The organism is Rhodococcus sp. Leaf278 (assembly GCF_001426085.1).
GTDB lineage: Bacteria > Actinomycetota > Actinomycetes > Mycobacteriales > Mycobacteriaceae > Rhodococcoides.
On record NZ_LMRR01000008.1, the window covers coordinates 55792 to 112129 of the forward strand.

55 protein-coding genes and 1 tRNA gene (2 of these 56 running past the window's edge) are annotated in these 56338 nt (G+C 64.7%); 25 read left to right on the forward strand and 31 right to left on the reverse strand.

All coding sequences use genetic code 11. The features are described from left to right. On the reverse strand, positions 1–639 hold the 5' portion of the coding sequence (locus tag ASG84_RS09740; protein ID WP_235581613.1) for a PDR/VanB family oxidoreductase. The gene continues 381 nt to the left of window position 1, outside the view; the window shows 639 of its 1020 coding nt (coding positions 1–639); it begins with the start codon at positions 637–639; the stop codon falls past the left edge of the window. Positions 640–722: 83 nt separating this feature from the next. Beyond that, positions 723–1622 (reverse strand): metal-dependent hydrolase, encoded by a 900-nt coding sequence (locus ASG84_RS09745; protein WP_057476913.1) that lies wholly within the window; start codon positions 1620–1622, stop codon positions 723–725. 147 nt (positions 1623–1769) lie between these two features. Between ASG84_RS09745 and ASG84_RS09750 the strand changes: the two genes are divergently transcribed. Then, positions 1770–2285, forward strand: coding sequence for a hypothetical protein (locus ASG84_RS09750; RefSeq protein WP_057476830.1), 516 nt, complete (start codon positions 1770–1772; stop codon positions 2283–2285). A gap of 140 nt (positions 2286–2425) precedes the next feature. Here the strand turns inward: ASG84_RS09750 and ASG84_RS09755 are convergent, their stop codons facing one another. Then, positions 2426–2893: an alpha-isopropylmalate synthase regulatory domain-containing protein gene (locus tag ASG84_RS09755; protein WP_057476831.1), complete on the reverse strand. Its 468-nt coding sequence runs from the start codon at positions 2891–2893 to the stop codon at positions 2426–2428. Positions 2894–3121: 228 nt separating this feature from the next. Here ASG84_RS09755 and ASG84_RS09760 point away from each other — a divergent pair, with 228 nt between their 5' ends. After that, complete coding sequence (locus tag ASG84_RS09760; protein WP_032378585.1) at positions 3122–4324, forward strand: ATP-binding protein; 1203 nt, start codon at positions 3122–3124, stop codon at positions 4322–4324. Position 4325: 1 nt separating this feature from the next. Here the strand turns inward: ASG84_RS09760 and ASG84_RS09765 are convergent, their stop codons facing one another. Continuing rightward, complete coding sequence (locus tag ASG84_RS09765; protein WP_057476832.1) at positions 4326–5513, reverse strand: alkane 1-monooxygenase; 1188 nt, start codon at positions 5511–5513, stop codon at positions 4326–4328. A 166-nt stretch (positions 5514–5679) separates the two neighbouring features. Between ASG84_RS09765 and ASG84_RS09770 the strand changes: the two genes are divergently transcribed. Next, entirely contained in the window at positions 5680–6546 is an 867-nt protein-coding gene (locus ASG84_RS09770) for an alpha/beta hydrolase (RefSeq protein ID WP_057476833.1), read from the forward strand. Between the two features lie 29 nt (positions 6547–6575). Beyond that, positions 6576–7421 (forward strand): patatin-like phospholipase family protein, encoded by an 846-nt coding sequence (locus ASG84_RS09775; protein ID WP_057476834.1) that lies wholly within the window; start codon positions 6576–6578, stop codon positions 7419–7421. A gap of 10 nt (positions 7422–7431) precedes the next feature. Here the strand turns inward: ASG84_RS09775 and ASG84_RS09780 are convergent, their stop codons facing one another. Both ASG84_RS09780 and ASG84_RS09785 read right to left on the reverse strand, forming a co-directional pair. Beyond that, entirely contained in the window at positions 7432–8340 is a 909-nt protein-coding gene (locus ASG84_RS09780; protein ID WP_057476835.1) for an amidohydrolase family protein, read from the reverse strand. Then, positions 8327–9013, reverse strand: coding sequence for a dienelactone hydrolase family protein (locus ASG84_RS09785; protein ID WP_057476836.1), 687 nt, complete (start codon positions 9011–9013; stop codon positions 8327–8329). Before ASG84_RS09785 ends, ASG84_RS09780 begins: the two co-directional genes overlap by 14 nt. Before the next feature lie 106 nt (positions 9014–9119). Here ASG84_RS09785 and ASG84_RS09790 point away from each other — a divergent pair, with 106 nt between their 5' ends. After that, the gene (locus ASG84_RS09790; protein WP_057476837.1) at positions 9120–10097 is read left to right on the forward strand and encodes an NADPH:quinone oxidoreductase family protein; all 978 of its coding nucleotides are present in this window, start codon (positions 9120–9122) and stop codon (positions 10095–10097) included. A gap of 20 nt (positions 10098–10117) precedes the next feature. On the opposite strand, the gene ASG84_RS09795 is transcribed toward ASG84_RS09790, so the two are convergent. Then, entirely contained in the window at positions 10118–11488 is a 1371-nt protein-coding gene (locus ASG84_RS09795; RefSeq protein WP_057476838.1) for an ABC1 kinase family protein, read from the reverse strand. Then, complete coding sequence (locus tag ASG84_RS09800; RefSeq protein WP_200936539.1) at positions 11485–12048, reverse strand: TetR/AcrR family transcriptional regulator; 564 nt, start codon at positions 12046–12048, stop codon at positions 11485–11487. The genes ASG84_RS09795 and ASG84_RS09800 overlap by 4 nt, the downstream gene beginning before the upstream one ends. Before the next feature lie 67 nt (positions 12049–12115). Here ASG84_RS09800 and ASG84_RS09805 point away from each other — a divergent pair, with 67 nt between their 5' ends. Continuing rightward, positions 12116–12733: a DUF998 domain-containing protein gene (locus ASG84_RS09805; protein ID WP_057476839.1), complete on the forward strand. Its 618-nt coding sequence runs from the start codon at positions 12116–12118 to the stop codon at positions 12731–12733. Here ASG84_RS09805 and ASG84_RS09810 read toward each other — a convergent pair. Further along, complete coding sequence (locus ASG84_RS09810) at positions 12716–13495, reverse strand: enoyl-CoA hydratase/isomerase family protein (RefSeq protein ID WP_057476840.1); 780 nt, start codon at positions 13493–13495, stop codon at positions 12716–12718. The genes ASG84_RS09805 and ASG84_RS09810 overlap by 18 nt on opposite strands. Before the next feature lie 73 nt (positions 13496–13568). Here ASG84_RS09810 and ASG84_RS09815 point away from each other — a divergent pair. Then, positions 13569–13642, forward strand: a tRNA-Met gene (locus ASG84_RS09815). 222 nt (positions 13643–13864) lie between these two features. Here ASG84_RS09815 and ASG84_RS09820 read toward each other — a convergent pair. The 5 genes from ASG84_RS09820 to ASG84_RS09840 form a co-directional block, all read right to left on the reverse strand. After that, on the reverse strand, positions 13865–14503 hold the full coding sequence (locus tag ASG84_RS09820; protein WP_057476841.1) for an LON peptidase substrate-binding domain-containing protein: 639 nt from the start codon (positions 14501–14503) through the stop codon (positions 13865–13867). Then, a complete protein-coding gene (locus ASG84_RS09825; RefSeq protein WP_057476842.1) occupies positions 14500–15432 on the reverse strand; it encodes an alpha/beta fold hydrolase in 933 nt (310 codons plus the stop codon). Before ASG84_RS09825 ends, ASG84_RS09820 begins: the two co-directional genes overlap by 4 nt. A 102-nt stretch (positions 15433–15534) precedes the next feature. After that, positions 15535–18075, reverse strand: coding sequence for an alpha/beta fold hydrolase (locus ASG84_RS09830; protein WP_057476843.1), 2541 nt, complete (start codon positions 18073–18075; stop codon positions 15535–15537). A gap of 180 nt (positions 18076–18255) precedes the next feature. Next, positions 18256–20778, reverse strand: a complete 2523-nt coding sequence (locus ASG84_RS09835) for an ABC transporter permease (protein WP_057476915.1) — start codon at positions 20776–20778, stop codon at positions 18256–18258. A gap of 53 nt (positions 20779–20831) precedes the next feature. Further along, a complete protein-coding gene (locus ASG84_RS09840) occupies positions 20832–21566 on the reverse strand; it encodes an ABC transporter ATP-binding protein (protein WP_057476844.1) in 735 nt (244 codons plus the stop codon). Positions 21567–21640: 74 nt separating this feature from the next. On the opposite strand from ASG84_RS09840, the gene ASG84_RS09845 reads away from it, so the two are divergent. Further along, on the forward strand, positions 21641–22405 hold the full coding sequence (locus tag ASG84_RS09845) for a deoxyribonuclease IV (RefSeq protein WP_057476916.1): 765 nt from the start codon (positions 21641–21643) through the stop codon (positions 22403–22405). On the opposite strand, the gene ASG84_RS09850 is transcribed toward ASG84_RS09845, so the two are convergent. From ASG84_RS09850 to ASG84_RS09870, 5 genes are all read right to left on the reverse strand, one after another. Beyond that, positions 22383–23102, reverse strand: coding sequence for a hypothetical protein (locus ASG84_RS09850; RefSeq protein WP_057476845.1), 720 nt, complete (start codon positions 23100–23102; stop codon positions 22383–22385). The two genes, ASG84_RS09845 and ASG84_RS09850, sit on opposite strands and share 23 nt — an antisense overlap. A gap of 56 nt (positions 23103–23158) precedes the next feature. Continuing rightward, the gene (locus tag ASG84_RS09855) at positions 23159–23674 is read right to left on the reverse strand and encodes a DUF309 domain-containing protein (RefSeq protein WP_057476917.1); all 516 of its coding nucleotides are present in this window, start codon (positions 23672–23674) and stop codon (positions 23159–23161) included. A gap of 10 nt (positions 23675–23684) precedes the next feature. Next, the gene (locus ASG84_RS09860) at positions 23685–24968 is read right to left on the reverse strand and encodes a multidrug effflux MFS transporter (protein ID WP_057476846.1); all 1284 of its coding nucleotides are present in this window, start codon (positions 24966–24968) and stop codon (positions 23685–23687) included. 84 nt (positions 24969–25052) lie between these two features. Further along, a complete protein-coding gene (locus ASG84_RS09865) occupies positions 25053–25997 on the reverse strand; it encodes an aldo/keto reductase (protein ID WP_057476847.1) in 945 nt (314 codons plus the stop codon). Between the two features lie 52 nt (positions 25998–26049). Continuing rightward, positions 26050–26982, reverse strand: coding sequence for a DNA-3-methyladenine glycosylase family protein (locus ASG84_RS09870; protein WP_057476848.1), 933 nt, complete (start codon positions 26980–26982; stop codon positions 26050–26052). A 123-nt stretch (positions 26983–27105) separates the two neighbouring features. Here ASG84_RS09870 and ASG84_RS09875 point away from each other — a divergent pair, with 123 nt between their 5' ends. Both ASG84_RS09875 and ASG84_RS09880 read left to right on the forward strand, forming a co-directional pair. Further along, complete coding sequence (locus ASG84_RS09875; protein WP_082520898.1) at positions 27106–28299, forward strand: MFS transporter; 1194 nt, start codon at positions 27106–27108, stop codon at positions 28297–28299. 119 nt (positions 28300–28418) lie between these two features. Further along, positions 28419–28958, forward strand: a complete 540-nt coding sequence (locus ASG84_RS09880; protein WP_057476849.1) for a ribonuclease H family protein — start codon at positions 28419–28421, stop codon at positions 28956–28958. Between the two features lie 16 nt (positions 28959–28974). Here the strand turns inward: ASG84_RS09880 and ASG84_RS09885 are convergent, their stop codons facing one another. Both ASG84_RS09885 and ASG84_RS09890 read right to left on the reverse strand, forming a co-directional pair. Beyond that, positions 28975–29859 carry a pirin family protein gene (locus tag ASG84_RS09885; protein ID WP_057476850.1) on the reverse strand — a complete coding sequence of 295 codons (885 nt, stop codon included), beginning with the start codon at positions 29857–29859 and terminating at the stop codon, positions 28975–28977. 15 nt (positions 29860–29874) lie between these two features. Further along, positions 29875–30249 (reverse strand): hypothetical protein, encoded by a 375-nt coding sequence (locus tag ASG84_RS09890; RefSeq protein WP_057476851.1) that lies wholly within the window; start codon positions 30247–30249, stop codon positions 29875–29877. 628 nt (positions 30250–30877) lie between these two features. Between ASG84_RS09890 and ASG84_RS09895 the strand changes: the two genes are divergently transcribed. Continuing rightward, complete coding sequence (locus ASG84_RS09895) at positions 30878–31909, forward strand: GGDEF domain-containing protein (RefSeq protein WP_162248325.1); 1032 nt, start codon at positions 30878–30880, stop codon at positions 31907–31909. Here ASG84_RS09895 and zapE read toward each other — a convergent pair. Then, the gene (zapE, locus tag ASG84_RS09900) at positions 31833–32780 is read right to left on the reverse strand and encodes a cell division protein ZapE (RefSeq protein ID WP_082520900.1); all 948 of its coding nucleotides are present in this window, start codon (positions 32778–32780) and stop codon (positions 31833–31835) included. The genes ASG84_RS09895 and zapE overlap by 77 nt on opposite strands. Before the next feature lie 60 nt (positions 32781–32840). On the opposite strand from zapE, the gene ASG84_RS09905 reads away from it, so the two are divergent. Both ASG84_RS09905 and ASG84_RS09910 read left to right on the forward strand, forming a co-directional pair. Beyond that, complete coding sequence (locus ASG84_RS09905; RefSeq protein ID WP_057476853.1) at positions 32841–33401, forward strand: TetR/AcrR family transcriptional regulator; 561 nt, start codon at positions 32841–32843, stop codon at positions 33399–33401. An 11-nt stretch (positions 33402–33412) separates the two neighbouring features. Further along, positions 33413–34477, forward strand: a complete 1065-nt coding sequence (locus ASG84_RS09910) for a glycerophosphodiester phosphodiesterase family protein (protein WP_082520901.1) — start codon at positions 33413–33415, stop codon at positions 34475–34477. A gap of 16 nt (positions 34478–34493) precedes the next feature. Here the strand turns inward: ASG84_RS09910 and ASG84_RS09915 are convergent, their stop codons facing one another. Beyond that, positions 34494–35381 carry an oxidoreductase gene (locus tag ASG84_RS09915; RefSeq protein WP_057476854.1) on the reverse strand — a complete coding sequence of 296 codons (888 nt, stop codon included), beginning with the start codon at positions 35379–35381 and terminating at the stop codon, positions 34494–34496. A gap of 35 nt (positions 35382–35416) precedes the next feature. On the opposite strand from ASG84_RS09915, the gene ASG84_RS09920 reads away from it, so the two are divergent. Then, positions 35417–35626: a hypothetical protein gene (locus tag ASG84_RS09920; protein ID WP_057476855.1), complete on the forward strand. Its 210-nt coding sequence runs from the start codon at positions 35417–35419 to the stop codon at positions 35624–35626. On the opposite strand, the gene ASG84_RS09925 is transcribed toward ASG84_RS09920, so the two are convergent. Both ASG84_RS09925 and ASG84_RS09930 read right to left on the reverse strand, forming a co-directional pair. Beyond that, on the reverse strand, positions 35615–36436 hold the full coding sequence (locus ASG84_RS09925) for a pentapeptide repeat-containing protein (protein ID WP_057476856.1): 822 nt from the start codon (positions 36434–36436) through the stop codon (positions 35615–35617). The two genes, ASG84_RS09920 and ASG84_RS09925, sit on opposite strands and share 12 nt — an antisense overlap. A 43-nt stretch (positions 36437–36479) precedes the next feature. Beyond that, positions 36480–36863 carry an MmcQ/YjbR family DNA-binding protein gene (locus ASG84_RS09930; RefSeq protein ID WP_057476920.1) on the reverse strand — a complete coding sequence of 128 codons (384 nt, stop codon included), beginning with the start codon at positions 36861–36863 and terminating at the stop codon, positions 36480–36482. An 83-nt stretch (positions 36864–36946) separates the two neighbouring features. On the opposite strand from ASG84_RS09930, the gene ASG84_RS09935 reads away from it, so the two are divergent. The 4 genes from ASG84_RS09935 (at position 36947) to ASG84_RS09950 (ending at position 42995) form a co-directional block, all read left to right on the forward strand. Beyond that, a complete protein-coding gene (locus ASG84_RS09935) occupies positions 36947–37708 on the forward strand; it encodes a putative protein N(5)-glutamine methyltransferase (protein ID WP_057476857.1) in 762 nt (253 codons plus the stop codon). Between the two features lie 48 nt (positions 37709–37756). Continuing rightward, positions 37757–38458 carry a type 1 glutamine amidotransferase domain-containing protein gene (locus ASG84_RS09940; protein ID WP_057476858.1) on the forward strand — a complete coding sequence of 234 codons (702 nt, stop codon included), beginning with the start codon at positions 37757–37759 and terminating at the stop codon, positions 38456–38458. 106 nt (positions 38459–38564) lie between these two features. Next, a complete protein-coding gene (lon, locus tag ASG84_RS09945) occupies positions 38565–40880 on the forward strand; it encodes an endopeptidase La (protein WP_057476859.1) in 2316 nt (771 codons plus the stop codon). A gap of 156 nt (positions 40881–41036) precedes the next feature. After that, positions 41037–42995 carry an ABC transporter ATP-binding protein gene (locus tag ASG84_RS09950; RefSeq protein ID WP_057476860.1) on the forward strand — a complete coding sequence of 653 codons (1959 nt, stop codon included), beginning with the start codon at positions 41037–41039 and terminating at the stop codon, positions 42993–42995. Here the strand turns inward: ASG84_RS09950 and ASG84_RS09955 are convergent. From ASG84_RS09955 to ASG84_RS09965, 3 genes are all read right to left on the reverse strand, one after another. Then, on the reverse strand, positions 42917–43906 hold the full coding sequence (locus ASG84_RS09955; protein WP_057476921.1) for an iron-siderophore ABC transporter substrate-binding protein: 990 nt from the start codon (positions 43904–43906) through the stop codon (positions 42917–42919). The genes ASG84_RS09950 and ASG84_RS09955 overlap by 79 nt on opposite strands. Positions 43907–43991: 85 nt before the next feature. Further along, complete coding sequence (locus tag ASG84_RS09960) at positions 43992–45206, reverse strand: lipase family protein (RefSeq protein ID WP_057476861.1); 1215 nt, start codon at positions 45204–45206, stop codon at positions 43992–43994. 231 nt (positions 45207–45437) lie between these two features. Further along, positions 45438–47750 carry an ATP-dependent DNA ligase gene (locus ASG84_RS09965; RefSeq protein ID WP_057476862.1) on the reverse strand — a complete coding sequence of 771 codons (2313 nt, stop codon included), beginning with the start codon at positions 47748–47750 and terminating at the stop codon, positions 45438–45440. A gap of 59 nt (positions 47751–47809) precedes the next feature. Here ASG84_RS09965 and ASG84_RS09970 point away from each other — a divergent pair, with 59 nt between their 5' ends. After that, complete coding sequence (locus tag ASG84_RS09970) at positions 47810–48238, forward strand: type II toxin-antitoxin system Rv0910 family toxin (RefSeq protein WP_057476863.1); 429 nt, start codon at positions 47810–47812, stop codon at positions 48236–48238. An 88-nt stretch (positions 48239–48326) separates the two neighbouring features. Here the strand turns inward: ASG84_RS09970 and ASG84_RS09975 are convergent, their stop codons facing one another. From ASG84_RS09975 to ASG84_RS09985, 3 genes are all read right to left on the reverse strand, one after another. Beyond that, positions 48327–49697 carry an HNH endonuclease signature motif containing protein gene (locus ASG84_RS09975; RefSeq protein ID WP_057476864.1) on the reverse strand — a complete coding sequence of 457 codons (1371 nt, stop codon included), beginning with the start codon at positions 49695–49697 and terminating at the stop codon, positions 48327–48329. A 361-nt stretch (positions 49698–50058) separates the two neighbouring features. After that, entirely contained in the window at positions 50059–50463 is a 405-nt protein-coding gene (locus ASG84_RS09980; protein ID WP_057476865.1) for a hypothetical protein, read from the reverse strand. Further along, complete coding sequence (locus tag ASG84_RS09985) at positions 50456–50836, reverse strand: hypothetical protein (RefSeq protein WP_057476866.1); 381 nt, start codon at positions 50834–50836, stop codon at positions 50456–50458. The genes ASG84_RS09980 and ASG84_RS09985 overlap by 8 nt, the downstream gene beginning before the upstream one ends. Before the next feature lie 250 nt (positions 50837–51086). On the opposite strand from ASG84_RS09985, the gene ASG84_RS09990 reads away from it, so the two are divergent. The 6 genes in view from ASG84_RS09990 to ASG84_RS10015 are tightly spaced (at most 9 nt apart) and all read left to right on the forward strand, a layout consistent with a single transcriptional unit that may run on beyond the window. Further along, entirely contained in the window at positions 51087–51611 is a 525-nt protein-coding gene (locus ASG84_RS09990) for an MSMEG_0572/Sll0783 family nitrogen starvation response protein (RefSeq protein WP_057476867.1), read from the forward strand. Between the two features lie 9 nt (positions 51612–51620). Continuing rightward, complete coding sequence (locus ASG84_RS09995; RefSeq protein ID WP_057476868.1) at positions 51621–52676, forward strand: MSMEG_0568 family radical SAM protein; 1056 nt, start codon at positions 51621–51623, stop codon at positions 52674–52676. A gap of 1 nt (position 52677) precedes the next feature. Continuing rightward, positions 52678–54090 carry an MSMEG_0567/sll0787 family protein gene (locus ASG84_RS10000; protein WP_082520907.1) on the forward strand — a complete coding sequence of 471 codons (1413 nt, stop codon included), beginning with the start codon at positions 52678–52680 and terminating at the stop codon, positions 54088–54090. Next, a complete protein-coding gene (locus tag ASG84_RS10005; protein WP_057476869.1) occupies positions 54087–54968 on the forward strand; it encodes a carbon-nitrogen hydrolase family protein in 882 nt (293 codons plus the stop codon). Before ASG84_RS10000 ends, ASG84_RS10005 begins: the two co-directional genes overlap by 4 nt. Next, on the forward strand, positions 54961–55251 hold the full coding sequence (locus ASG84_RS10010) for an MSMEG_0570 family nitrogen starvation response protein (RefSeq protein WP_057476870.1): 291 nt from the start codon (positions 54961–54963) through the stop codon (positions 55249–55251). Before ASG84_RS10005 ends, ASG84_RS10010 begins: the two co-directional genes overlap by 8 nt. Continuing rightward, positions 55248–56338: the 5' portion of an MSMEG_0569 family flavin-dependent oxidoreductase gene (locus ASG84_RS10015; RefSeq protein ID WP_057476871.1), read on the forward strand. Its footprint extends 202 nt past the window's final position; 1091 of the gene's 1293 nt are visible here — the first part of the coding sequence; the start codon lies at positions 55248–55250; its stop codon lies off the right edge, out of view. Before ASG84_RS10010 ends, ASG84_RS10015 begins: the two co-directional genes overlap by 4 nt.

The window sequence follows — 56338 nt, forward strand, 5'->3', positions numbered from 1 at the left end:
GCCGGCTGGGGCGCGCTCGAGCAGTTCACCCTCACTGGGGTATCCGTGCACGTCATCGGTCCGGACGAACACGCGGTCCGACTCCCAGCTTTCGATCTCCTCGAGAAACGGCATCGTGTCGCGGGAGCGACCGCAGTACACGAACTGCCAGTCCATCCCGAGAATCCGTGCCGCGCGGACCATGGCAATGATCGGTGTGATGCCGATGCCGCCGGCGATGAACAGAGCACTGCCCTCGGCGACGAAGGGGAAGCCGTTGCGGGGACCGTGAACAACAACCTCGGTGCCGGGCTCGAGTGCATGCATCTCGATGGAACCGCCTGCGCCGGTAGGAATTCGGCGCACTGCGATGCGGTAGCAACTGCGATCGGACGGATCGCCGCACAGCGAGTACTGCCGACGGCGACCCGACGGCAGGTGCAGATCGAGGTGGCAGCCAGGATGCCAGGTCGGCAATTGCTCCCCCGTCGGCGACGCGAGGGTCAAGGCAGCAACATCGTTGTCCTCGGCGACTATCTCGCGGTCCACGACCACCAGCCGCAGCGCGGAATCAGGATTGTGGCCGGCTACTGCGTCGTCGTACTCCTTGCCCGCCGTCGCATGCATGTAGCCGTTGAGGAACGTACCGAGCATCTGCATCGAGCGATCGGGTCGGGACCGTCCGCGCAGATCCGGCGGCGGATCCTTGGGTAGCAACCGCGGAACGCGGCGCGTCGATAGTTTCACCGCGCGGCAGCCTGCGCGGCCGGGGAGGATGCCAGGTAGCGCACGGCCTGAGCCGTGGAGCCTTCCTGACTCGGGTGGTACGACTTCTTGAGGTAGCGCGACATGCTGCGGCCGACGTGCGTCAGGGCCGGCAGGGTGCCGCGTTTGACCGACTTTCTCCACAGTGCGGAGCGCGGCTTGCGGACGGACTTCGGTGCCGACTGCAACTCCGGGTCGTTCTTCATCAAGAAGATGATCCCGCGCTGCCAGATGTACGCCATCAACGGCACGACCACGACGAATGTGCGCAGGCGACGCACCTCGCGTTTGTCGAAGTAGCGAAGGGTGTCGTACGCGACCGAGCGATGCTCCACCTCTTCGGCACCGTGCCAGCGCAGCAGGTCGAGCATCGTGGGGTGGATGCCCGCGCGGTCGAGGCCGTCGGCGTTGAGCACCCAGTCGCCGAGGAATGCCGTGACGTGTTCGATGGCGGCGATCAGAGCCAGTCGCTCGACGAGGTTGTTCTTGGAGCGCAGGCTGGTGACCGAGTCGGCTCCGAGCACCTTGCCGAAGGTCCAGTCCATCTGGTCGGTGAACGGCTTGGGGTCGAGTCCGTTGGCCTCGAGATGTACGAGGACGCCGGTGTGGGCCTCGGCGTGGACGGCTTCCTGGCCGATGAAGCCGATGACGTCGTCGCGCAGCTTCTCGTCGTCGATGTAGGGCAGAGCTTCTTTGAACGTATCGACGAACCAGTGCTCACCGGCGGGAAGTATCAGGTGCAGCACGTTGAGAACGTGTGTGGTGTACGGATCGCCCGGCACCCAGTGCATCGGCAGATCGCTCCAGTCGAACTTGACGTTCCTGGCCTGAAGCATCACTTCGCCCGGATCCGATGCGACGGCAGTGCGCTTGTTCATCGAGCCGACCTCCTCCACGTCCGCGATGTGGCCGATGCCACAGCGCGAGACTTAGTATAAACACCGGTTACAGGTAAAAGGAACCACGTCGGTACCGCCAGGAGTGGAGCCCGCGGAACGACAGTTGAGCAGTGAGAGACTCCTGTGATGACCGACCCCTCCCCAGCGGCTGTTCCCCCGAGCAGCGTCCCCATTGTCTGGCCCACCGAATGGCCCGCCGACGTGCGAAAAATCGCCGACGCCACCGTCGAGGCCCTCGCCGCGGTTGCGACGAAAGATCCGGTGGCATTCGAAGACGCCGTCGACATGCTGGACCGCTCGGACCCGGCCAGGGCCGGGCGCGTGCATGCAGAAATGGTACGGAGTTTGCTCGAAGAGGTATATAGCGACGGTTTGACCGGCGAGAACGTCCAAGAAGTACTTGCTCGAACAGTCAAGGGCGCGGGATGGTTGCCGAACCTGGACATCGCCGGGTTCGTCGAGGTGCTCACCGGCGCATTGGGTGTGACCGACGTCGACGAACAGTCGCGCGCGAGGCCGCGGCCTGCGCACGCGCTGTTGGTGGTGGCGGATCTGCTCGCTGTTCGCAAAGGCAAGGCCGAAACGTACGTGCGCTATGCATTGGCGGAAATTCACCGCGCTCAGACAATCGAGATGCCCTAGCGAGATCTTCGACTGTATTGCTCGAGTGCTAGACAGGCGAAGAAAGCGCTACCGACGCGAGGCGGCGCGTCGAGATCGCAGTTGTGCAGGCGAGGAGGGCGTTTTGGCCAACACAACTGCGAACTCGGCACTGGGTCGGGCTACCGATGCAGCAGGTTGGCCCCGGCGATGACGGCCCGCACGGCCGACAGGTGCGCGTCGGCATCCATGCCCATCGACCATTCGCGGCGACCGTCGTGCTCGGCCTGGATGAAGGTGGCGGTCTCGTCGCCGATGTTCTGCTGGTGAAACGAGAGAATCTCGATACGGACTCCGGCATCGTGCAACATCGACGTCAGCGCCTCGATCGGACCGTAAGTCGTTGCGGCACAAGTAATGATGGTGTCGCCGATGCCGAAGGTCGCATCGAAATCGGTTCGCCCACCAGGTGCCCTACCGGCAGTCCACGACCCCAGGCGGAGCGGTCCGGTGGTGGGTGAGAAGCGTTCGATGAAGGTCGCCCACGACATGTGTTGCCAGGTGATCTCGTCACACATGGTGCGCGGCAGCGGGCAATCGAATCGGTCGAAGAAGGGATCGGTGGCGAGAGAAGAAGCAAGTGCATTCATGGGAATGGTCTTCCGAATGTGAAGGGAGGACCGAGAGAGCACGACGACCCGCAGCGAGGGGTCGGTCCGAATCAGACCCCGCTACGGCGGCGTACTACGAGAATGCGCTTCACAACGCCGACAGTAGCCCCGACCTTTGCGGTGTCGCAAGTATCGAACGAATACTGATCTCTAGGACACGAGCTAGATGTCCGCATATATTGCACGATTCGTTGTAACTTTGGCCCCATGGACCCCGTGCGTAACCCCTACGCTCCCGGCGCCGGCCAGCGCCCACCCGAGCTCGCAGGCCGAAAGAAGCAGCTCGACGCCTTCGACGTCGTGCTCGAACGCATCACTCGCGGCCGACCGGAACGCAGTGTCGTGCTCACCGGGCTGCGGGGCGTCGGGAAGACGGTGCTGCTCAATCAGCTCCGTTCCGCAGCCATCGCGCGCGGATGGGGAACCGGGAAGATCGAGGCCAGACCCGACCAGGAATTGCGTCGACCGCTGTCCTCTGCCCTGCACATGGCGGTCCGCGGCATCGCCGCCTCGCATCGCGATCCCGAACGCGTCGACGAGTTCCTCGGAGTACTCAAGGCCTTCGCCCTGCGCTCCACGGCCGACAAGGGCATGCGCGAGCGATGGCAACCGGGCATCGACGTTCCGGCGAAGACGGGGCGCGCCGACTCCGGCGACATCGAGATCGACCTCGTGGAACTGCTGCTCGACGCCTCCGCGCTGGCCGGCGACGTGGGCGTGGGCATCGCCATCTTCATCGACGAGATGCAGGACCTCGGGCCCGCCGACATCTCCGCATTGTGCGCGGCCTGTCACGAGCTCAGTCAGGACACCGCGCCGCTGATCATCGTCGGAGCCGGGTTGCCGCACCTACCTGCGGTGCTGTCGGCATCCAAGAGCTACTCCGAGCGCCTGTTCAGCTACCACCGGATCGGTCGGCTGGAGCGAGCCGCGGCCGACCTCGCGCTGATCGCACCGGCCGATCGGGAAGACGTCGAATTCACCCCCGATGCACTCGACGCGCTGTACGCAGCAGCTGACGGCTACCCGTATTTCGTTCAGGCCTACGGCAAGGCGACATGGGATCTTGCGGCCGACACCCCGATCACCGTCGAGGATGTGCGCGTCGCTGCCCCCACCGCGGAAGAGGAACTGGCCGTCGGATTCTTCGGTTCCCGCTACGAGCGCGCGACGCCCGCCGAGCGTGAATACATGCGAGCGATGGCCGAACTGTCGGTGGACGACGGCTCGGTGCCGACCTCGGCCGTGGCGACCGAACTGAAGCGCAAGCCCGCGTCACTGTCCCCGGCCCGCGACGGTCTGATCAAGAAGGGCCTGATCTACTCGGCCGAGCGTGGCACCATCGCATTCACGGTGCCGCACTTCGGCCGTTACCTGCGCGCGCAGACCGACGAGCCCGCCGCGGTCTGAACTATCGGTTCGCTTGGGCTCGCTCGCCGCACAGTTGCTCGAGCTTCCGCACTGCCTTGGGATCGGAGCGGTCGACGTTGACCAGGTCTGCGTCCCCGTCGTAGAAGTCGATCAGTCGTTGGTCCATCACCCGGCGCCACAGCGGCGGAACCAGCGAGCAGAAGATCATCACGGCGTACCCGGCCGGCAGCTGCGGAGACTCGTCGACGGTGCGCAGGGCCTGGTAGCGGCGAACCGGATTCGCGTGATGATCGCTGTGGCGTTGCAGGTGGTACAGAAAAAGATTGCTCCACAGGTGATCGCTGTTCCAGCTGTCCCGGTGAGTCGGTTTGCCGTATCGCCCGCTCGGCCGCTTCCGACGCAGCAACCCGTAGTGCTCGAGGTAGTTTGCGGCCTCGTACAGAACGATGGCGATGGCGGCCTGCAGCACCAGATACGGCACGATCACGGTGCCGAAGACAGCGATCAGTACGCCGAACAGGGCGACGCTCATGGCCGCGGCGTTGAACAGATTGTTTCGGTACGACCACCGCGACAGGCCTTGCCGGGCGAGGCGTCGGGATTCGAGTTCCCAGGCCGAGCGCAGACCGTGCACGACGGTGCGCGGCAGGAACTTCCAGAACGACTCGCCGAACTTCGCCGATGCCGGATCCTCCGGGGTGGCGACGCGAAGGTGGTGGCCGTGATTGTGTTCGACGTAGAAGTGGCCGTACAGCGTCTGCGCCAACGTCACCTTGGAGAGCCATCGTTCGAGGCGTGCCCGCTTGTGGCCCAGTTCGTGCGCGGCGTTGATACCGACTCCGCCGACGATGCCGACGGTGATGGCCAGGCCGATCCGCTCGGGAACCCCCAGAGGGCCGTGCGCCCACAGGTAGCAGGCGGCAACGAGCCCCGCGTACTGCAGCGGCAGGAACAGGTAGACGCACCAGCGGTAGTAAGGATCGTTCTCCAGCGCGGCGATGGCCTCGTCCGGGGGATTGCTGCGGTCGACACCGGCGAATCTGTCGACCAGCGGCAGTGCGATACCCATGATCATCAGACCGAGGGTCCAGAAGGCACCGGGACCGAGGAGGGTCACCAGACCCCAGGCCAGGAACGGACTCAGCGGAATAGTCAATCCCAGCGGCCACAGGTAGCGCTTGGGGTCGCGCCACCGGGGCGACGTGCTGGTGGCGGACTCGTTACGCATTCTGGATTCTTGACTCCTTGTTTGTGGCCGAACCTCGGGGTCGAGGCAGGGGGTAGTGGCGACTCACAATGACATCGTCCGCTCCGTCAGGATAGTTACTCGAGCGAATCTTTGCTCGTTCGCCGATGGGCCATCGCACGACCCGTCACCCTTGTACGGTGACCGCATGAAGCATGTCGATTCGTCGTTCGCCGGAGTCCACGGAACCCGAATCGTCTACGACGTCTGGACCCCCGAGACGGCAGCCGAGAACACTCCGACCGGCGTTGTCGTGCTGGCCCACGGCTTGGCCGAGCACGCGGGCCGGTACCGACACGTCATCGAACGGCTCTGCTCCCTCGGCCTGGTGGTCTATGCGCCCGATCATCGCGGCCACGGGCGCTCCGGCGGCAAGCGGGTGGCGTTGGCGAAGTGGTCCGATTTCACCGACGACCTGCACACGCTGTTCGGCATCGCAGCCGACGAGTACCCGAACAAGCGCACCTTTCTGCTCGGTCACAGCATGGGCGGAGCTATCGCGCTGTCCTACGCCCTCGACCATCAGGCCGACCTCGATGGACTGATGCTGTCCGGCCCCGCAGTGGTCCCCAGCGTCGGGCAACCGAAAGCGCTGGTGGCGGTCGGCAAGATCCTCGGCCGCTTGGTGCCGGCCGCTCCCGTGTTGAAGCTCGACCCCAACCTGGTGTCGCGCGACAAGAAGGTCGTCGACGACTACGTGGCGGACCCGTTGGGCTACCACGGCAGCGTCTCGGCGGGCCTGGCCGCGGCGATGCTCGGCGTGGGCGACACGTTCCCGGCGCGCCTGCCGTCGCTGACGATTCCGGTGTTGCTTCAGCACGGAACGGCGGACGGATTGGCCGATGTCTCCGGCAGTGAACTCATCGCCGAGCTGGCCGGATCCCAGGACCTGACCCTGAAGAAGTACGACGGGCTCTTCCACGAAGTGTTCAACGAACCAGAGAAGGAGCGCGTCCTCGACGACCTCATCGCCTGGCTGCGTCCGCGTGTACAGACCAGCGCTGTAAGTTCCTGACGGATCTTTTCGATGAAGGGAGTAAGGCCATGACCAGGCGAGCACTCGTATTGGGCGGCGGCGGAGTCGCAGGTATTGCGTGGCAGACGGGTGTCCTACTGGGATTGGCAGAATCCGGAGCCGACGTCACCGACGCCGAGATGCTGCTGGGCACCTCGGCAGGCTCCTCGGTGGCAGCCCAGATCTCGGGCGGTGCCACGTTGGCCGAGTTGTTCGAGCGTCAGGCAGACGAGTCGAAACAGGACGACGAGCCGCACGCCGAGGCGACCATCGACGAACTGGTCTCCATGCTGGCTCGGGCGGCCCAGAATTCGGACGGCAGTGCCATCGACACTCGACGCCGCATCGGCAGCGAGGCGCTGGTGGCGTCGACGATCACCGAGCGGGAGCGAAGGGCCATCATCGAACGACGGCTACCGTCGCACTCATGGCCGAGCCGCGATCTGCGGATCGTCACCGTCGATGCAGTGTCCGGTCGGCATCGGGTTCTCGATCGGGGCTCGGGTGTTCAACTGGTCGACGCGGTGGCCGCGAGCTGCGCCATCCCGGGCATGTGGCCGCCGGTGACGATCGGTGATCACCGCTACGTCGACGGCGGCATTCGCGCTAGCGAAAATGCCGATCTCGCAGTCGGATTCGAGAAGGTGCTGGTGCTCAAGGTCGGTGCACTCGACCTCGAGGACGATCCCTTCGAGATCGAACGAGAGCGGTTGGTCAAGGGTGGATCGAAGGTGGAAGTGATTGCCCCCGACGCCGATTCGTCGGCGGCGATCGGCCCCGACGCCACCGATATCGCTGTTCGATCGGCTGCAGCCGTGGCCGGCCGAGCACAGGGCAATGCCATCGCAGCGCGTATCGCCGAGTTCTGGGTCTAGGGCAGCTCCTCTAGCCGAACAGTGCAGCGCCGTTGCCCCAGCACACGGCGCGAACCCAGTCGTCTCCGAGATCGAGACGGCGTACTGCATTCAGAGCGTCCAGATAGGGATACGGGATGTTGGGAAAGTCGCTGCCGAACAGAATGCGATTCTGCAGATCGAGCAGCCGAGGAAGCTCGTGTCTCGGAAATGGTGCCCCCGCCTCCGAGAAATCGGTGAATGCCATCGTGGTGTCCAGCCGAACGTTCTCGTAGCGGTCGGCCAGGTCGAGGAAGTCGACGTACTCGGGCATGCCCATGTGCGCGATGATCAACGGAAGCTCGGGGAACCGTTGCAGCAGTGAGGCGATCGGCTCCGGTCCGGTGTACGCGCCGGGTGCCGGGCCGGAACCGCAGTGGATCACCACCGGGACCTGCGCGTCCGAGAGTGCGCCCCAGACACCGTTCAGCAGGGGATCGTTCGGTGAGTAGTTGCCGACCTGTATGTGCGACTTGAAGATTCGGGCACCGTTCGTCACTGCCTGCTCGACGTACTCGACCGCACCGTCCTCGGGGTAGAACGTTGCGGTCTGCAGGCAATCGGGGGTACGCGCCGCGAAATCGGCACCCCAGGAGTTGAGCCACGCCGCCATCGCCGGCTTGTGCGGGTAGATCATCGAGGTGAACTTCTGCACCCCGAATCCGCGAATGAGCTGGAGCCGCCGGTCTTCGGCGAAGCGATACGAAATGGGCCAGACGCTGCCCGTCAACGGCCCGGCGCTGTCGAAGTAGCTCCACACCTTGTCCATGACGTTCTTCGGCATGAAGTGGGTGTGGACGTCGAACAGGCCGGGCAACGACAGCTCGGTCCAGAAGGCGACGATGCGTTCGGTCTCGTCGAGAAGTTCGGCGTCGGAACGCGGTTGTTCAGCGTGCGACATGCGCGTCGAACCACTCGAGCGTCTTGCCCCAGGCATCGGCCGCAGCGTCCGCGTCGAACACAGCGGGGCGGTCGTCGCAGTGGAACCCGTGCTTGCCCTGGGCGTAACGGGTGATCTCGGTGTCGACCGGGGCCGTTGCGGTGATCTCGCGCAACGTCTCGACGTCCTGGAATGGGATGCCCTCGTCCAGGTCTCCGAAGAATCCGTGCCACGGTGTCCGAAGTGCATCGCCTACCGAGGTCATCGCCGGATAACCGAAGCGGCCCTCCGTGATTCCGCCGCCGTAGAAGGTCGCTGCCGCTCCGAGTTGCCGTCGGACAGCGGTATGGAACGCGACAGAGCCGCCCATGCAGAAGCCGACGATGGCGATCGACGAGGGCTCGAATCCCAGTTCGGCGAGGGCACTCGCCGCCGCGTCGACGTCGGAGTCCACCTCGTCCGCCTTCAATTTGCCGATGGCGGCCATGGCCGAGTCCATGTCCGAGTAATCGAGAACGGTGACGCCGTCCTGTCGGTGGAACAGATGCGGAGCGACGGCGACCCACCCGGCGGCCGCGACACGATTGCAGACGTCGACGATGTGGTCGGTAACGCCGAAGGCTTCCTGGATGACGATGACGCCGCCACGGGCGGTGCCGTCGGGCTGAACGACGGTGAGGGGAGTGGTGTTCATCATTCGATTGGAGCACACAACCTGTGGCGGATACCGGTAGCGGTGGCGGTTGCTGCAGTTTTGTACGGTGGCGGGCAGGGAACGATCCCGACCGAGAGGACAACTCATGCGCGCGGTACAGATCTCCAGCCTCGACGGACCCGACTCGGTGAGCGTGGTGGACATCGACGAGCCTGCCCCGCGCGACGGGTCGGTGGTCATCGAGGTCCATGCCGCGGGCGTCGCATTTCCCGATGCGCTGCTCACCCGTGGGCTGTACCAGTACAAGCCGGAATTGCCGTTCGTTCCCGGGAGCGAGATCGCCGGAATCGTCCGGTCGGCTCCGGCGGACTCCGGTTTTTCGGCGGGCGATCGTGTCGCGGCGCTGACGGGCTTGAGCGACGGTATGGCCGAGGTCGCCGTGGTCTCACCCGATACGGTTTTCGCCCTGCCGGAGTCGGTATCGCTCACCGCCGGGGCCGGTCTGCTGTTCAACGACCTGACCGTGCACTTCGCACTACGTGAACGCGGACGGCTGGCGGAGGGCGAGACCGTGCTGGTGCACGGTGCAGCAGGCGGTATCGGGACCTCGGCGCTGCGGATGGCGCCGGTACTCGGTGCGTCCCGAGTGATTGCCGTCGTGAGCTCGGAGGCCAAAGCCGACATCGCCCGCTCCGCAGGAGCCACCGACGTCGTTCTCGTCGACGGGTGGAAGGACGCGGTCAAGGAACTGACCGGCGGCCGCGGCGTCGATGTGGTCGTGGACCCGGTGGGCGGCGACCGGTTCACCGACAGCATCCGATCGCTCGCACCGTCGGGCCGAATTCTGGTGCTGGGCTTCACCGGTGGTGAGATACCGACGGTCAAGGTAAATCGGCTACTGCTCAACAACGTCGACGTCGTGGGCGTCGGCTGGGGCGCGTGGTGGATGACGCGGCCGGGTTACCTCGCCACCCAATGGGCCGAGATCGAACCGCTGCTCGCCGACGGTTCGCTCGTCGCACCCGAGCCCTCTGTGTTCCCGGCCGGCGATGCCGCCGCGGCCATCGCGTCACTGGAGAACCGGACTGCCGCAGGCAAAGTGGTGCTCGACTTCAGTCGCTGACGCTGTGTCGAGCTGCCGGGTCACTCCGGCAGCTCGACGCCCCTCGCCTCGGCCAGGGCGGCTATCTCGGCGGGGAAGACATTCTTGAACACGAACGGATCCGTGCCCAGAGCCCAGTCGGGTGCGAGCTCGATGGCGTATCTCTCGAAGTAGCCGAGTTGCTTGGCCACCAGGATCAACTCCTCGGGGCTCGACGTCTTGTACTGCTTGCCCATGCCCACCAGGGCCCGGATGAAGTCCGCCAGACTGAAGTGCGCAAGGGTGGCCGAGAGCATCGGGGCGAACACCGATTGCAGTATCGCTCCGACCTCGGAATCCGAACCCATCTGCGGGGCAACGATTCCCAAGCGTTTGACCGTGCCGGCGAGCCGGGTGAAGTCGCCGTCGATCACGGTGGCGTGGAATAGGTCGAGCAGCAGTGCTCGCCACTGCTCGTCCACCTCGCCCATGACGCCGAAGTCGAGGAACGCCACTCTGCCGTCGTCGAGCACCCATACGTTGCCAGCGTGCACGTCGCCATGGAAAAGACCATGGAGCACAAGCGCTTCCATCCAGACCTTGGCTGCTCGACGGACGATGAGCTCGGACTGATCGCCGGGCTCGTAACGGTCGAGGGGGGAACCGTGCATGCGTTCCATGCAGATCACGCGACCGCCGCAGTAGTCGAGGAACACCTCGGGGGCGGTGACGTGCTCGTTGTCTCCGAACGCGCCGATGGCGGCGCGAAAGCTGTCCTGCCGCCTGGCTTCCACGGCGCTGTCGAGTTCGGCGAAGGTGGCGGCATGCAGGTCCACGATGATGGCCGACGCATTGGCGGTGGCAAAGAACGGGATGAACTTCTCCAGCCCGCGGGCGATGAGGTAGGCGATCCGTAGATCGATCTTCATACGGTGGTAGATGCCGCGCCGCTGTACCTTCATGACCACCTCGCGTCCGTTGTCGCGGCGCACGCACAGGTGGACCTGAGCAACCGAGGCGGACGAGAGCGGCACGTCGTCGAACGAGGCGAACAGATCGTCGATTCCGCGGCCCAGGTCAGCCTCGATCACCGCGCGTGCTTGCGAGCCGGGGAACGGTGGAACCTCGTCGAGACACCGCAGGCACGTATCGGCGAGGACCTTCGGGAACAGCCCCGGTGAGGAGCCCATCAGCTGTCCGACTTTGACGAAGGTGGGACCGAGAGCGAAGAACGCGTCGACGACGGCCTCCGAGGCGTGCACCGGCCACCCGCGTCGGGGCGCACGAACCCAGCGCCCGATCGCCACGAACTGGAAGTACGTCAACACCGAACCGATGACGATCAGCCGCAGCAGTTCTCGTATCCCGAAAGTCTTCAGTTCGGGTGGGGGCTTCGGTGTCGCGGGCTCGGGTGTCGTGGCGTCGGGGGTCATGCGTGCACTCCTGCGGGCAGGCGTGCGGCCGATGCTTCCAGCCGTGTGAGCAGTCGATCGAATCTCGTCTCGTCGTCCGATGCGCGCGAGAGCACCAACGCGCCTTGGATTCCGGCGACGATCTCCTCGGCGAGTTCGGCTGCCGACTCGCCGTGTCCGAGTCGGTTCAGTACCGGGGTGAGGGCTTCGATCCAGTGCGCGAAATGTGTTGCGACGCGTCCGGAGAAGGCCGCGCGCTCCAGCCCGAGCGTGAACGCCCCGAACAGGCACACCAGGCGGTTGGAGCGGAAGTAGCGGGCGGTCTGCTCGAACATCTCGTGCGTGGTCGACGCGGCATCGGTACCGTGCCGCAGCGGCTCGAACACGTTCTGGTGAAACCACTGCTCCACGTCGTCGAGGACGGCCTCGGCCATCTCCTGCTTGCCGCGCGGAAAGTAGTGGTAGAGACTGCCTTTCCCCAGGCCGGTCTGCCGGCTGATGACCGCTAGAGACGAACCGTCGAACCCGTGGTCGCGGAACACCCCTGCGAGTATCGGCACCACGTCGTGGCGATCGCTCATGAGCCGGTACTGTACCAATCGGTACACGCCGGGTGTAACTGGGTTCTCGAGATCGGACCATGCCGCTGTGAAGAGAACTACCGTCCTGGCCGCCGGAGCCTTCCTGGTCGGCGGGGTGACCTACCTAGCCGCCGAAGCAGTTGCGGCGCTGGGCTGGACCGATCGGCCGTACAGCTACGCACGCAACAACATCAGTGACCTCGGGATCCCGGACATCTCACCGTGGCACCCGGTGATGAACACCGGTTTTGTGGTCGACGGCACGCTGTTCGTTCTTGCCGGCCTCGGATTGTCGGTGTTGTTCGAGGGTCGAGCGCGGTGGATCGTGCTGGGCACGTCGGTCGTGCACGGCGTCGGCAGCATCGTGGTCGGGCTCGCGCATGCGTCGGTCGACGGCGCATCGGCTCCGCATGCAGCGGGCGCAGGTATGGCGATCATCGGCGGAAACCTGGTGCTCCTGGCTGCAGGCCGTTACGGCGGCCGCGTCGGAGCACCGCGTTGGTACACGGTGGGCAGCGCCCTGGCCGGTGTCGCGGGACTGGCAGGTTTCGCGTTGTTTCTCGCCGATACCGGCATCCTGGGCGGCGGAACGTTCGAGCGCATCTCGGTCTACACCATCATCGGATGGGAGATCGTCACCGGTGCAATGATTCTCGCTGGCCGACGCCTATCGAAATCTCGGTGACTCCTTGGCGAGGAAGGCTCGTACACCTTCCCTGCCGTCCATCGACTCGAACGCTTCCTCGAACACCGGTAGTGCCCGTCGTGCCGGTTCGTACGGTGATGGCCCGAACGTGAGCGCGAGTGCCCGCTTGTTCGCGTGCACCGCCGAGCGAGATTTTCCGGCAAGCGTCTGCGCCAGGTCCAAGGCCACCGACAGCGATGCACCGCGCGGTGCCACGCGATTGATCAGACCCCACTCGAGCGCCGTCTCGGCAGTGATCGGCTCGCCGAGTAGAACGAGTTCGGCCGCGCGGGCCTGACCCACTCTGCGCAGCGCGCGCATCGCCCCGCCGCTACTGGGGATCACGCCGAGGTCGATCTCCGGTAGCCCGAGTCGAGCTCCCGCATCGGCGACGACGAAATCGCAGCACAGTGCCATCTCGAGTCCACCGCCCAACGCGAATCCGTCGACCGCCGCGACCGTCGGCAGCGGCAGATCGGCCAGCAGATCGAGCGTGGCGTTCTCGAAGGTGCTCTTGCGTGCGAGTACGTCACCGGCGCTCTGCATCTCGGGCATTTCGGAGATGTCCGAACCGGCGCTGAACTCCCGCTCGCCGGTGAGAACCACCGCTCGAACGGTGGCGTCCTGGGCCAGTTCTCGTAGAACGGCGTGCAGCCGCCGCGTCGCCGGTCGGGTCAGCGCGTTGACCGGTGGGTTGGTCAGCGTGATCTGTGCAACGGCCCGGTGGGGAAAGGACAGGAGGGGAGAGGACTCGGTGGGCATACTCTGAACCGTAGAGCGTTGACCAGGCGATTGGGAGACTGCCGAGATGGCATGTACCGTTGGGGACACACAGCGCGGGGTGGAGCAGCTCGGTAGCTCGCTGGGCTCATAACCCAGAGGTCGCAGGTTCAAATCCTGTCCCCGCTACGAAAACAAAACCACGGTCCGCACGAGGGCCGTGGTTTTTTCATGTGGGCCTGCGCTGCCTGTGCGATGCAACTCTTGCTCCACTCGGCAGCGACAAGTCGAGAAGACTCCGGTCCGCGACCGACAGTGGAGCATCTGTTGCAGCAGAAACGCTCAACCGTCATCCTTTGTCACTTCACCACCGCGTAGGCCTTGGTCCGAGTGGTGTCGCTGGAAGGTCCCTCAGGGCTGCAGTCTGAATTGCACGACGGCCGTGACGTTGTCGATGGCGTCGTCGAGTGCCGTCTTGCGGGCTCGGGCGTCCGGTGCCGACAGAATGTCGAGTCGATCGGACTGACCCATCGGGATCAGTGCAGCCAGCGACCAGATTTTCTCGGCGGCCGAGATCGGTAGGCTCAGAAAGTCCGGAAAGCCAGGTGTCGCAATGTTTTCGGTGGATTCGAGCTGCCCGATGAGCTCGTACAGATCCTCGACCCGAGCCCAGGTGGTGTCGAATTCGGTATCGGCAATCACCGTGTCGACGTTCTCGTCCTGCCACGGTCGTACGTCGGCCAAGGGATAGGGATCGTCGGGCAGCCAGGCGTCGATCCGGATCCGTTCGCCACCCACACACTCGAGGAGATACCTGCCGTCACCGATGGCCTCGTGCCCGATGATGTGAGCGACCGTCGCCACGTCGTGCCGAACGTCGCCGCCCCCGGCCTCGTGTCCGCGCGCGATGAGCACGACGCCGAAGCTGGGGTCTTCCTGCTTCAGGCAGTCGTGGACCAGTGCCTGATAGCGCGGCTCGAAGATGTGCAGCGGTAAGCGTTCGCCGGGGAGCAACACGCTCCCGAGTGGGAACATCGGTATGACACTCACGGGCGGTGCAGCGGCATGACTGCCGGAGTGATCTCTTCGGACGTGTCCGTCCTCGCCGTGACACCCTTCCCCTGGCTGTTCGAGTCCAAGAACTCGTCAAGCAGGCGGAAGAAGAAGTCAGGCTCGTCGAGCTGCGGAAAGTGACCGGCATCGGGGAAAATTTCGACGCGGCTGTTGGGCACCTCGCGTCGGATGTTGTCCGCGTGTTTGGCGGGAATCATACGATCTTTTCCGCCCCACACGAGCAGAGACGGAATCGACTCGAATTTCTCGAAATGCTGCTTGGCGCTCACGGTCTGACCGCGCGGGCCCACCACAGCGCGCGTCGACGCCAGAAAGGCCTCGCGAGTGGAGCGGTCGGCGACCGACCGGAACGATCGCCACGTCTCGGCCATGCTCGGACCGGGCTTGACCGGAAGGCCCCACTTACCCAGCTGTGCCAGTGCGCCCTCGGCGTTCTTACGGAACCAATCGGACGCCAGCAGCGGGAGCACCAACTCGCTGCCGGGTAGCGTCGCGGCCTTGAGAAGGAGGCTGACCTCGGGGCCCAGGCCACCACTGCTGACCAGGGCGAGGCGATCGACCCGTTCCGGGAAGAGGTATGTCAGCTGCATGATGATGCCGCCGCCGAGAGAGTGACCGACCAGCGGAGCGGAGTCGATCTTCAGGTGATCCATCAGATCGCGGATGGTGGCCGAGTGCGAGCTCAGCGAGTAGTCACCGGACGGCTTGTCGGACTCGCCGTGCCCGAACAGGTCCGGTGCGATCACGCGGTACTTGTGCGAGAGGCGCTCGAGCTGGGGGGTCCACGATTGATGGGACCCGAGCAGACCGTGCACCAGAATCACGGGCGGACCGTCGCCGATGTCCACGTACCGCAGGACGTCCTTGTGTAGTTCTACGGACTTCAACTCGTACGGTGAACTCATTGTCGGCCTCCCTGTCGTGTAGTTCGGACCTGTCGCGCCTTCTGGCACAAACGTACAAGCTGTGCCGTCGTCGCGACAGACCGTCCTACAGGCCGCCGAGCTTCAGCGCCCGCTTCCGACGGTGTCGTCGATGATCTTGGCCAGCTCCTCGGCCATGGGCTCGCTCAGCATGTCACCGTGATCGCCGGTGATGTCGACGAAAGTCAGTTCACCCCGAGCAACTGTCTGCCACGACCGGGCATCTTTCACGTTTTCTGCTGTGCGAACCACGGTCATGGAACCTGACCACTGAGTCGGCACGTGCTTGTTCAACGCCACGTACCCGATGCTTGCAAAGACCAACCATTCCATGGTCGTCGGATACCGCAGCAATCCGGCGAACTGCATGCGTACCCATAGTGCGGCCGTGCCGAGACGGCCGAGGTGGAAGCCCGCGTCTTCGCGCGTCTGGGCCGGTGGCGCAGCCGGAACCTCGGTACCGCCGGGCAGCTTGTCCAACAGGTGCCGGAACAGCCGAGTGTCCAGGAGCAGCAGGTGCGGAGAGCCGAGACCGCAGTCCCGGATTCTCTCGGCCATCGCGATGGCGATCCACCCGCCGAGCGAATGGCCGACCAGGTGGAACGGGCCCTCTGGCTGGACTGTGCGCATCGCGTCTACATATCGCTTCGCGGTTCGCCGGATAGTGCGGTCCGGTAGTCCGCGCTTACCCCGGCCGTGCGCCTGCAATGCGTACACCGGATGGTCGTCGTCGATGTGCTTGACGACATTGAGGAATGCCATCGCGCCCACGCCGGCTCCGCCGATGAGGAAGATCGGAGCCTTGCTGCCCTCGGTGCGCAGCGGCACGAGTACGTCGTGTTCGCCGGAGGTGCGTCGGCGAACGGTGGCCGCGTCTCGCAGGCGGGCATCGACCGTCGCGGCAAGCGATCGAACGGTCGTCGCTGCGAACACGTCCTCCGCCGTGAGATCGACCTTCAATCCCTCCCGTAGTCGAGCGAGCATCGCCGTTGTCGTCAGTGAGTTACCGCCCAGAGCCAGGAAGTCCTCGTCTCGCCCGATGGTGTCCAGGCCGATGGCCGCCCGCGCAGCCTCCGCCACGATGTATTCGGTCGGCCCAGCGGCTGTTCGCTCGACCCGTCGATCCGCCGGCTCGGGCAAGGCCATGCGATCGAGCTTGCCGCGTTCGTTGCGCGGCATCGAGTCGAGAGCGACGATATGCGTGGGCACCATCCATTCCGGGAGGGTCCGGCGCAGTGACGCTCTGATCTCGCCGACGGAGGGGCGTCTGGCGGATCCCGCCGAGCACACGTAGGCCACCAGGTCGGTGTCGGTGCCGGACTGTCTGCCGATCACCGCAGCCTCGTCGATCTCCGGCATGGCCCGCAGAGCTGCCTCGATCTCGGCCGGCTCGACCAGGTATCCGCGAACCTTGACGGCGTCGTCTATGCGTCCGGCCAGGTGCAGCGTGCCGTGTTCGTCCAGGCGCCCCAGATCGCCGGTTCGATAGCGGAACAAGCCGTCGTCGAGGGCGGCGAATCGTTCGGAATCCAGACCTGCGTCGCCGAGATAACCGTCGGCCAGGCAGTTCGACGTCACTCGGACTTCGCCGATCGCGTCGGGCACACACACCGAGCCGTCGGTGGTGACGACCTCGACGAGCTTGCCAGGAATGGGCCTTCCGGCGGGGAGGAAGCCCGACGGCAGCGTTCGCTCCGGTGGGAACTCGCTGTAGGCGACGCCGCCGGCTTCGGTGGTCGCGTACCAGTTCACCACCGTGGCACGCCCGTCGAACATTCGCCTGAAATTGTCGACGTCGTCCGAATGCAGAGACTCCCCGTACGTGGTGGCCACCCGCAGACTGGGCACGGCGGTGTGGCCGTGGTCTGCTGCCGCGATCGTGCGCAGCAGTGACGAGGAGCAGTGCAGTGTGGTCAGTGATTGTGCGGCTATCCACTCGGCGATGTCCGACGGGACACCCGACCGAGGGTCTCGGCAGTGGACCGCGGCACCGCTGAGCAACCCCGCGAAGAGCGTGTTCAACCCGGCACCGAAACTGACCGGCAGCGAATTGCCGACGCGATCGTGCGGGCCGATCGACAACGCGGTGGCAACCTCGTATGCCTTGGTCAGACACATGCGATGGCTGAGGATCACGCCCTTGGCGGTGCCCGTCGATCCCGAGGTGTAGTTGATCACTGCGGTGTGATCACCGGACAGCGTCGGTAGTGGAACACAGGAATCCACGGTCTCGGCAACGGTGGCGGCGTCGATTGCCGTCGCATTCGCTCGTTCGATGATCGTGGCGCGCCGCTCGGCGGGAAGCATCGGATCGAGTGGCACGAGTGGGTGACCGGCGGCAACGACGGCAAGCATCAGCACGATCGATGTCGGAGTGTCGTCGGTATCGACGGCAAGCGGCCGAGAATCGCCGGGGAAGAGGGTGGCGATCTTGCGGGCCTGCGAATAGGCGCGGTGCAGGAGTTCGTCGAAGGTGAGCGAGCTTCCGCCGACGCAGAGGGCAACGGCGTCCGGCACGGCACGTGCCACCTCCCGGTAGCGCGCCATGAGTGTGTCGCGGCTCTCGGGCCGGCACAGCGGGGCCAGGGAGGGACGGGTGGGTGCATCGATGTCCTGAACCGACATGATTCTCCTCGTACGAGCCCGACCCGCGTTACCAGAGTTGGTTTGAGTCATCCAAACCTACTTGAAGACTGTTTTACCTCCCCAAAGGTAGACGTGCAGAACCTTTCGGCGCAAGCCAAAAACCGGACATTTCACAACGATCGTGTGTCGTTGCGAAATGCCCGGTCCGGTTCGGGAGTGTCAGAGGTCTGCGATTGCCTCCAAAGGTTTCGTCCGGGCCGCCCGAACCGCAGGCCACAGTGCCGCCAGTACCCCTACAACGGCCGATCCCACCAACATGGACGCAACCTGCCCCCAGGGGACGGTCATGGTTCCCAGGCCCTCGTCGCGCAGCGTCTGTACGAATCCCCAACCGAATGCGATGCCGAGGGCGACTCCCACGATCGCGCCGAACAGCGCGATGAGCAGCGACTCGAGGTAGATGATGCGGCGAACCTGTGGACGCTGCATTCCGATGGCCCGCAGCATGCCGATTTCTCGACGACGCTCCACGACGGACAGAGCCAGCGTGTTGACGATGCCGAGCACGGCGATGACGACGGCCAGCGCCAACAATCCGTACAGAACCGCAAGCAGGGTGTCGATCTGTTGTCCCTGACTGCCCTTGAACTCGTCGACGTCCTGAACCTGAACGACGACGAACGGCTTGGTGGCCGTTTCGAGGTCGGTGCGAAGTGTGTCGAGATCGGTTCCCGGCACGGCCTTGACGAGCACCAGAAGATCCGACCGTGTGATGGACGGCGTCACCTTCTCGTAGATGTCGCCCGAAACGATCCAACTGCCGATCAGCGGATTGTCGGTGAACACCCCGGTGACGGTGACCGGGACCGAAGCCCCGTCGACGGTGTCGAAGGTGACCTGCGTTCCGATGTCCCAGCCCTTGGTGGCCGCTTCGGACTCGGACACCGAAAAACCGTTGCTGTCGAGGTCGGCGGTGCCCCTGATCATCGACAGATCGAACAGGCCTTCGGGCGAACCGTCGATGGCGGCTCCGAACTCTTCCTGGCCGGCGATCGTGACGAACACCGGGTGCAGAACCGCGGTGCGGTCCACGCCGTTCACCTGTTGCGCCGCCGTGGTGGCACCGGTCGGAACACCGATCGACTGGGGGCCCGAGAGAATGTAGTCGGCCTCCACGCCGGTGTCGACGAGCGAATCGACGCTGGCCTTGGCAGTGGATCCCAGCACGCCGATCACGGTGACGAGCATGAGGCCGAGCATCAGCGCGAAGGCGGTGGCCGCGGTGCGACGCGGGTTGCGCACGGAGTTGGTCCTGGCCAGCCGTCCGATCGCACCGAACGGACGGGTGATGACGGCACCGAGTGCACCGACGATGGGCCGCGACAGGGACGGTGCGGCCAGTGCCGTGGCGACGATGAGTGCGACGGCACCGGCCCCGACCGTCGCGGCCGCGGCTCCGCCGGTCGACTGTGCGCCGATGACGAGTGCTGCCGCGCCGGCAATTCCCAGCCCGACGCCCACGAACGTCCGAGTACGCAAGGTGTCGCCGGCCGAGGCGAACTCCTCGCGCATCGCGGCGACCGGCGGAATCTTGGCTGCTCGACGCGCCGGTGCGTATGCGCTCAGGACGGTGACGATGATGCCGACGGCGAAGGCCACGGCGACGGTGCGGGGTTCGAGCGCCAATGGTCCCGACGGCAGCCCCAGATCGAACGCGTTGAGCAGCGCCCGTAGGCCGTAGGCCAACCCGACTCCGCCCGCGAAACCGAGGATGCTGCCGATGACGCCGACAACGAGTGCTTCGAGTACCACCGAACGGCTGACCTGGCCGCGGCTGGCTCCGATGGCTCGCAGCAGTGCCAGCTCACGGACTCGCTGGGCAACGATCATCGAGAACGTGTTGTAGATGATGAACGTGCCGACGAGCAGTGCGATTCCGCCGAAGGCGAGCAGGAAGTAGTTGATGAACGACAGAGCCGACTCCACCTCGGCCCGGGTCTCTTCTTGTACGTCTGCGGCGGTCTGCACCTTCAGGCCGGGGAGCGCCGCGGAAATCTCGTCCCGCAGATCGCTCTGGGTGAGCCCCTGCGCGGCGAGATCATTGCCTGCAACGTCGATGTACTGCACATGGGCACCGTCGGTGAACAACTCGTTCGCCTGGCTCTGAACGAACTGGAGTCCGATGAAACCACCGGATTCGGTTGCGGTGGAGTAGATCCCGGAAATCGTGATGTCGGTGATGCCCTTGGACGGCACGAGCACCTGGGTGGCGTCGCCCACCTTCAACCCGGCGCGATCGGCACCACCGGCATTGATCGCGACCTGCCCCGGAGCGGTGGGGGCCGAGCCGTCGACGAAGGTCGTCGGGTCGCCCAGTCGTTGGTCTTCCGGCAGGTAGGACTCCCCGATGGTCGGTGCCCCGCCCGATTGAACGGCGGCACCGTCAGTGCCGAGCAGCACGATTTGCCCACTGACGTACGGGGACACGGCGCGTACGTTCGGCAGGGCCGAGATCGCGGCGATGTCCTCGTTGGGCACCCCGCTCGAGCGGGCGTCCTCGGGGCTCACGCGAACGTCGGCGCCCTGCGCAGTATCGGCGAACAACGAGGAGAACGTGCGTTGAAGTGTGTCGGTGAAGACGAACGAACCCGCGACGAACGCGGTGCCGAGGACGACGGACAGAACCGTCAGCGCCAGCCGAACCTTGTGTGCGGCAAGGTTTCTCAGGGAGACCTTACGCATCGGATTGCCCGCCGGCTTGGATCGAGAACGCGTGTTGGAGACAGAATGCGCCATTATCGGACCGTCTCCAGCTTCTTCATCCGCTCGAGTACGGCGTCGGCCGTGGGCGAGTCCAGCTGATCGATGACGGCGCCGTCGGCGAGAAACACGACGCGGTCTGCATAGCTGGCTGCGCGTGGATCATGGGTGACGATGACGACGGTCTGGTCGAATTCGTCTGCGGCAGTGCGCAGAATCGACAGCACCTCGCCGGAGGAGCGGGAGTCCAGGTTGCCGGTCGGCTCGTCGCCGAACACGATGTCGGGTCGGCCGGCCAGCGCCCGGGCGCACGCCACTCGCTGCTGCTGTCCGCCCGAGAGTTCGCTGGGGCGGTGATCGAGACGGTCGCGGAGGCCGAGTCGGTCGACGACGGTGTCGAGCCACCCCTGATCGGGAGCGCGACCCGCGATGTCGAGTGGCAGGGTGATGTTCTCCAGCGCGGTCAGCGTCGGTACCAGATTGAACGCCTGGAAGACGAATCCGATTCGGTCCCTGCGTAATCCGGTCATCTCCTTGTCGGAGAGCGCCGTCAGCTCGGTGTCTCCGATGGTCACCGTGCCCGACGATGCGGTGTCCAATCCGGCCAGGCAATGCATCAGAGTGGACTTGCCCGAACCCGACGGGCCCATGATGGCGGTGAATTCTCCGCGAGCGAACTCGACGCTCACCCCGGACAGTGCGTGCACCTGGGTGTCCCCGGAACCGTAGACCTTCGATACGTCGACCGCGCGTGCGGCAATGTCGCTCATGCGAGCCAGTGTTCCAGCGTTCTGCGCCCATCGCTATCAGGGGAGACCCTGAACACCACCCTATGATGGACGTCATGCGCATCGGAGCACACGTCCGCGACAGCAGCGACCCTCTCGGTACCGCCGAGGCGCTCGGCGTCGATCTGGTCCAGATGTTTCTCACCGATCCGCAGAAGTGGAACAAGCTGGAACCACACCCGCAGGGCGAGGCTCTGCTGGCCGGCTCGGTCGATGTGGTGGTGCACTCGTCGTACGTGCTCAACGTCGCGAGCTTGAACAATCGGATCCGCATCCCGTCCAGGAAGGCCGTCGTCGAGCAAGCAGTCGCCGCAGCCGAGATCGGGGCCATCGGACTGGTCGTGCACGGCGGCCACGTCCGCGAGGGCGAGGACACCGCCAAGGGAATCGACAACTGGCGCAAGCTCTTCGAGCGTCAGGCCGAGAAGGGTGGCTTCGCGGTGCCGATCTTCGTCGAGAACACCGCGGGTGGGGACTCGGCAATGGCTCGCCACTTCGACGACATCGCCCGGCTCTGGGACGCGATCGGCGAGTTCGGCGCAGGCTTCTGCCTGGACACCTGCCATGCGTGGGCAGGCGGCGAGGATCTCGTCGACGTGGTCGATCGCATCAAGGCCATCACCGGGCGAATCGATCTGGTGCACCTTAACAACTCGCGCGACGAATTCGACTCGGCCAGAGACCGGCATGCGAACCTCGGCACCGGAACCATCGACGCCGAGATCCTGACCGCAGTCGCATTGGCCGCCGACGCGCCGGTGATTCTCGAGACGCCGCCCGAGGGGATCGAGGACGACGTCAGGCTGCTGAAGAGCCTGTAGCGACGGATGCGATCGTGGTCAGGTGGTGGGCGGCTACCGACCACAGTCGGATCAGCTCGTCCATTCCTCTGAGATCTGCAGCCCAGGTCACGTGTGCCTGCGCGGTACCGGGCCCCGCTGTGGTGATGGCGATGTCGATGGCGTGATCGCGGCTGGGCTGTGCCAGGACATCGTCACGGACGATGATCTGCGCTCCCGCGCGCGAAGCCAGAGCTGGGTAGTTACGCGTCAGTGCGTAGTCGCGGCCACCGTTCGGCACCGAGGCGAGTCGACTCGAGACGTCGGCGAGAAGGTGCTGCCCGTGGTCGGCGGCGGTGAGGGCGTCGGCGTGGACCGCGGGGAGCCGGACCGGGTGAACTGCTGCGGCACCCTCGAGATCGAGGTCGACCAGCACGCCGGCCGAGGATCCGCGGCAGTTGTTTCTCTGCCAGGTGCACACGGCCGATCCCAGAGCAGCAAGCAGCAGGACGCGGGGTTGGTGGACACCGTTCGGCGACGCGAATGTCACCGAGGTCTGCTCGAATGTCGTGGGCCGTTCGGCGAGCAGCGGGCGTTCCGCCGGTGTCAGGACGGCGACCCAGTACGGAACCTGCTCGGCCACCTCGGTGCAGAGAGTACGTCCGAGCTGGGCCGGGCTGATCGTCTCCTCGCATGTCAGTCTCTGTCGCGCGAGTCGTAGCGGTGCGAACACGGTCACGCCGGGGAACCCCACTTCCGGTGCAGATTGTCCTAGCCTTACCTAATTCTCTCAGGTTAGCTCGAGCCCGGATCGGGTGCCAGGACACCCCTGCGCGGATCGATCGCGCGCAGCACGGGAATACCGGGGGAGACCGGCAGGGTTCCGGTCTCCAGATCGTCGAGCAGCCCTTCGGACCAGGCCAACAATCCGCTGACGTCGACACTGTGCGGAGGGTCGGCTTCGAAGCCGACCAAGCGATCGTGTCCCTGCCGAAGGAGCGATGCGGCACCGATGCGATTACCGCGCAAGAGGTGCGTCAGGCCGACGGCGAGTTGGGCGAGTCCTTGCCACAGCGGACGCTCGTCGTTCGGGCAGCTCTTCCACGTGCCCTCGAGTACTTCGTGTGCGTGGAACGGCATGTTCGCATCGAGGAACTTCTGCGCCTCGACGAGTGCTGCGCCGGGCGGAAGCCGCACGTCGTCGGGCACGCGTGGGATTCCGCTTCCCCCGCGGGCGAGGGGTCGCCCGAGACCGTCGCGAGGCCTGGCATTGAGGGGTTTACCGCGCGCATCGCGCTCGCGTTCGGTCATGGCGGTCACCCTAGTGGGTGGGCACCGCTCCCTCGGTCGGTTGCCGCGCAGACGACCGCGCGGTGACGACGCCCAGGGCGATAAGTGCTGCAGCGGACGTCACGACCATCGTGATGGACACGGCCACCGCATCGTTTCCGAGTGCGCCTACGACAGGAGCGACGATGGCACCGAGACCGAACTGTGCCGCTCCGAGAAGTGCAGCAGCACCACCTGCGGCCTCACCGTGCCGGGACAGAGCGAGTGCAGGCGCGTTGGGCATCACGAATCCGACGGCCCCGAGCACGAACCACAGCGGGACGACGAAGCCCGCCATACCGCCGGTCCCGGTCACCGCCAACGCCACCATGATTCCGCCGGCAACGACGCCGAACGACAGTGCCGACAGCACGATCTGCACCGGGGCGAAGCGCCCGAGCAGCAGGACGTTGAGCTGGGATGCACCGATCAAGGAAATGGCACCGGCCGCGAAGACGATGGCGAATTGCTGCTCGTCGAGGCCGAACTCCTCCTGGAGGACGAACGACGAGCCGGCGACGTAAGCGAAGAGCGACGACATGGCCAGGGCTGCGACCATGACGAGGACGACGAACTGCGCATCGCCCAACAGTGATCGGTAGGTCCGGAGCACGGGCATGACGCCGCTGGCCCGACGACGCTCGGGCGGCAGGGACTCGCGCAGCGACACGATCGCCAGCGTCATCAACGCCACTCCCATGATCGCCAACGCGGCGAAGACGAGCCGCCACGAGCCGACGAGAAGTACCGCACCGCCGAGCGACGGTGCAAGAACCGGCGCGACACCCATGACGAGCATCAGCCGCGACAGCACGGTGGCGGCAGCGCGGCCACTGAACAGATCACGCACGATGGCCATTGCCACCACCGCGGCCGCGGCAGCGCCGAGACCCTGTACGACGCGCAACCCACCGAGAACGGCGATGTTCGGGGCCATGATGCAGGCCACGGAAGCGAGGATGTGTACCCCGGTACCGACGATCAGGGGAAGTCGTCGGCCGACGATGTCCGACAGCGGCCCGATGACGAGTTGGCCGAGGGCGAGCCCGACCAACGTGCCGGCGAGCGTGAGCTGCACGGCGGACGACGGAGTGTTGAGGTCGTCGGCGATGGCAGGCAGGGCCGGCAGGTACATGTCGATGGTCAGCGGACCGAGGGCGATGAGCGCGCCGAGTACGAGAATCACCCGCAGGCGCTCCCGCGACGTCGGTTCGGTCACGGTCGTCTGGGCAGTCGAAATCGGCGCTGTCGAGTTCCGGGCGGTCGTATTCGTCACTGTCGTGTTCGATGCTGGGGCCACCCGAAGGTCAGCAACCGGGGTACTCGTTCTGTTCCCGTTGCTGACTACAACTTTCGTGTTCTACGCCACGGCGTCGGACAGAACCGTCAGTTTCTCGACTTCCTGGCTGGTCAGAGTCAAGGCCGGTGCGTCGAGCAGGGCAGGCAGCTGAGACATCTTGCTTGCACTGGCAATGGGCGCGGTGATGCCCGGACGCGCCAGCAACCAGGCCAGGGCGACGCTCGAAATCTCTGCGGATCGCGATTCGGCTATCTCACGCAGGCCCTGCACCACGTCGAGCCCGGCATCGGAGAAGTATCCGGTGGTCAGCCGCTCGCGCTGTTGGCCGGCGAGGTCCTCGCGGGTGCGGTACTTACCCGTCAGGAATCCGGCGGCGAGGGAAAAGTACGGAAACACGCCGAGGTCGTGCTCGACAGCCAGCTTCTGCAGCTCGCCCTCGTAGACGCGGCGAGCGACCAGGTTGTAGTGCGGCTGCAGCGCGATCGGAGCGGCGAACCCGTTCTCCTCGGCAAGCTCGAGCCACTCGCGCACTCGCGCCGGGGTGTAGTTCGAGATGGCGACGTAGCGAACCTTGCCTGCCGTGATCAAGTCGTCGAACGCGGCGAGAGACTCGACCAGCGGGGTCTTGTCGTCGTCGTAGTGCGCGTAGTACACGTCTATGTGGTCGGTCTGTAACCGGTCCAACGACGCGTCGGCGGCAGCCCGGATGTTGTCCGCGGCCAGCCCGCGGAAATCGGGATGCTGGCTGACCTTGGTGGCGATGACCACGTCGTCGCGGTTGCCCCGGGCGGTGGTCCACTTGCCGATGATCGTCTCCGACTCGCCGCCGGAGTTGCCGTCGGCAAAGGCCGAGTACGAGTCGGCGGTGTCGACGAAGTTGCCTCCGCCTGCGGTGAAGGCGTCGAGAATCTCGTAGGACGCAGCCTCATCGCTGGTCCAGCCGAAGGTGTTCCCGCCGAGAGCGAGCGGAAAGATGTCGAGATCGGAACGGCCGATGGCAACCACGGATAAACCCCTTACGTTGGCGTACAACTCGACTGTACGAGCAGCCGAGGGCTCAGTGCCACGTGTGGTCCACCAGAGCGGTTCGGGGACCGAACTTCGGCTTGGTGGCCTTCCCGCTCAGGTACAGCAGTCGAATCGCGCGATGCCTGTGCGGAGCCAAGGGCCGCAGATACTCGACCATCTCCGCGTCGTCGATCGGTCTCCCCAGCAGTGACCAGCCCACCACCGACGCCAGGTGGTAGTCGCCCACCGACAACGCGTCGGGATCTCCCAGGGCGCGTTGTGCCGTCTCTGCCGCGGTCCAGATGCCGACGCCCGGGATTGCCCGTAGCCTGCGCTGCGCATCCTCGGGTGTCATCGTCGACGCCTCCTCCAGACGACCGGCCGCCTGCGCGGCGCGCACGATGGTCTTCGACCGGGCCGGGTCCACGTTGGCGCGGTGGTACTCCCACGAGGGAATACGACGCCACACGTCGGGTGCGGGAAAGACGAACATCGGCTTCGGCGTCGGCCCCGGTGCGTTCTCGCCGAACTTGCTCACCAGAGAGCGCCACGAACCGAACGCCGAAATGCCGTGTACGCGTTGCTCGATGATCGCCGGGATCAGAGCCTCGAGCACCAGACCCGTTCTGCCCAGCCGCAGGTGCGGCAGCTGCCGATGTGCCTCTTGCAGAATCGGGTGCTCCGGTGCGAACGTCGAGGCGTCGTCGTCCAGGCCGAGCAGCGCGGGCACCGCGTCCAGTAGTTCGGGTGCGCCGGGACCCCACGCGCGGGCCTGAACGCTGGTTTTCGAGGCCTGCATCAGGCGGTACGTCACCGGACCCGAGTTCATCCGCGACGTGCGCCAGATTCCGCCGTCCGGCGTCGACTCGTAGGTGGGATCGCCGCGGCCCCGACGCAACGGAGACAGCGACATCCGCACGTCGAGCCGCGTCTCGGACGTGACGAGGCGAGCGATTCCGCTGGACTCGGTGGCGTCGGACATGGCGGTTCGTCACCTCCTGGAGTGTGCAGGGCCGGCGTCGACGGTGTATCTCTGGCAGAGCCCAGTCAACACCTTCGGCGGAGTCGCCGGGAAATAACGTGCACCCGCACAAGGAGGACAATCGTGACTCGTTCGAGGGCAGCATCGTTCGTCGGGGTCGCATTCGCGTTCGTCGTCGCGATGATGGGCACGACGATGCCGACGCCGCTCTATTCGCTCTACGAGGTCGAGTTCGGGTTCTCCGTATTCGTCGTCACGTTGGTGTTTGCCGCATACGCGGTGGGCGTGCTCGGGGCACTGTTGGCCTTCGGTCGTTGGTCCGATTCGCTCGGTAGGCGGCCGATGTTGCTGGGGGCCATCGCTTTCGGTCTTGTCAGTGCCGTGGTGTTCGTGACTGCGGATTCACTGACGGCCCTGGTGATCGGGCGGGTGTTGTCCGGTCTCTCGGCCGGGATCTTCGTGGGTACCGCCACGGTGACCCTGCTCGAGTTGGTTCCCGACAGGTGGCGTGATCGGGCTCCGGCGATCGCCACTGCTGCCAACATCGGAGGTCTGGGTCTCGGACCGTTGGTGGCCGGTCTGCTGGCGGAATACCTGCCGCAGCCCTTGCGGCTGACGTTCTTCGTCGACATCGCCCTGTTGGTCGTCGCGGGTGTGGCGGTGTTCTTCGCGCCGGAGACCGTTCGGGTCGCCGCCGGAGCGCGTCCCCACATGCAGCGACTGTCCGTTCCGATCGAGGTCCGTGGCACTTTTCTGCGGGCTTCCATCGGTGGCTTCGCGGGGTTCGCGGTGCTCGGCCTCTTCACCGCGGTGTCACCGGGCTTCATCGGGGGTGTGCTGGAGATCGACAACCACGCGGTCACCGGGGCCGTGGTGTTCTCCGTCTTCGCTGCATCGGCCGTTGCCCAGATCGCCCTGCGCCGGGCCGATCCGGTGTCGGCGCAACGATGGGGCTGCCTCGTGTTGATGCTCGGGTTGGTGGTCCTGGCACTGTCTCTGCTCGTGGTCTCGCTGCCGGTTCTGGTGATCGCAGCCCTGCTGTGCGGAGTCGGGCAGGGCGTGACGTTCAGCAACGGGATGTCGACCATCGACGCCGGACTTCCGGCCGAACGTCGAGCAGAAGTGACCTCCACCTTCTTCGTGGTGCTGTACATCGCCATCTCGGTGCCGGTCATCGGGGCCGGGTCCGTGGCGAACGAATGGGGACTGGTGACCGCGGGAGTGGTGTTCTCCGTGATCATCGCGGCGCTCGCGGCGGTCGCGTTCGTACTGTTGACTCTCGACGGCAGGAAGGTCGGAGCGATCCGCCCGTCCTGAAGCGATTCGCCGTGCGCCGGAATCGATTCGCCGCGGTGCTCGGTCGACCACCAAGTAACTCGAGGGCGGTGAGCGAGTCACCCGAAGTTTGTCGGTGGCCCGACGTAGGGTCTGAGACCGTGATCATCGTGAGTACGGACGGCTCGTGTCTGCGTAACCCCGGCGGAGCAATCGGGTGGGCGTGGGTAAATCACACGGGGCCGAGCAACTCCGGTGGTGAGCCCTCGGGCACCAATCAGGTAGCCGAGCTCCGTGCCCTGCTCGAGGCAGTTCTGGCCCACCCCGGCCCCGAACCGTTGCTGATCGAGTCCGATTCCCAGTACGCAATCAAGTGTGCGTCCGAGTGGCTCGCCGGCTGGAAGCGCAAGGGATGGAAGACGGCGAGCGGCACCCCGGTACGCAACCTCGAGCTCGTGCAGAACATCGAGCGGGCCATCACCGACCGTGAAGGGCCGGTCCGGTTCCGGTGGGTCCGCGGACACGTCGGCAATCACTTCAACGAAGCAGCCGACGCCTTGGCCGGCGAAGCTGCCCGGGCCATCGCAGCCGCAGGAGCCAACGCCGGATCCAGGCCTGCCGAGACCGCACCCACCGAGAAAGAGCCGGCTCGGAGCGCTGCGCCACAGTCCTCGGAGCCGGAGATCGCGACGCTGTTCTGACGGTTCTGCTCGGCAGTCAGCCGCGAGGTTTCATGCGGGCGTTCGGAAGTTCGGGCGCATGGAGCCGCGGGCCGGGGTAGCCCTCGACGGTGCCGAATTGGCCGTTCTCGGCCTCGTAGGCCGCGCGATACTCGACGACGTCGTCGTGACTGCGGCCGACGAAGTTCCACCACATCACGATCTGCTCGCCGAACGGCGGACCGCCCAGTAGCAGGAACCGAACCGGATCCTGCGTCGAATTGTGCAGGTGCAGTTCGTGTTCACCGGGTTCGACATAACCCAGTTCGGCAGGACTCAGCTCGGTGTCGGCCAGGGTCATCGATCCTCGGTCGACGATGATCCCGTGCTCGAACGTCGGGTCGACCTCGAGAGTCACCCGCGCACCGGCGTCGAGCACCATCTCTGCCCCGAGCAACGGGGTGAACGTCGACACCGGGGAGGTCTCGCCCAGCACGGTGCCGAGGAACACCCGGGCGGTGAGGCCGGGTGCAGTGACCGGCTCGGGCACATAGTGCTCGAATGTCGGCGCAACGAAACGGGACACGGCCGGAAGAGCGACCCACAACTGCATGCCGTGCAGGATGTCGGTCTGCGGTGTGGATACCTCGGAGTGACTGATGCCGCGACCGGCCGTCATCAGGTTCAGTTCGCCTGGCCGGACCATAGCGTGCGAACCGACACTGTCGCGGTGCTCGATCTCGCCCGAGAACAGCCAGCTGACCGTCTGCAATCCGGTGTGCGGGTGCGGTGCGACGTCCATACGCGAGCGTTCCGGGCCGTAGTGATCGGCGAAACACCATGCACCGATAAGGGATCGGTCCTTGTGGGGCAGGGTGCGACGAACTTTCATGGCGCGGGGACCGCCGAGTGGAACTTCGCGAGGGGTGAGGACCTGGATCATGTGTGCTCCCGATGTCTACTGGACGAGCGATGCGGTTCCGCTGAGCAACCGCACGTCGTAGGACTCGGCCACACCGTGCTGCTCGGAGGACCCGCCGTGCACGGTGTACAGCACTGCGTAGGAGGTGAAGGTGACGGATTGGCTGTCATCGGCGTCGATGGTGACGCGAGGCAACACGACCAGCAGGTGTGTCCGGTTGCCGTCCGAGAGGGTCTGCACGAGAGTGCGCACCTCGAACCCCAGATCGGAACGGGTGACGTCGGTCGATTCGAGCGTCTCACCACTGAGTACGAGTTGCGCCGCCCAGACTCCGGCGGATCTGTGGGCGTCGACGGTCCCGGCCATGTCGTCGCCACTGAAGTCGTAGTGGTTCGCTGCTGTGAAAGGCATGGTCACAGGCTATGCCCAGGCGGGCCGAAAAACTTCGAAAGAATTTCCCATCCGGACCCATCCACCCTGTGGAGGGCAGCGAATGCAAGGTGAGACACCCGCTGCTGCTGTCGCCCCCGACCGCCGTCAGTAGTGGGTGTCTCCCTTATTTTGCGAGGTGAGTGCCCACGGACCTCGGCGCGGATCCTCGCCCGCATTCGGCCAATGGGGACATGTCGATCCGAGCAATGTTCGTACCGCCGCCCGTCGAGGCGCTTCGCCCGATCTGTCGGCGTAACTCACCACGTAACCGGCGATTTCTATGCCCAAACGACCAGTTTCGTCGCTGAACGAAACGCGGATCGGTAGGCTGCGTCAGCGGGGCCAATTCGTTTCACCAGGGGGAGCCCTCATGCGCAAAGACTTCCGACTGCCCGCCTCGCGGCACAATCCATCGCCGGTTGATCGAACCGATGGTTCTGTTCGGGTTCATGGCAAGACACGCAGTCGGCATCGCGCACGATCGATCTCGGCGTCGCGGCCGAGATCGATCTCTGGCCTAGTCACTCCTGCGCTCGGCCCCGAACCCAGCGCTGCACAAGTAGTTCGCCACTGGTTCGTCACTCCGCACGACTTCGACTGGGTTTTCGTGCACAAGTCGACCCGTCCCCTACACCGTTTGCTCCGAGTCGTGTTCGCCGGCTGTGTCGCGCTGTATGCCGCCGTGTCGATTCTCATGTTGGGCTCGCCGAACGGTCCGACCGGTACGGGTCCCGTCGCCTACGTGATTTTCGTCCTGGTTCTGCAGGTCGCCGTGATCGTGTGGTTGCTGGTCGGCCCATTGCCCGACCGCAAGTGGCAGGTGGTCGCGTTCCTGGTATTCGGCGATGTGGGCCTTGCGTCGGTGATCCTCCTCGATGTGCCCACGTCGGCGTTGATCGGCACGTTCCTCTTTGCGATGACCGGGTCGATGTGCACCTTCTTCCTCGGCCCGAAACTGCTTGTCGCGCATCTCGTATTCGCCAATTTGGTGATCCTCTACATCGGCGCGGCCGCGTACGTGCAGGGTCTATGGGGTCCGTGGGATGCGATCGCCGCCGTGCTGGTCGCGTCGGGTGCCACGTCCGGTGTCCCGATCTTCGCGCAGATCGCGTGGTCGTTGGTGTCCGAGGATGCACGACAATCCGAGGTCGATCCGCTGACCCGAGCGAAGAACAGACGCGGTCTGCAGAACGCGATCGAAGATCTGTGGGCCGTCGCTCATGGCAAGCAGTTGGCGTTCGCTCTCGTTCTCGTGGACATCGATCGGTTCAAGGCCGTCAACGACCGTTACGGACACGACCAGGGCGACGCCGTCATCGTGTTGGTCGCCGAGAGACTCTGCAGCCACGTCGGAACGTCGGGGGTGGTAGCTCGAACAGGCGGCGAGGAGTTCGTAGCCGTCCTCGTCGGGGAGACGGAACAGTTGTGCGCGCTGGCGCTCGAGGTCAGCGAGACCCTGACTCATCGCTCGGACCCGATACCGGTGACGGTGAGTGCGGGTGCAGTCGTCCTCCCTCCCGGTTCCGCCGCCTGGAAATCAGGGTTGAAAGTGGTCAATGCCGCTACGCGTGCGGCTGATTCGCACATGTACCGCGCGAAGTCGTCGGGCGGAAACCGAACGATGCTGGAGACGATGTAGCCGGAGTTGCCAATTCGCTGAGCCTGCTGACCAATCGGTCGGTGTCGAGACCGGTGCACCCGACGGCGAATTCACGCAGCGGGACGAGGGCGTGGAAGTCGGTACGTACATCCCGGTCGTACAGGACGTCCACGAGATTGGCGAAGCGCTGAGCGGCGAATTCGTCCACGCTTACAAGAGCCGGAACGTCTGTGATCGTCAAAGTCGTTGCTGCCTCGGTCATCTGGAGATAGTCACCCGTCGAACGAGCAGCGCAGCACAGCTCCGCAAACGTATGCCCGTGCCGCGCAGGGTGCAGACTCCACGTACCCGACGCGAATCGTGACCCGCTGGTGCCGGCGGAACGGTAGTCGACAGGTCCGTCGACGCAGACCACGTCGAGTTCGTCTTTCAGCTTGTTGATCGTCGGAAGGAACGTCGGGTGGAACAGCGGATTCGGCAGCAACTCGTCGGGCGCGTAGTTCGAAGTGAGAATTAGGAAGACACCGCGAGCGAAGAGGGCGTCGAGCATGCGTGTGATGAGGCGGGCATCGCCGATGTCGTGGACGTGGAATTCGTCGAAGCACAGCAGTGACGCACGAGAGGACTCTGTCGTCAGGATGTCGTCGATAGCGGCGTCGATCGAGAATCCGTGCCGGAAATACGCGGCGTGCAGGTCGCGGAAGAAACTGTGGAAGTGGACGCGCTTCTTCGTCGTGACGTCGACGTTGCGGAAGTAGGTGTCGAGCAGCCAGGTCTTACCGCGGCCGACAGGTCCCCACAGATATATGCCCTTCGTGCCAGGCGTGGACAGCGCATCGGCTGCCGCGGCTTGGGCGACGTCCAGGATGAATTCGGTGTCGAAGGTGCAGCGCGGTGGAGTCGGCCTCATGAACCGAACCGTACGCCGATGGGCTCTACATTTGTAGAGTGGGTGTGTAGGCTCACGATCATGGATCGCCGAACCGCCATCGCCGACGCCGCCCTCGGCGTCGTTGCGCGCGATGGTCTGCGTGCGCTGACCCACCGCGCGATCGACTCGACACTCGACTATCCGGCCGGGTCGACGTCGTACTACTTCCGAACCAAGTCCGATCTGCTCGCTGCGGTTGCTGCACGACTGGTCGAGCTGTCACACGCATCGTTCGTGGAGATTGCCGACAACGAGACCGATGTCGCGACGGTGGTGGGGCAGTACCTTCACGGTGCGCTCACTCATCGGATGACCGAGCTGCGGGCTCGCTACGCGCTGATGCTCGATCCTGCTGTCGCGCAGAATGTTCGGGACGTCCTGGCCCGCTCGGTTTTTTCGCTCGAACTGGCCCGGGAACTGTTCGACGAACCCGCTCACGGAGACGGGCTGGTCTCGCTGTGCGAGGGCTTGATCGCCGATGTGATGTTCGGCCGTCGGACATCGAAGGACGTTGCGGCGCTGCGGCATCCGATCGCCGTCTACCTCGCGGGTGCCGGGCGTTCACTGCGCGGGAACTCGCTGGACACCGATCTCCCGTAGCCTGGCCGACCATGCGATTCGTGAGATACATAGCTGTGGCATGCGTTTCCGCTCTGGCTCTGACCGGGTGCGGAACCGAATCGACCACAGACCCGGCATTGCCGGAAAGTGGCGCGGCACCACTCGGCTCGTTCGACCTGCAGGCGCATCGCGGCGGCCTGGGCCTGGTCACCGAGAGCACGATCGAATCGTTCTCCAATGCACTGCAACTCGGAGTCAGCACCCTCGAACTGGACACTCAGATCACCGAGGACGGCGTCGCGATCGTCACGCACGACCGCAAGGTTTCCGACAAGAAGTGCATCGACACCGGTGCATCCACGCCGGGAGACCCGGACTTTCCGTACGTCGGAAAGTTCGTCGACACACTGACTCTCGCGCAGATCCGCACACTCGATTGCGGTGCGTTGCCGCTCGCGGACTACCCGGAGCAACGACGCGTGCCCGGTGCTCGCATGCCGACGCTCACCGAGGTGCTGGATCTGGTGAAGTCGGTCGACGCGCCGGACGTGAAGCTGAACGTCGAAACCAAGGTCGAGGCAGGCAGCCCGACCGAAACCGCTCCACGCGAACAGTTCGTCGACACCGTGCTGGGGACGATCGAGGAAGCAGGCATGCTGGACCGGATCACTGTGCAGAGCTTCGACTGGGGCGCACTGAAACTGGTTCGAGACGACGAGCCCGAGGTGCCGGTGGTCGCGCTGACCAATGGCGACTTCTTGCAGGTCGGCCAGGACGGTGTTTCACCCTGGCTCGGCGGACTGGACATCGACGATTTCGGTGGAGACGCGATCGCCGCGATCGATTCGTTCGGAGCGTCCGCCTACTCGCCGGTGCAGGGAAAACCGCAAAGCGGCAAGGTCGGCGACCCCGACTTCGATCTCTTTGTCACGCAGGCAATGGTCGACGCCGCCCACGAGCGCGGAATCCGAGTAATCCCCTGGACCGTCGACGACCCCGACACGATGCGTGCCTTGATGGACCTGGGCGTCGACGGGCTGATCACCGACTACCCCGACCGCGTGCGCACCGTCATGAGCGAGCGCGGACTTCCGCTGCCAGAACCCGCGCGGTGAGTGCGCGGCGGGAGACTTACAGCGGGTAGCCGACCCCGGTCAACTTCTCGCTGACGTCCCACAGCTTTGCCGCGAGAGCGGGATCCTGTGCCATGCGAGTCATCGACGCCGGGCCTGGCTTGCCCCGTGATTCGAACAGCGATGTGGGGCCGCTGTAGGTGCCGCCGCCCGCGACGTCGACGGCATAGATCGTCGGAAGTGATCCGGCACGGGCAGATTGCGAGATGAACTTCAATCCGATGGGTGCCAGTGCCCCCAGGATCTTGTTGCTGCCCAAGCCGTCCGGGCTCGTGTACAGCTCGGTCGAGGAGATACCGGGGTGCGCAGCATTGCTGGTCACTTTCGATCCGGCTTTGTCGATCCGGCGCTGTAGTTCCAGCGCGAACAGGATGTTCGCGAGCTTGGAGTTCGCGTACCCACGCTGAGCGTTGTAGCCCCCCTCGAGCTGGAGATTGTCGAAGTCCAGTTTAGGGCGCTGACGGTGCGCGACGGAGGCGATGGTGGTGATCTTCGCGTCGTCGGCGAGCTTGGGAAACAGCAGGCCGGTCAGGGCGAAGTGACCGAGGTGATTGGTGCCGAGCTGCAGCTCGAATCCGTCCTCGGTCTCGGTCCGAGAGGCCGGCATCATGACTCCTGCGTTGTTGATCAGTACGTCGATCGACTCGGGAGCCGAATCGGCATAGGTCCGCACCGAGGCCAGGTCGGCGAGATTCAGAGTTGCCGTGTCGACGGTTCCGTTCGGTGCCTCCGCTCGGATCTTCGCCGCTGCGGACTCGGCTTTCTCCTGGTTACGGCACGCGAGCGTCACATGGTCGCCACGTTTCGCGAACTCCAAGGCGGTGAAGTAGCCGATACCGGTGTTCGCTCCGGTGATGACAACGCGTCTCTGCTTGGTTTCAGGCACGGCGTCAGGCTACCGGTCTGCTCTAGGATCCGCCTGTGAGCACAGCAGAATCCGACGAACATCCGGACTTTCCGAAGGGGACCGGAAATCCTGCGTCCCGGGCGTTCCGTGCGGCCGGTTATCGGTGTCTCGACGACCTCGCAGGTGTGTCGGCGGCAGAGTTGAGAACACTGCACGGGGTAGGCCCGAAGGCGCTCGCGGTCGTCCAGGCAGCACTCGAGCAGACCGGTAGATCACTCGGCTGAGGGTCCGTCCCAGTGACTCGGACGGGTCAGGGATCGGGGCAGTCGAGTTGCTCGATCACCCCGTGCCGCATCGATCTGGAACTGGGTGGCATAGATGCTGCCGCGCAGGTCTGCGCCACTGAGGTCGGCACCCCGAAGGTCCGCGCCGATCACATCGGCGAGCCGCAGGTCGGCTCTGCGTAGGTCGGCTCCGATGAGATACGTGCCGCGTAAGCTCGCGCCGCGCAGATCGGCATCGGCCAGCTTTGCGCCGATCAGGTCGCTTCCACGGTAGTTCGGCTTCTTGCCCGATACCTCGGCGCGCACCAGATCGCTTGCGTCCAGCAGTACTTCGTTGATTCGTGAGCGCATGGCGGAGACGTCGACCGACATCAGGATGTCGGGAGTCGCCGACGTGAGCGCATCCAGTTCGTCGTACTCGCTGGTGAGCCGGGTATGCAGGCTGCCGGTCGACTGTCGGCTACGCGCATCCGCCAGATACCAGAGCAGTTCGTGCAGATCACGCATCACCGGGAAAACCGCGAACATCTCCGACGCGTTCGACGGCTGCTGCCGCCAGTCCCGTCCCTCGAACGTCGACTGCGACACTTTCTGGCCCGCACCGAAGCAGTCGTAGACCGTGCACCCGGGAAAACCCTTCTCCCGGAGCGACGAGTGAATGCCGCAACGCGAATCCTCGAGGAGGTTGCGGCACGGCTCCCCGGCGGCCTTGTCCATTGCGAAATCCGACGACTTCGAGAAGGGTAATGCGACGCAACAGAGCCCGAAACAACTGCCGCAATCGGCCAGCAAGTTCTCGGGCGCATGCATACGTCCACTCTGTCCCTCGACGCAAGGCCGGGTCAAACGAGATTCACTCGGGTGGATCGAGAAGCGCGATCAGTTTCTTCGGTGCCCTGGTGCAGTAGCTCTCGGTGATCAGCTCGCCGAGTTCGACGCGGTCCACGGAGGCGTCGAGTTTCATGCCGATGATCTCCGGACCCCAACCTGGAGCGAAGAAGCCGTGTCGATTCGACAATGCGTCGAGTTCTGTTCCGCGGGAACGGAAAACGAGGACGGTGGCCGGGCCGTCGGTACCTGCGGCCTTCGCGAACGCCGGCGGACCACCGTCGCGAATCTCGAGCAGGTGGGCGAACGTCCGACCGCGTATCCGCCAGCGGGTACCGACCCAGGCTTGCTCTTCGTACGTCTCGGGCAGCGTCAGGCATATTCGACGGACTGTGGAATCCCAGTTCATCGACCTCTCCTCTCCTGCCACATACCGCGCTACAGTATTTCAACGGGGAGCTGGGCGCACAGCAATCCAGGAGGTCGTCCGCGGTGGAACCAGGGTTCGACGAGGTGGTGTCCGCGTTGCGCGCTGCCGGGTGTGTGTTCGCCGAGGAGGAAGCCGAGGTCCTCGTCGAGTCCGCCTCGAACCCGGGAGAGCTCGTAGAAATGCTGAGGCGTCGCATCGCCGGTGAACCGCTGGAGCACGTCGTCGGGTGGGTGTGGTTCTGTGGTCGACGCATCGCCGTCGAACCGGGCGTGTTCGTTCCCCGTCGCCGCACCGAGTTCCTCGTCGAATGTGCTGCAGCACTGCACCCTTCGGTGCTTCTCGACCTGTGTTGTGGGTCCGGCGCGATCGGGCTGTCGGTCCCTGGCGTCATCGAGTTGCATGCGGCCGATGTCGACGCTGCGGCGGTGGAGTGCGCCGAACGCAACCTCGATGCCGTCGGAGGCACCGTGTACCGCGGCGACCTGTTCGACGCGCTGCCGCAGGAACTGCACCACAGATTCGACGCGATAGTCGTCAACGCCCCGTATGTCCCGACGGGCGAAATCGCGCTGATGCCGAGGGAGGCGCGACTCCACGAGCCGCACATCGCGCTCGACGGCGGTGTGGACGGTGCTCATCTCCATCGCCGGGTTGCAGCGCAGGCCCATCTGTGGCTGGCTCCGCATGGCAGTTTGCTCATCGAAACCAGTGCGCTACTGGCAAATTCGACAATGCAGGCATTTTCGGAGGCAGGATTCGTGGCCAGTACCAGCCAATCCGAGACGTTCGATGCCGTCGTGGTGATCGGTTCGATCAGCGAATAGTGATCCAACTCGTGTTTCGATAGCGGGTCTTGGTGGCATTCCCGGCCCATGACTACATTGCTGTTCGCTGTAACCGCTGCCGACCACTGGACCCTGAACGACGGAAGCAAGCATCCCACCGGGTACTGGGCCGAAGAGCTCGTCGAATCTCACCGCACCTTCGTGGACGCAGGATGGGACATAACCGTGGCCACGCCGGGCGGCAAGGCACCGGTCGTCGACGAGGGCAGCCTGGCAGTCGACGCCAACGGCGGTGACGAGCAGAAGGTCGCGGATCAGAAGAGCTACCTCGCGTCGATCGAGTCGATCCTGTCCTCGCCCGCCGTGCTGGAGGATCAGAAGGCCTCGGACTTCGACGTCGTGTTCGTCCCCGGCGGCCACGGCCCGATGGAGGATCTCGCCGTATCGACAAGCTTCGGCGCGCTCGTGGTCGACTTCCTCGACGCGAACAAGGTGGTCTCCGCGGTGTGCCACGCGCCCGCCGCCCTGCTGCCCGCCGTGCGCTCCGATGGATCCTGGGCCTTCGACGGGTACGAGCTCACCGGTTTCACCGACGAGGAAGAGACCCAGGCCGGGCTTGCCGACAAGGCCCCGTGGCTCCTCGAGACCCGGCTGCGCGAGAACGGTGCCAAGTTCGAGAACGCCGATGCGTGGTCGCCGCACGTGGTCGTCGACCGGAACCTCTACACCGGACAGAACCCGGCCTCGACGCGGCCGCTCGCGGAAAAGCTGGTCAGCTCGCTCAAGTAGTCCTCCCGGCGGCCGGTGTTCTGCCCACGGAGAACACTGGCCAGCGGCGGGAACATCACTACTGCTTTCGAAGTTGAGTCCGGATAGCTCAATCTTTGGAGGAGAAGTGACCGAAACCGTTCGAGTCCCCGTACTGTTCCTGACCGATCCCATAGTCCTGCCCGGAATGGTGGTGCCCGTCGAACTCGACGAGGCCGCACGCGCCGCCGTCGACGCAGCGAAGGCAAGCAACGACGGCACGCTGCTGGTTGCTCCCCGTCTCGAAGACCGCTATGCCGCGTACGGCGTCCTCGCCACCATCGTGCAGATGGGCCGACTGGCCGACGGTCGTCCGGCCGCCGTCATCAAGGCCACGCGTCGCGCACACATTGGCCATGGGGTCAGCGGCCCCGGCGCTGCCCTGTGGGTGGAGGCCGAGACCGTCGCAGACATAGCCGTGAGTGATGAACTCAAAGCCCTTGCGGCGGAATACAAGCAGCTGGTCGTCGCGATGCTGCAACGCCGGGACGCCTGGCAGGTGATCGACTCGGTCAACAAGCTCACCGATCCGAGCGCGATCGCCGATACCGCGGGTTATGCGTCGTACCTCACCGACGTTCAGAAGCGCGACCTTCTCGAAACCCCCGACGTTGCAACTCGATTGACGTCGCTCATCGACTGGACCAAGGCCCATCTCGCCGAGGTCGAGGTGAACGACAAGATCTCCGGTGATGTCCGCGAAGGCATGGAGAAGACTCAGAAGGAGTTCTTGCTCCGCCAGCAATTGGCTGCCATTCGCAAGGAACTCGGCGAGGACGAGCCCGACGGTGCCGACGACTACCGAGGCCGCGTCGAGGCTGCCGACCTGCCCGAGAAGGTGCGCGAACAGGCCCTGCGCGAGGTCGGCAAGTTGGAGCGTGCCAGTGATCAAAGTCCGGAATCTGGCTGGATTCGAACCTGGCTCGACACCGTGCTCGACCTACCGTGGAGCAACACCACGACCGACAACACCGATATCGATTCTGCCCGTGCAGTTCTCGACGCGGATCACCACGGACTCGACGATGTGAAGGATCGGATCGTGGAGTACCTGGCCGTCCGTGCGCGCCGCTCCGAACGAGGTCTGCAGTCGGTCGGCGGACGCGGATCCGGTGCAGTGATGGTGCTCGCGGGCCCACCCGGGGTGGGTAAGACCTCGTTGGGCGAGTCCGTTGCACGCGCGCTCGGCCGCACCTTCGTGCGCGTCGCTCTCGGTGGCGTTCGAGACGAGGCCGAGATCCGTGGGCACCGCCGCACCTATGTGGGCGCACTGCCGGGCCGAATCGTGCGGGCCATCGGCGAGGCAGGGTCGATGAATCCCGTTGTGTTACTGGACGAGATCGACAAGGTCGGATCCGATTACCGCGGTGACCCCAGTGCCGCTCTGCTCGAGGTGCTGGACCCGGCGCAGAACCACACGTTCCGTGATCACTACCTCGACCTCGATCTCGACCTGTCCGACGTGGTGTTCCTCGCCACGGCCAACGTGATCGACCAGATTCCCGGCCCGTTGCTCGATCGTATGGAACTGGTGACCATCGACGGATACACCGAGGACGACAAGGTCGTCATCGCCCGGAACTATCTGCTTCCCCGTCAGATGGACAGGGCTGCGGTCACGTCCGAGGAGGTGACGGTGACCGACGCCGCACTGCGGAAGATCGCTGCCGACTACACCCGCGAGCCCGGCGTGCGACAACTGGAGCGTTTGTTGGCAAAGGCCCTACGCAAGGTGGCTACGAAACTCGTGGGTACCGCCGACGTGCTGCATATCGACGAGCCGGATCTGGTGACCTACCTTGGTCGTCCTCGCTTCACCCCCGAGGCACACGAGCGGACCGAAGTGCCCGGTGTGGCAACGGGTCTGGCGGTCACTGGACTCGGCGGTGATGTGCTGTTCATCGAGGCGGCCTCGACGGACGGCGATCCCGGGTTGAAGCTCACCGGTCAGCTGGGCGACGTGATGAAGGAATCTGCGCAGATCGCGTTGTCGTACGTGCGCTCGCACGCAGCACAATTCGGTGTCACACCCGAATCGCTCGATCGCAGCATCCACGTGCACGTTCCGGCGGGCGCGGTGCCGAAGGACGGTCCGTCGGCGGGCGTGACCATGGTGACGGCGCTGGTGTCGATGGCCACCGGACGGCCGGTGCGATCGGACGTCGGCATGACCGGTGAGGTCACGTTGAACGGCCGGGTGCTGCCGATCGGCGGGGTGAAGCAGAAGTTGCTCGCTGCGCAACGAGCGGGGCTGAAGACGGTGTTCATCCCGGCGCGCAACGAACCCGATCTGGACGATGTGCCCGCAGAAGTGCTGGAAGCGTTGGACGTCCGTCCGATGACCGATGTCGCCGACATCCTGGCGCTCGCGCTGGAGCCCGCGTCAGCAGCCGCGGCGGCGTGAGACTGCACTACCCGTGGCCGGCCCCGAGTGCGACTCGGGGCCGGCTGCACGCCCAGTCCTGGTAAGGGCACCCGGGCTTGACCTCGAGCTATGTCGAGGTTCTACGTTGACGATATGAGGGCGACGACATGAGGGCGAACATATGAGGGTGAAGACATGAGCATGGAGATGACCGCCTGGAACCAGATGTATCGGTCGATGAACAGGCCCGATACTCGGTCGTCGTTCTCGAAGGAGACGGCCCGCAGGATTCTGACGTTCGCGGCACCGCATCGCCGCGCTCTCGGCGGGTTCCTGGTGCTCAGCGTGGCCTCCGCCGTGCTCGCGGTGGCCACGCCGGTACTGGCCGGCCGGGTGGTGAACGCCATTGTCGACGGACGAGAGCTGCGCGTGGTGGTGCTGCTGGCAATCGCGATCGCGGCGATCGCTCTGGTGGACGCCGTGGTCGGTCTGATCAATCGGTGGCTCTCGGCGAACATCGGCGAAAGCTTGATCCTGGATCTGCGGACCGCGGTGTTCGACCATGTCCAGCGCATGCCGATCGCCTTCTTCACGCGAACGCGTACCGGTGCGCTGGTGAGTCGGCTGAACAACGACGTGATCGGAGCGCAGCGTGCCTTCAGCACCACGCTCTCGGGAGTCGTCAGCAACCTGGTGACGTTGGCGCTGACCCTGGTGGTGATGATCGGAATATCCTGGCAGATCACGCTTCTCGCGTTGATTCTGCTGCCGGTGTTCGTGCTTCCCGCTCGCCGGATGGGCCGACGCCTCGCACGGTTGCAACGTGAAGCGGCCGCACACAATTCGGCGATGAGCACACAGATGACCGAGCGCTTCTCGGCTCCCGGGGCGACGCTGGTCAAGCTGTTCGGTCATCCCGAGCAGGAATCGGTCGAGTTCGCGGTACGCGCCCGACGTGTACGCGATATCGGCGTCCGCAGTGCCATGGTGCAAACAGTCTTCGTGACGGCGCTGACTCTGGTCTCGGCGCTTGCTCTGGCCGTGGTGTACGGCTTGGGCGGCTTCTATGCCCTCCGGGGGTCTCTCGATCCGGGTTCGGTTGTGGCACTGTCGCTTCTGCTTGCGCGGCTCTATTCGCCACTGACCGCGTTGGCGAGCGCTCGCGTGGAGGTGATGAGCGCTCTGGTGAGTTTCGAGCGGGTTTTCGAAGTGCTCGATCTTGTTCCGCTCATCACCGACAAGCCCGATGCCAAGACTCTGCCTGCGGGTCCGGTGGCCGTCGAACTCGACGATGTTCGGTTCGCGTACCCCTCGGCGGACAAGGTCTCGCTTGCCTCGCTGGAAGAGGTGGCGACCTTGGATTCGCGCGGCGGAGAACAGGTTCTGCACGGTGTATCGTTCCGCGCCGAGCCGGGTCAGATGGTGGCGCTGGTCGGGTCCTCCGGTGCCGGCAAGTCCACGATTGCGCAGATGATCGCTCGTCTGTACGACGTCGACGGCGGTGCCGTCCGGCTCGGCGGTATAGACGTGCGCGATCTGACGGCCGAATCCGTCCGCGGCACAGTCGGAATGGTGACCCAGGACGGTCACCTGTTCCACGAGAGCATCCGGTCCAACCTGGTATTGCCGAGACCCGGTGCGACCGACGACGAAGTGTGGGATGCCCTATTCAGGGCCAGGCTCGCGGATCTCGTGCGATCCCTGCCCGACGGCCTGGACACGGTCGTCGGGGAACGTGGATATCGGCTCTCCGGTGGTGAGCGTCAGCGCCTGACAATTGCGCGGTTGCTGATCGCGCAGCCACGGGTCGTCATTCTCGACGAGGCCACGGCGTCACTCGATTCCACGTCCGAGGCCGCGGTGCAGGCGGCGTTGGCCGAGGCGTTGGAAGGGAAAACCTCGGTGGTGATCGCGCACCGATTGTCGACCATCAGGGCAGCAGACGTGATCCTGGTGATCGAGGACGGGCGAATCGCGGAGCGAGGCACGCACGACGAGCTCCTCGCGGCGGGAGGCCGCTACGAGGAGCTGCATCGGACGCAGTTCGCACAGTCGGGCAGGTCGGATCAGACCTCTCAGGGTGCCGGCACCACGGTGGACGGGTCGTCGTCGGTTGCCGCGGCGAGCATCGGGGTGAATCCGTCGATCGCGTAGTCCAGTGACAACGGGCTCGAATAGCCGAGAGCCGAGGGCAGATCGGTGCTGAACGAGCCGATGTAGACGGTTCGATCCTGCTTCACGACGTCGAGGGCCGCGATCAGTGGGTTCGTCTGGAGCTGCTCGCGGCTCTGGCCGGCGATGACGAGCACGTCGGTGTCGAGACGCCCGAGGTTCTCGGGACTGATGGTCTCGGAAGCGTCGGGAATCTCGAAGCCGAGGTCGGTGAAGAACAGGGCGCGGATGTCATCCTTGCCGAGCAGCAGGTAGCTGCCGTCGTCCATGACGAACGCGAGAGACAGTGACTTGCCGGTGAACTGGGGGTTGTCGGACTCGGTGGTGGCGAACTTCTGCTCGAGCGCGGCCGTCTGGTCCTGCGCTTCCTGACTCTTGCCGAGGGCTTCGCCGACGACCGCGAACTCCTCTTGCCAGGTTGCTGCGGGCACATTGTCGTAGCCGCCGATGTCGGCGATCGTGGGCGCCATTCCCGAAAGCTGGTCGTACTGGCCCTGATCGATGAACGAGTACGGCCCGAGGATCAGATCGGGTGCCTGCGCGGCGATCTGTTCGAGGTTGAGGTCGGTGCTGCCGACCTCGGGAATCTCGGTGCCGCCGAGCGCCTCCTGGGCCCACGGGCGCTGGCGGTAGTCGTAGCTCAGGTTGCCTCGCGTCGCGACGGGCTTGACTCCCAGCGCGAGCGCGAAGTCCTGCTCGTTGAACCCGATGGTCACCACGCGGGTGGGCTCGGCGTCGACGACCGTCTCACCGAACTTGTGCTCGATGGTGACGGGGAAGCCCGCGTCGCTTCCGGAACCATCGGATGTGGCGGTCGTATTGTCCGACGAACAGCCGACCGCCAGTGCCAGAACTGAGGCACCGGCGGCGACGAGCTGTACTGACTTCTTCATGTGATCTCCTCGCATGGAAACTTAGCGAGGTTAGCCTAACCGACCCTATGGGCCTTCGGTCACGTGCCCGGGTCGGACTGCGCGATCAGCAGTTGGTCGTGGCGGGTACTCCTGCGAATCGCTGATCGATCCACTCGAGCGCCTGCGGCAGGCCGAGTACCGCTGCGGTCAGGTGATCGTTGCTCGGCACCTTCAACTCGGTCACCAATACTCCGGCGCGGCAGTAGCGGGCAATCGTGTTGTCGATGGCGCTGACCGGAATCAGTGCATCGGAGGGGCTGTGCCACTCGAAGTACGGTGCCTTCGGCACGCCCGGGTACAGCTCGACACTGTTCTCGTTGACGGCGGCGATCATTTCCGGACTGTTGATCAGGTCCAGTGTGCCGGCGACCTCCATGGCACTCTTGCCCGCGCCCGCGGCGATGATGTCGTTGGTGCACCCGTTCTGGATCTTGCTCTCGATCTCCTTACCCACCGGGTTGAGCTGAGAGCTGATCGGGATGCGGGTGGGGTATTCGCGTTCGATTCCGAGAGCGGCCGCGAACGCCAAGCCGAACATGGGGTGCGGGGCGAAGCCGAGATCGCGGGCCATGCGCTCGAGGTTCATCGGAGCGCCGCCGTTGGCACTGCCGACGATGTTCAGCTCGGGTGCATAGTCGTTCTGGAGTGCCGCGGCCCATGCTGTCGCCATACCGCCACCGGAGTAGCCGGCCAACGCGACCGGGCTCTGCTGAACCTGGATGGGATCGAAGCGCTGCGTCGCGCGAATGCTGTCGAGCACGATCTGTCCGCCGAGCTTGGCGGCACCGTAGGCGCTTCTGGGTCCGAGGTGATCGGCGATGGCGACAGTCCAACCGCGCTGCAGTACAGCGTTGAGGGCGGGAGCCTCGCGGATCGCCAAATTGGGGTCGTTCGACCAGAGTGCTTGTGAAGGTGCACATTCGAGGCCGAGCGCATTGATGATGTGTTGGTAAGAAAGCAAGGGTCCGTTCGGCGCTTTGTTGCGCGGGACCATCACGGTGTTGATCGCCGCAATGGGATCACCCGCCGAATCGGTCGAGCGGAACTTGAGCTGCCATACGTCGATGTCGAAGAATCCGGGCGGTGGGGGCATCGGCCGGCTGGAGATCACGTCGCCCGGTTGCAGCGCCTCGAGATCGGCTGGCGCCGATGCGAATCCGTCCGCGATCGGGGTCGGCATCAGCGGGTCGGCCGCGGCCTGACCTGCACCGACGAGCGATGAACACAACACGGCCACAGCCGTTATAGTGGCAGCGCCGGCCAATTTGAAAACCCGCATGTAGTAATCCCCTCCGTGCCTGAATCAGAACGTCGTGCGCTCCGATGACCCGGCAAGCTCCCGAAGAGCCGGCCCGCAAATCGATATAGCTGACAAAGCGTGACGCGTTACGCTCCCCCCGGAAACGATAGAACGAACGGTACGCACTCAGCGATTCTATGGCAACAGAAGAACGGTCTCGGTGCCGGTTTTCTGGAAACGTGGGAGAAGCTGTGCCGCGCGGATGTAGCACTACTCGAGAATTACGTCATTCGGTGCCTTGTCCGGACGCAACCCGCGCCAACTCGGATGTCGTAGGTGCCCTGATTCGGTGGCTTCGTAGAACCGGACTTCGCCGACGAGAGTCGGTTCCACCCACACCGCACCCTTCCTGTCGGCGGTGGGCAGCACCGAGGAGAACGGACTCTCCGAACTTTCGAGAGGCGCGAGAAGGGCCGCAAGAGTGTCGAGTGCACGGTCGTCGAACCCAGTGCCGACGCGACCCACGTAGCGAAGGCGTTTCCCGTCGGGGATTCCCATCAACAACGAGCCGAATCCGCCCGCGCGACGACCTTGGCCCCGACGCCACCCACCGATCACGACTTCCTGCGTCCGCCAGTTCTTGTGTTTGATCCACGTGTGGGCGCGCTTGCCGGGTTGATAGACGGAGTCGGTTCGCTTGGCGACGACGCCTTCCCACCCGCGTTCTCGGCTTTCGGCAATGGCTTCTTCGGCGGAGCCGATCAGTCGCGGGGGCACCAGCACCGAGTCGAGTCCGGTGGTGAGGAGTTCGAGCAGCCGCCGTCGATCGGAGTACTTCTTGCGCAGCAGTGAGGTGCCGTCGAGGTAGAGCAGGTCGAAGGCGATGAATCGAATGTCGTCACGGTTCGCGTTCTGCAGCATCTCGAAGCTGCTGATGCCGTTGTCGTCGAACACCACCACCTCGCCGTCGAGGACGGCGTCGTGGTCGGCAAGGTCGTCCGCCAGAGACTGGAGCGCACCGAACTGCTCGGTGTAGTCGTTACCGCTGCGGGTGCGGAGCGTCATGGACCCGTGCATGAGTTCTGCGACGATGCGGAACCCGTCCCACTTGCCCTCGAACGACCACTCGTCGTCGTCCAGATTCAGGATGTCGCCGGCGGTGGCGAGCATCGGCGAGATGTTCTTGGGTGGGGGATTGTCGCTGGCCGCATCTTCGGTCGTCGCGCTGGTGTCGGGTGCGTCCTTCATCAGATGCATCAGCCATTGATCGCCCTTGGTGCGAATCAGAGCGAACCTGCCTCGAGCCTTCGATCCATTCAGGACGACTATGACTTCGTCGTCGCGCCACTTCTCGAGTTCGTACGTTCCGCTGTCCCAGATAGTGACGTCGCCGCCGCCGTACTCGCCCTTCGGTATCCGACCGGAGAACGTCGCGTACTCGAGTGGATGGTCCTCGGTGTGAACCGCTAGCCGGTTCTGTTTCGGGTCGTCCGGGATGTTCTTGGGGACGGCCCACGAGACCAGGACGCCGTCGTGTTCGAGTCGGAAGTCGTAGTGCAGGCGTCGGGCATGATGCTCTTGGATGACGAAGGTGTCGTTGTTTCCCTGCGGCTCGGCGGTCGCGGGCACCGGCTCGGGTGTCCGATCCGCGCTTCGCATGCTGCGGTATTTGGCCAGTTTGTCTGTGCTGGTGCCGCTTTCGGATCGTCTTTCGTTTGCATCCAGTGCGGGATCCAGGTCGGCGAGGTAGTCGCCGGTGTCGGTCAGTCGCTCGAGGACTTCCTCGAACCGAAGTTGTTGCAGTCCCGAGGATTCGAGCTCCTCCCAAGTGCGCGGTGCCGCAACTGTGGGAAGTGTTCGTCCCCGGAGCGAATACGGGGCGACCGTCGTCTTCTTGCCGTTGTTCTGGCTCCAGTCGACGAACACTCGGCCGGTGCGCTTCGCCTTGGCCATGGTGGCGGTCACCCGATCCGGTGAGCGCTCTTCGAGAAGTGTGGCAACACGTTTGGCGACGGTGGACGCGCCCGACGTCGACAACGGCTTCTCGAGCGGAACGTACAGGTGAATGCCCTTACTTCCACTGGTGACGGGATATGCCGTCATGCCGATCTCGCCGATCAGATCTCTTATCTCGCAGGCGACTTCGGCGCAACGGGCGAGGTCGACATCGTCACCGGGATCGAGATCGAAGACCATGCGGGTGGCGGGGCCGGGCTCGGTGCCGTCGAATCGCCACTGCGGCACATGTGCTTCGATGGCTGCCTGTTGGCCCAGCCACGCCAGATCTGCTGCGTTGGAGAAGAGCGGATAGGTGACAACGCGATCGGAATGCTGCATCGACCGGCGATCGAGCCAGTCGGGTGCAGACGCGGCGAGGTTCTTCTCGAAGAACGACGACTGGTCGACGCCGTTCGGCCAACGTTTGCGAGTGACGGCACGGCCGACGAGGTGCGGCAACATCGCATGCGCAACGGCGACGTAGTACTCGATGATGTCGCCCTTGGTGGTGCCGGTTTCGGGGAACAGCACCTTGTCGAGGTTGGTGACGGAGACCTTCCGGCCTTCGATCTCGAGCGTGGCCATCGTCTCAGGTTAGTGGTCGCCGTCTGAACCTGCGAGCAAGTTGTGACAGGCTCGATCCTATGGCGACGATCAGTGTCTCGGTACAGATGCCCGAGAGTCCGCAGGGCGCGTGGGACAAGGCTTCCGCGCTCGACCGGTTCGACGAGTGGATGACCATCCACGGCGGGTGGTGCAGCCCACCACCCAAGAAGGTCGGCAAGGGCACCGAAGTGGAGTCGCTGGTAAAGGTCAAAGGCTTCAAGAACACGATCAAATGGACCTTCACGCAATACGAAGAGCCCAAGCTGATCGAGATGTCCGGCCGCGGCAAGGGCGGAGTAAGAATCTCGCTCACCGTCCACGTGCGTGAGGCCGAGGGCGGTTCGGAGCTGACGCTCGACGCGAAATTCGGTGGGGGTGTGCTCTTCGGTCCGGTGGGATCGGTGGTGGCACGGGCTCTCGACACCGATGTCAAGAAATCCGTTGCGAACCTGGCGGCGTTGAAGTGAGTTATCTCTTGCTGAAGTAGTTGCACGACAATCTCTTCCAGCCCCGCACCGTGTTCTCGGTGCGGGGCTGGCTTGTTTTTATGTGTGCTCAGGCGATGTGGGGGCCGGCGCGGGCGTGGGATTGTCGGGGTTGTCGGTAGGGGTCGACGGTGGCCGGTGGGATGAACCAGGGGTGGTTGTCGGTACCGATGAACACTTCCCAGTCGCTGTGGTGGATGAGTCGGTGGTGGAATCCGCACAGTAGGACGAGGTTGTTCATGTCGGTGGGTCCGCCGTCGGTCCAATGCCAGATGTGGTGGCCTTCGGTCCAGGCGGCGGGTTTGCCGCAGCCGGGGAACGCGCAGCCGTGATCGCGGGCGGTGAGGGCGCGTTTCTGTTTCGCGTTCACGGTACGAGCGGTGCGAGCGAGGTTGATCGGGGAACCGTTCTCGTCCATGACGATCGCGGTCAGGATGCAGTCGCAGGCCAGTTGGCGGGACGTCTCACGGGAGAGCGGTCCCATCCACGGCAGCCACCCGACGGTAGTGCCGTCACCGAACAGATCCCGATACGCGCCACGGTCGGCTGACGGGCCGGTAGCACTGTCGCACCCGTCGCCGCTACCACTTCGGCTTTCTCGTGCATTGTCGGGTTCTGTTGCGGTGCTGCTGTTCTCGTAGTTCGAGTCCGTGTCGCTGTCGGTGTCGGTGTTCATGGTGCTGCGCAGGTTGGTGAGGTCGCGGAGGGTGATGTGGAGGTTGACGTGCGGCTTTTCTCCGCCTTCGGTGGGGCGGTTGCTGGAGGCGAGGTAGCGGTCGAGGATGTGTGCGAAGGCGTCGGCGCGGCGTTTGGCGGGGCTGCGTTCGTCGGGGGTGCCGTCGGCGGCGGGGTGGGGTTCGGTCAACGGTGAGAGGGCGGTGAGGAATTTTTCTCCGGTGATGGCGTCGAAGTCCATCTTCGCCACGAGGCGTCCGTTGAGGGTGGTGGAGGCGAAGAGTTCGTTGCGGTCGGTGTCGTCGGGTGGTTTCTTGTCGCCGTAGGTGTCGTGGAGTTTGGTGATCGCTGCGCGTAGTGGTCCGGTGCGGGCGTCGGGTCCGGTGGCGGCGGTCAGCAGTGCTGCTCGGGCGAGGTCCTGGCCTTCTTGGGGGAGGTTTTTCGGTGGTGTTTCGGCGAAGGTGAGGATCAGGGCGGCGTGGTCGACGGACGTCACGCCGGTGTTGACGGCGTCGGCGATGTCGGGGAAGTTCTTCAGTCCGCGGGCGAGGGCGACGATCTTGGTGGCTGTGCCGGGGGAGAGCAGGGTGGTGGAGGTCAGCCAGCCGGCGGGTCCGGGGAAGCCGAGTTTCTCGCGGCTGACGCGGGTGTCGATTTCGGCGACGAGGGCGATCCGTCGGGCTTCCATCAACTGGATGTGGTGGGAGACATCAGCAGCGTCGGCGAGGAGTTGCGCCTCGCTCAGTTGCCAGATCTCCGTTGTCATGGACCAAGTGTATCGAACGCGTGTTCGATACACAATGATAGTGGAATCGAAAACTATTGCCCTGCATAAGGATTCAGGAGGGCAGGCCTGTCGGTGGCCTGTGGTAGGGCTCTTGGCACAGCGTTTCAGGCCCCGTCGGGGTGTAACGGAAGTCGACCTCGGAGACGCATAGTGGCGTCGCAGTAGAGATCAATAGCAACGTCGAAGCCGAGGTGTCCCGCGGAAGCACCGAGCCGGGTTTCGAGGTCTGTGGACCGTTGGTGGTCTTCGAGTGCGTCAGCTCGCCGTCGCACTGCACGCTCCGCGAGCTTGGGTCGCGCGCTGCTATGGAAGAGAACAAGTGATCAATCGACGGTCACGCTTACTGCTGTCGAGTCCTTCGCAACCACCACAGTCCTGCGATGGGGAGCACCACCGGGATGAAGACGTAGCCGGATCCGAAGTGCGACCACACCGTCGGCTCCGGGAAGTCCTGGGGCTGGATGTAGCTGAGGATGCCGATGCCGATGACTCCGACGAGTTCGATGATGCAGGACACCGTCACCACGCGTCGGGATGCTTCGGTTGCCCTTGCCAGTCCCACCGTCGCGATGATGTAGACCACCGCAGCGAAGGCCGACAGGAGATACGCCACCGGGGCGTTGTCGAATCGGGTGGTGAGCTGCACGATCGAGCGTGATGTGGCGGCGACGGCGAACACCGCGTAGACGGCGATGAGGAAGCGCCCGAAGCCGGTGCGCGTCGCTTGCTGGAGGTTGTCAGGCATATCCGGCCCAAATCTGGCTCAGGCGCAGCACCATGGCTGCGAGGGTGAGGACGGCGACGAGCAGTACCGCTGTGCCGCCGCGGGAACGGTCGCCCAGGGACCACCACGTTCCCAAAGGAAGCAGGAACAGCAGTCCGACGAGATACGAGCCGAACGTCAACCGGTGTATTTCCCGATCCGAGGTGAACATCATGACGAAGCCGATGACGGCCTGCAGGGCCACGACGGCCTCGGTGGCGGCGATGGTCCAGAACAGGGCTCGATCCGACTTGTTCTTCAACAGAACGGGTCGGTTCGTGGCGAGCTTCACGAGCACCCAGATGCCCACTACCAGGGACAACGCGTACAACAAGCCGGTGACGGCGCCGATCATCGTGTTCCTCGTCCTGCTCGCAATGGATGGGTGGACCGGCCTTCACAGTAGCCGCGTAACACCACGTCAACACTGTGAGGCCCTCGAAACACGGCGTTGTTCCGAGCGTGACCAACCGGAAATGGATGGGGCTTGTACTTGTTCCATGGCCGAAGAGGATCTGCTCTCTCGCCGGACATGACCTCTCTTCCTCAGGTGGCCATAGACGCCCACCGCATCCAGCCCGCTCTGCGAACCTCAGGAGACACCAGTGTCAGAACTCGACCAGTCCATCGCCGAGAACATCAAGAAGTCCCTCGAAGAGATCCCGCACCCTTCACTTCCCAAGGGCAGCAACATCTACGGCTCCACCAAGATCTTCCCCGACTACAAGGCCGAGAACGGTGAAAGCTACTTCACGCTGGTGCATGGTATCGCCCACGAATCCTCGGTCTCGTTCGTCGCGGTACTCCAGGCGACACGTGCCCTGCGTAAGGGCTTCGAGTCGGCCATGTACTTCTACGGCCCCGGGGCCATCAATTGTCTTGCCACCCGCGGCTTCCCGACCACCGGTGACTCCGGATTCCCGGGCGAGCAGAACATCAACGACTCCCTTGCGACGTTCATCGCCGAAGGTGGCACCGTGTTCTGCTGCCGCTTCGGGCTGGCTCTGCACGGCGGTCGTGAAGAGGACCTCATCGAAGGTGTCATTCCGGCCCACCCCCTCGACGTGCAGGACGCGCTGATCCACTACGCGCGCAAGGGTGCCATCATCAACTCGACCTACATGGTCTAGGAGTTCGTCATGTCGGTCAGTACGCGTGTAGATCTGGCGTTGCTCGGAATCCGAGGATCCACGCCGGTCTCGAGAACGGCAGGCGCCGGGCCGAGCGACGACGGGCATGTCACCATCGATGGCCTCGGCGCAGCCATCCCCCGCAACCCGCTCAGCCCGTACGTGCTCGAAGAAGGGCGAGTGTTGTTCGACGGCAACGACATCGGTCTCGATGTTCAGGCCGTCGACCGTCCGAAGTTCTACGACCTCGCCACCGCCGACGGAATCGGCTACGAGAAGATAGCGAAGCTCCACGGTTCCAGCGTTCTCGCGACGACCGTGGTGCAGACCTGCATCCGTTACGACGCTGATCAACGCTGCCGCTTCTGCTCCATCGAGGCCTCGCTCGAGGCCGGCGACACCATCGCCGTGAAGACCCCGGCGCAACTGGCCGAGGTGGCGGAGGCGGCGGTACGGCTCGACGGCGTTACCCAAATGGTCATGACGACAGGCACTTCGGCCGCGAAGGATCGCGGTGCCCGTCATCTGGCCCGATGTGTGCGCGCCATCAAGGCCGTGGTTCCTGACCTGCCGATTCAGGTGCAGTGCGAACCTCCGGGTGATCTGCAGACGATTCAGGATCTGTACGACGCCGGAGCCGAATCCATCGGCATCCACGTCGAATCTCTCGACGACGAGGTTCGACGCCGGTGGATGCCGGGCAAGGCGTCGGTATCGATGGACGAGTACCGCGCGGCCTGGAGAGAGGCAGTCCGGATCTTCGGTCGCAACCAGGTCTCGACCTACATTCTGGTCGGCCTCGGTGAGGATCCGGACGAGTTGGTTTCCGGTGCTGCGGAACTCATCGAGATGGGCGTGTATCCCTTCGTCGTTCCGTTCCGTCCACTTGCCGGAACCTTGGCAGTGGATGTCGATCGTGCGACGGCCCCCAGCCCAAACGTACTGGAAAGCGTCACCCGACGCGTCGCCAAGGAACTCCAGGCAGCAGCGATGCTCGGCTCCGATCAGAAGGCAGGCTGCGCGGCATGCGGTGCGTGCAGCGTCCTGCAGAATGCGGGAGGCTGAGATGTACAGGGTGAACGCGCAGGATCTTGCCGGATTGTCTGGCGCTGCAACCACTGTCGTGGAGCCCGAGTTCATGGTCCAACCGTGCGACAGCCCGGCGCAACTGAGCTCGTACCGAGTGCTACGCAGGGAAACGTTCGTCGCCGAACAGGGCCTGTTCTCCGGCACCGATCGCGACGACATCGACGACGACCATCGCACTGTCGTTCTGATCGCCACCGATCGAGACGGCACCGTGCTCGGGGGAGTGCGTCTTGCTCCCTGTACTGCAACGGATCTGGGCTGGTGGGCCGGTGGTCGTCTGGTGGTGGCCGCTTCGGCGCGCACCTCCGGCGTCGGTCCTGCACTGGTTCGCGCAGCCTGTGCGCATGCCGAAAGCCGGGGCGTACTTCGTTTCGATGCAACCGTGCAGAAGCGCAACGAGAAGTTGTTCACCGGTCTCGGGTGGATCAGACGCGGCGACGTCGAGGTGGCCGGTACCCCACATGTGGCCATGTACTGGCCCATCGACCGCATCGAACGGCTGGTGTCGTCGACCAAAGCCATGCTCGCCGGCGTCCTCGCACCGCTGAAGGCGCAGCCACTCGGGCTCGGGGCCAAAGGCTTTCGAGGCGACGACGGGGTACCGGTACCGGGCAGCGACATGATCGCGGCCTGCGATGCAATCATTCCGTCGATGGTCGATCGCGACCCGGAATGGGCGGGGTGGTGCGCGGCCCTGGTGAATTTGAACGACCTGTCTGCCATGGGAGCGCGTGCCGTCGGGATGCTCGATTCCGTCGGTGCCCCCACACAGTCCCGGTTGACTCGTATCATTCGCGGACTCGCCAATGCTTCTGCGGCATGGCAAGTCCCGGTACTCGGTGGCCATACACAGGCCGGGGTGCCGTCCTCGCTGTCGGTCACTGCTCTGGGGCGCACTGCGAGCCCGGTGCGGGCCGGCGGTGGCAACGTCGGCGACCGGCTGACGCTCACCGCCGATATCGAAGGCGAATGGCGACGCGGATACTCCGGTCAGCAATGGGATTCGTCCTCGCGACGCAACACCGAAGAGCTGACGGCAATGGCGTCGTTCGTCGCCCGCACCGCACCCAAAGCAGCCAAGGACGTCTCGATGGCCGGCCTGGCCGGCACTACCGGGATGCTGGCCGAGGCAAGCGGAACCGGTGCAGTACTGGACATCTCCTCGATCCCGAAGCCCGGCACTGCGTCGATGGGCGAGTGGATCACGTGTTTTCCTGGGTTCGCGATGATCACCGCGGACCGTCCCGGTGCACTTGTTGCACCGTCCGGACCTGCACTGTCCGCAGTCTGCGGAGAGCTTACCGGTATTCCGGGCGTCGCGTTGCGATGGCCCGACGGAATCACCACTCGCGCGGTCACGTCCACCGTGACCGGATTGGGAGAAGCATGAACAACGTCACCATTTCCGTCGCCGCTGCCGAATTCGGCCGCGACATGGAACAGGGCTACGCCACCATCGCCGCATTGCTCGAGGAAGCGCGTAATCGTGGCAGTCAACTGCTCGTCCTTCCCGAAGCCTGCCTCGGCGGCTACCTGCCGAGCCTCGGTGGAGGCGACGAGACCGAGGAATCGCGACAGCGTCGACTGAAAGCACTGCCTCCGGCCCTCGAACTCGACGGACCCGAGATCAGGCGGGTCATCGACATGGCGGGCGACACCGTCGTCACCTTCGGCTTCTGCGAGAAGGACGGCGACACCCGCTACAACGCGGCAGTGACGGTCGACGGCAGCGGAATCCTCGGCTCGTACCGCAAGGTCCACCAGCCGCTCGGTGAAAACCTCTGCTACGACGCGGGAGACAGCTACTCGGCCTTCGATACTCCGGTCGGCCGAATGGGCATGCAGATCTGCTACGACAAGGGTTTCCCCGAGGCGGCCCGCGAACTCGCCCTCGACGGTGCCGAGATCGTCGCGTCCATATCCGCATGGCCGACGGCACGTACCGCGACCGTGGAGAACATGGAAGAGGATCGGTGGAAGCAGCGATTCGACATCTACGATCGCGCCCGTGCCCTCGAGAACCAGATCATCTGGGTCGCAGCAAATCAGGCCGGCACCTTCGGATCCTTACGATTCGTCTGCAGCGCCAAGATCGTCGGGCCCGGTGGGGAGATTCTCGCCGGAACCGGCGTCGAGCCGGGCCTGGCCACAGCTACCGTCGACGTCGATGCGCTCATCGGCGCGGCGCGTGGCGGCGGAATGTACAACCTGCGTGATCGCCGGCCGTCGGTCTACCGGACCATCACCAAGGAGCCGGTCCATGCCTGAGATGTCGTTTGTCGTTCGCTGGCCCGACGGACGCGAACAGTCCTGCTATTCACCCTCACTGGTGATGCACGACTATCTGACGCCCGGTGCGGAGTACCCGGTCGCGGAGTTCGTCGAGCGCACATCCGAGGCGCTGACGGTGGCGAGTGACCGAGTTCTCGCGAAGTTCGGTATGCGGTGCACGTCGGCCGCACAACAGATGGAAGAGATTCACGGTGTCAGTGCCTCGTATCAGGTCGGTGCCGTTCGCGTACTGAGTATGTCGGGGGCTGAATTGCTATGACCGATAATCACAGTGCAGTAGAACACCACTCCGTGATCGTCATCGGCGGCGGGCAAGCGGGCCTCTCGATCAGTTGGCATCTGACGCAACGCGGCATCGCACATGTTGTGTTGGAGCGCGATACGATCGCGCACGAGTGGAAGGACTCCCGCTGGGACAACTTCACTCTGGTGACGCCGAACTGGCAGTGCGCACTTCCCGGATACTCGTACGACGGTGACGATCCCGACGGATTCATGCAGCGCGACGAGGTGTACGCCTTTGTGCGCCGTTACGCCGAGAGCTTCGATGCACCGGTGCGAGAGCATGTTTCGGTGAATCAGGCCTTGCAATCAGCGGCGGGTGGCTTCGATCTGCAGACCTCTGCCGGAGCGATGCATGCCGACCAGATCGTCGTGGCGGTCGGTGGCTACCACATCCCCACTATCCCGCGATTCGCCGAGAAGTTGCCCCGTGACATCGTCCAGATCCACTCCTCCGAATACCGCGGGTCGCATCAGTTCCCCGACGGAGACGTACTGGTCGTCGGCACCGGCCAGTCCGGCGCGCAGATTGCGGAGGATCTGCACCTCGACGGACGCCGCGTTCACCTGGTCGCCGGCACCGCTCCCCGTGTCGCGCGTTTCTACCGCGGCCGCGACTGTGTCGCCTGGCTGCACGACATGGGCGTCTACGATGTCTCCATCGAAGATCAACCCGGTGGCGTCGGCAAACGCGAGAACACGAACCACTACGTCACCGGACGTGACGGTGGTCGAGACATCGACCTGCGTGCATTCGCCACCGAAGGGATGCGGCTCTACGGTCGCTTGCTCGGAGTCGAGGACGGCGTGTTGCAGTTCGCGCCCACGCTCGAGGCGTCCCTCGATGCTGCGGACCGTGTTGCCGAAAGCATCAAGGACAACATCGACGCTTACATCGAGCGCGAGGGCATCAGCGCGCCCACCGAGGAGCGCTACGTACCGGTGTGGCGTCCCGAGGCCGAGACCACCGAACTGAATCTCGCTACCACCGATATCACGGCGGTCGTCTGGTCGGTGGGCTTCCGTACCGATTACCGCTGGCTGAAGGTGGGGGCTTTCGACGG

Coding starts and splice junctions, on each gene's coding strand:
- ASG84_RS09745 (WP_057476913.1), bottom strand. CDS start 1,622: ATGAACAAGCGCACTGCCGTCGCATCGGATCCGGGCGAAGTGATGCTT.
- ASG84_RS09750 (WP_057476830.1), top strand. CDS start 1,770: ATGACCGACCCCTCCCCAGCGGCTGTTCCCCCGAGCAGCGTCCCCATT.
- ASG84_RS09755 (WP_057476831.1), bottom strand. CDS start 2,893: ATGAATGCACTTGCTTCTTCTCTCGCCACCGATCCCTTCTTCGACCGA.
- ASG84_RS09760 (WP_032378585.1), top strand. CDS start 3,122: ATGGACCCCGTGCGTAACCCCTACGCTCCCGGCGCCGGCCAGCGCCCA.
- ASG84_RS09765 (WP_057476832.1), bottom strand. CDS start 5,513: ATGCGTAACGAGTCCGCCACCAGCACGTCGCCCCGGTGGCGCGACCCC.
- ASG84_RS09770 (WP_057476833.1), top strand. CDS start 5,680: ATGAAGCATGTCGATTCGTCGTTCGCCGGAGTCCACGGAACCCGAATC.
- ASG84_RS09775 (WP_057476834.1), top strand. CDS start 6,576: ATGACCAGGCGAGCACTCGTATTGGGCGGCGGCGGAGTCGCAGGTATT.
- ASG84_RS09780 (WP_057476835.1), bottom strand. CDS start 8,340: ATGTCGCACGCTGAACAACCGCGTTCCGACGCCGAACTTCTCGACGAG.
- ASG84_RS09785 (WP_057476836.1), bottom strand. CDS start 9,013: ATGAACACCACTCCCCTCACCGTCGTTCAGCCCGACGGCACCGCCCGT.
- ASG84_RS09790 (WP_057476837.1), top strand. CDS start 9,120: ATGCGCGCGGTACAGATCTCCAGCCTCGACGGACCCGACTCGGTGAGC.
- ASG84_RS09795 (WP_057476838.1), bottom strand. CDS start 11,488: ATGACCCCCGACGCCACGACACCCGAGCCCGCGACACCGAAGCCCCCA.
- ASG84_RS09800 (WP_200936539.1), bottom strand. CDS start 12,048: ATGAGCGATCGCCACGACGTGGTGCCGATACTCGCAGGGGTGTTCCGC.
- ASG84_RS09810 (WP_057476840.1), bottom strand. CDS start 13,495: ATGCCCACCGAGTCCTCTCCCCTCCTGTCCTTTCCCCACCGGGCCGTT.
- ASG84_RS09825 (WP_057476842.1), bottom strand. CDS start 15,432: ATGAGTTCACCGTACGAGTTGAAGTCCGTAGAACTACACAAGGACGTC.
- ASG84_RS09830 (WP_057476843.1), bottom strand. CDS start 18,075: ATGTCGGTTCAGGACATCGATGCACCCACCCGTCCCTCCCTGGCCCCG.
- ASG84_RS09835 (WP_057476915.1), bottom strand. CDS start 20,778: ATGCGTAAGGTCTCCCTGAGAAACCTTGCCGCACACAAGGTTCGGCTG.
- ASG84_RS09840 (WP_057476844.1), bottom strand. CDS start 21,566: ATGAGCGACATTGCCGCACGCGCGGTCGACGTATCGAAGGTCTACGGT.
- ASG84_RS09845 (WP_057476916.1), top strand. CDS start 21,641: ATGCGCATCGGAGCACACGTCCGCGACAGCAGCGACCCTCTCGGTACC.
- ASG84_RS09855 (WP_057476917.1), bottom strand. CDS start 23,674: ATGACCGAACGCGAGCGCGATGCGCGCGGTAAACCCCTCAATGCCAGG.
- ASG84_RS09870 (WP_057476848.1), bottom strand. CDS start 26,982: ATGTCCGACGCCACCGAGTCCAGCGGAATCGCTCGCCTCGTCACGTCC.
- ASG84_RS09885 (WP_057476850.1), bottom strand. CDS start 29,859: ATGATCCAGGTCCTCACCCCTCGCGAAGTTCCACTCGGCGGTCCCCGC.
- ASG84_RS09890 (WP_057476851.1), bottom strand. CDS start 30,249: ATGCCTTTCACAGCAGCGAACCACTACGACTTCAGTGGCGACGACATG.
- zapE (WP_082520900.1), bottom strand. CDS start 32,780: ATGAGGCCGACTCCACCGCGCTGCACCTTCGACACCGAATTCATCCTG.
- ASG84_RS09905 (WP_057476853.1), top strand. CDS start 32,841: ATGGATCGCCGAACCGCCATCGCCGACGCCGCCCTCGGCGTCGTTGCG.
- ASG84_RS09910 (WP_082520901.1), top strand. CDS start 33,413: ATGCGATTCGTGAGATACATAGCTGTGGCATGCGTTTCCGCTCTGGCT.
- ASG84_RS09925 (WP_057476856.1), bottom strand. CDS start 36,436: ATGCATGCGCCCGAGAACTTGCTGGCCGATTGCGGCAGTTGTTTCGGG.
- ASG84_RS09930 (WP_057476920.1), bottom strand. CDS start 36,863: ATGAACTGGGATTCCACAGTCCGTCGAATATGCCTGACGCTGCCCGAG.
- ASG84_RS09940 (WP_057476858.1), top strand. CDS start 37,757: ATGACTACATTGCTGTTCGCTGTAACCGCTGCCGACCACTGGACCCTG.
- ASG84_RS09950 (WP_057476860.1), top strand. CDS start 41,037: ATGAGCATGGAGATGACCGCCTGGAACCAGATGTATCGGTCGATGAAC.
- ASG84_RS09955 (WP_057476921.1), bottom strand. CDS start 43,906: ATGAAGAAGTCAGTACAGCTCGTCGCCGCCGGTGCCTCAGTTCTGGCA.
- ASG84_RS09960 (WP_057476861.1), bottom strand. CDS start 45,206: ATGCGGGTTTTCAAATTGGCCGGCGCTGCCACTATAACGGCTGTGGCC.
- ASG84_RS09965 (WP_057476862.1), bottom strand. CDS start 47,750: ATGGCCACGCTCGAGATCGAAGGCCGGAAGGTCTCCGTCACCAACCTC.
- ASG84_RS09970 (WP_057476863.1), top strand. CDS start 47,810: ATGGCGACGATCAGTGTCTCGGTACAGATGCCCGAGAGTCCGCAGGGC.
- ASG84_RS09975 (WP_057476864.1), bottom strand. CDS start 49,697: ATGACAACGGAGATCTGGCAACTGAGCGAGGCGCAACTCCTCGCCGAC.
- ASG84_RS09980 (WP_057476865.1), bottom strand. CDS start 50,463: ATGCCTGACAACCTCCAGCAAGCGACGCGCACCGGCTTCGGGCGCTTC.
- ASG84_RS09985 (WP_057476866.1), bottom strand. CDS start 50,836: ATGATCGGCGCCGTCACCGGCTTGTTGTACGCGTTGTCCCTGGTAGTG.
- ASG84_RS09995 (WP_057476868.1), top strand. CDS start 51,621: ATGTCGGTCAGTACGCGTGTAGATCTGGCGTTGCTCGGAATCCGAGGA.
- ASG84_RS10000 (WP_082520907.1), top strand. CDS start 52,678: ATGTACAGGGTGAACGCGCAGGATCTTGCCGGATTGTCTGGCGCTGCA.
- ASG84_RS10005 (WP_057476869.1), top strand. CDS start 54,087: ATGAACAACGTCACCATTTCCGTCGCCGCTGCCGAATTCGGCCGCGAC.
- ASG84_RS10010 (WP_057476870.1), top strand. CDS start 54,961: ATGCCTGAGATGTCGTTTGTCGTTCGCTGGCCCGACGGACGCGAACAG.